Annotated in this window: 65 protein-coding genes and 1 pseudogene (1 of these 66 only partly in view); 30 read left to right on the top strand and 36 right to left on the bottom strand. The window is 62.7% G+C overall.

Annotated features, from left to right (window positions below):
* Window positions 1-907, top strand: the 3' portion of a protein-coding gene (locus NKI46_RS22110; protein WP_023715184.1) for an FAD-dependent monooxygenase. The gene continues 332 nt to the left of window position 1, outside the view; the window shows 907 of its 1,239 coding nt (coding positions 333-1,239); the start codon falls outside the window, past its left edge; the stop codon is at window positions 905-907.
* Between the two features lie 220 nt (window positions 908-1,127).
* Here the strand turns inward: NKI46_RS22110 and NKI46_RS22105 are convergent, their stop codons facing one another.
* From NKI46_RS22105 to NKI46_RS22080, 6 genes are all read right to left on the bottom strand, one after another.
* Window positions 1,128-1,793: a TIGR02117 family protein gene (locus NKI46_RS22105; RefSeq protein WP_352747911.1), complete on the bottom strand. Its 666-nt coding sequence runs from the start codon at window positions 1,791-1,793 to the stop codon at window positions 1,128-1,130.
* 105 nt (window positions 1,794-1,898) lie between these two features.
* The gene (locus NKI46_RS22100) at window positions 1,899-2,702 is read right to left on the bottom strand and encodes an amino acid ABC transporter ATP-binding protein (protein WP_023671483.1); all 804 of its coding nucleotides are present in this window, start codon (window positions 2,700-2,702) and stop codon (window positions 1,899-1,901) included.
* 84 nt (window positions 2,703-2,786) lie between these two features.
* Window positions 2,787-3,944 (bottom strand): amino acid ABC transporter permease, encoded by a 1,158-nt coding sequence (locus NKI46_RS22095; protein ID WP_023684325.1) that lies wholly within the window; start codon window positions 3,942-3,944, stop codon window positions 2,787-2,789.
* 4 nt (window positions 3,945-3,948) lie between these two features.
* On the bottom strand, window positions 3,949-5,136 hold the full coding sequence (locus NKI46_RS22090) for an amino acid ABC transporter permease (RefSeq protein ID WP_023684326.1): 1,188 nt from the start codon (window positions 5,134-5,136) through the stop codon (window positions 3,949-3,951).
* A gap of 62 nt (window positions 5,137-5,198) precedes the next feature.
* Window positions 5,199-6,227, bottom strand: a complete 1,029-nt coding sequence (locus NKI46_RS22085; protein WP_023684327.1) for an amino acid ABC transporter substrate-binding protein — start codon at window positions 6,225-6,227, stop codon at window positions 5,199-5,201.
* Between the two features lie 89 nt (window positions 6,228-6,316).
* Window positions 6,317-6,508, bottom strand: a complete 192-nt coding sequence (locus tag NKI46_RS22080) for a hypothetical protein (RefSeq protein WP_023753133.1) — start codon at window positions 6,506-6,508, stop codon at window positions 6,317-6,319.
* Window positions 6,509-6,686: 178 nt separating this feature from the next.
* On the opposite strand from NKI46_RS22080, the gene NKI46_RS22075 reads away from it, so the two are divergent.
* From NKI46_RS22075 to NKI46_RS22055, 5 genes are all read left to right on the top strand, one after another.
* Window positions 6,687-7,856: a cystathionine beta-lyase gene (locus tag NKI46_RS22075; RefSeq protein ID WP_352747908.1), complete on the top strand. Its 1,170-nt coding sequence runs from the start codon at window positions 6,687-6,689 to the stop codon at window positions 7,854-7,856.
* Window positions 7,857-8,081: 225 nt separating this feature from the next.
* Complete coding sequence (locus NKI46_RS22070) at window positions 8,082-9,170, top strand: HPP family protein (RefSeq protein ID WP_023715181.1); 1,089 nt, start codon at window positions 8,082-8,084, stop codon at window positions 9,168-9,170.
* 103 nt (window positions 9,171-9,273) lie between these two features.
* The gene (locus NKI46_RS22065) at window positions 9,274-9,942 is read left to right on the top strand and encodes an RNA polymerase sigma factor (RefSeq protein ID WP_023715180.1); all 669 of its coding nucleotides are present in this window, start codon (window positions 9,274-9,276) and stop codon (window positions 9,940-9,942) included.
* Between the two features lie 114 nt (window positions 9,943-10,056).
* Window positions 10,057-10,581 carry a DUF4142 domain-containing protein gene (locus NKI46_RS22060; protein ID WP_023697729.1) on the top strand — a complete coding sequence of 175 codons (525 nt, stop codon included), beginning with the start codon at window positions 10,057-10,059 and terminating at the stop codon, window positions 10,579-10,581.
* A 10-nt stretch (window positions 10,582-10,591) separates the two neighbouring features.
* On the top strand, window positions 10,592-10,903 hold the full coding sequence (locus NKI46_RS22055) for a cupredoxin domain-containing protein (protein WP_023671475.1): 312 nt from the start codon (window positions 10,592-10,594) through the stop codon (window positions 10,901-10,903).
* On the opposite strand, the gene NKI46_RS22050 is transcribed toward NKI46_RS22055, so the two are convergent.
* Window positions 10,879-11,763: a crotonase/enoyl-CoA hydratase family protein gene (locus NKI46_RS22050; RefSeq protein ID WP_352747905.1), complete on the bottom strand. Its 885-nt coding sequence runs from the start codon at window positions 11,761-11,763 to the stop codon at window positions 10,879-10,881. The two genes, NKI46_RS22055 and NKI46_RS22050, sit on opposite strands and share 25 nt — an antisense overlap.
* Before the next feature lie 81 nt (window positions 11,764-11,844).
* Between NKI46_RS22050 and NKI46_RS22045 the strand changes: the two genes are divergently transcribed.
* Complete coding sequence (locus NKI46_RS22045) at window positions 11,845-12,435, top strand: TetR/AcrR family transcriptional regulator (RefSeq protein ID WP_023739191.1); 591 nt, start codon at window positions 11,845-11,847, stop codon at window positions 12,433-12,435.
* Window positions 12,436-12,532: 97 nt separating this feature from the next.
* Here the strand turns inward: NKI46_RS22045 and NKI46_RS22040 are convergent, their stop codons facing one another.
* Together NKI46_RS22040 and NKI46_RS22035 are read right to left on the bottom strand one after the other, a co-directional pair.
* On the bottom strand, window positions 12,533-13,759 hold the full coding sequence (locus NKI46_RS22040; RefSeq protein WP_023739190.1) for an anion transporter: 1,227 nt from the start codon (window positions 13,757-13,759) through the stop codon (window positions 12,533-12,535).
* 764 nt (window positions 13,760-14,523) lie between these two features.
* On the bottom strand, window positions 14,524-14,760 hold the full coding sequence (locus NKI46_RS22035) for a hypothetical protein (RefSeq protein WP_023671471.1): 237 nt from the start codon (window positions 14,758-14,760) through the stop codon (window positions 14,524-14,526).
* A gap of 274 nt (window positions 14,761-15,034) precedes the next feature.
* Between NKI46_RS22035 and NKI46_RS22030 the strand changes: the two genes are divergently transcribed.
* On the top strand, window positions 15,035-15,361 hold the full coding sequence (locus NKI46_RS22030) for a hypothetical protein (RefSeq protein WP_352655879.1): 327 nt from the start codon (window positions 15,035-15,037) through the stop codon (window positions 15,359-15,361).
* Here NKI46_RS22030 and NKI46_RS22025 read toward each other — a convergent pair.
* Window positions 15,358-15,735: a sensor histidine kinase family protein gene (locus NKI46_RS22025; protein ID WP_352747902.1), complete on the bottom strand. Its 378-nt coding sequence runs from the start codon at window positions 15,733-15,735 to the stop codon at window positions 15,358-15,360. The genes NKI46_RS22030 and NKI46_RS22025 overlap by 4 nt on opposite strands.
* 804 nt (window positions 15,736-16,539) lie before the next feature.
* Between NKI46_RS22025 and NKI46_RS22020 the strand changes: the two genes are divergently transcribed.
* From NKI46_RS22020 to NKI46_RS22005, 4 genes are all read left to right on the top strand, one after another.
* Entirely contained in the window at window positions 16,540-16,707 is a 168-nt protein-coding gene (locus tag NKI46_RS22020; RefSeq protein WP_023671469.1) for a Thivi_2564 family membrane protein, read from the top strand.
* Window positions 16,708-16,720: 13 nt separating this feature from the next.
* Window positions 16,721-17,014 carry a hypothetical protein gene (locus NKI46_RS22015; protein ID WP_352510822.1) on the top strand — a complete coding sequence of 98 codons (294 nt, stop codon included), beginning with the start codon at window positions 16,721-16,723 and terminating at the stop codon, window positions 17,012-17,014.
* A gap of 161 nt (window positions 17,015-17,175) precedes the next feature.
* A complete protein-coding gene (locus NKI46_RS22010; RefSeq protein WP_352747899.1) occupies window positions 17,176-17,646 on the top strand; it encodes a GFA family protein in 471 nt (156 codons plus the stop codon).
* 568 nt (window positions 17,647-18,214) lie between these two features.
* Complete coding sequence (locus tag NKI46_RS22005) at window positions 18,215-18,409, top strand: hypothetical protein (protein ID WP_023835341.1); 195 nt, start codon at window positions 18,215-18,217, stop codon at window positions 18,407-18,409.
* Between the two features lie 83 nt (window positions 18,410-18,492).
* Here NKI46_RS22005 and waaF read toward each other — a convergent pair whose 3' ends face one another.
* Both waaF and NKI46_RS21995 read right to left on the bottom strand, forming a co-directional pair.
* Window positions 18,493-19,515, bottom strand: coding sequence for a lipopolysaccharide heptosyltransferase II (gene waaF, locus NKI46_RS22000; protein WP_023671465.1), 1,023 nt, complete (start codon window positions 19,513-19,515; stop codon window positions 18,493-18,495).
* Window positions 19,512-20,453, bottom strand: coding sequence for a glycosyltransferase (locus NKI46_RS21995; protein WP_023808296.1), 942 nt, complete (start codon window positions 20,451-20,453; stop codon window positions 19,512-19,514). Before NKI46_RS21995 ends, waaF begins: the two co-directional genes overlap by 4 nt.
* Window positions 20,454-20,934: 481 nt before the next feature.
* Here NKI46_RS21995 and NKI46_RS21990 point away from each other — a divergent pair, with 481 nt between their 5' ends.
* Window positions 20,935-21,780, top strand: a complete 846-nt coding sequence (locus tag NKI46_RS21990) for a glycosyltransferase family 25 protein (protein ID WP_352747897.1) — start codon at window positions 20,935-20,937, stop codon at window positions 21,778-21,780.
* 19 nt (window positions 21,781-21,799) lie between these two features.
* On the opposite strand, the gene msrA is transcribed toward NKI46_RS21990, so the two are convergent.
* The 10 genes and pseudogenes from msrA to NKI46_RS21940 all read right to left on the bottom strand — a co-directional run bounded on the left by msrA (window position 21,800) and on the right by NKI46_RS21940 (window position 27,792).
* Window positions 21,800-22,318 (bottom strand): peptide-methionine (S)-S-oxide reductase MsrA, encoded by a 519-nt coding sequence (gene msrA / locus NKI46_RS21985; RefSeq protein WP_023671461.1) that lies wholly within the window; start codon window positions 22,316-22,318, stop codon window positions 21,800-21,802.
* A 68-nt stretch (window positions 22,319-22,386) separates the two neighbouring features.
* A complete protein-coding gene (locus NKI46_RS21980) occupies window positions 22,387-22,710 on the bottom strand; it encodes a hypothetical protein (protein ID WP_023689880.1) in 324 nt (107 codons plus the stop codon).
* Window positions 22,711-22,713: 3 nt separating this feature from the next.
* Complete coding sequence (locus tag NKI46_RS21975) at window positions 22,714-22,905, bottom strand: hypothetical protein (protein WP_023671459.1); 192 nt, start codon at window positions 22,903-22,905, stop codon at window positions 22,714-22,716.
* Window positions 22,890-23,129: a hypothetical protein gene (locus tag NKI46_RS21970; RefSeq protein ID WP_023684348.1), complete on the bottom strand. Its 240-nt coding sequence runs from the start codon at window positions 23,127-23,129 to the stop codon at window positions 22,890-22,892. Before NKI46_RS21970 ends, NKI46_RS21975 begins: the two co-directional genes overlap by 16 nt.
* 96 nt (window positions 23,130-23,225) lie before the next feature.
* A complete protein-coding gene (locus tag NKI46_RS21965) occupies window positions 23,226-23,429 on the bottom strand; it encodes a Pam3-gp28 family putative phage holin (protein ID WP_023689878.1) in 204 nt (67 codons plus the stop codon).
* Window positions 23,426-24,115: a glycosyl hydrolase 108 family protein gene (locus tag NKI46_RS21960; protein WP_352747895.1), complete on the bottom strand. Its 690-nt coding sequence runs from the start codon at window positions 24,113-24,115 to the stop codon at window positions 23,426-23,428. Before NKI46_RS21960 ends, NKI46_RS21965 begins: the two co-directional genes overlap by 4 nt.
* A gap of 373 nt (window positions 24,116-24,488) precedes the next feature.
* On the bottom strand, window positions 24,489-26,138 hold the full coding sequence (locus tag NKI46_RS30965; protein ID WP_502896831.1) for a phage terminase large subunit family protein: 1,650 nt from the start codon (window positions 26,136-26,138) through the stop codon (window positions 24,489-24,491).
* 244 nt (window positions 26,139-26,382) lie between these two features.
* Window positions 26,383-27,046: pseudogene (locus NKI46_RS21950) on the bottom strand (terminase large subunit domain-containing protein); the annotation flags it as partial.
* Window positions 26,985-27,374: a hypothetical protein gene (locus NKI46_RS21945; protein WP_023693740.1), complete on the bottom strand. Its 390-nt coding sequence runs from the start codon at window positions 27,372-27,374 to the stop codon at window positions 26,985-26,987. The pseudogene NKI46_RS21950 and the gene NKI46_RS21945, both read right to left, overlap by 62 nt.
* Window positions 27,367-27,792 carry a hypothetical protein gene (locus NKI46_RS21940; RefSeq protein ID WP_023730425.1) on the bottom strand — a complete coding sequence of 142 codons (426 nt, stop codon included), beginning with the start codon at window positions 27,790-27,792 and terminating at the stop codon, window positions 27,367-27,369. The genes NKI46_RS21945 and NKI46_RS21940 overlap by 8 nt, the downstream gene beginning before the upstream one ends.
* Window positions 27,793-28,232: 440 nt before the next feature.
* Here NKI46_RS21940 and NKI46_RS21935 point away from each other — a divergent pair, with 440 nt between their 5' ends.
* The 5 genes from NKI46_RS21935 to NKI46_RS21915 all read left to right on the top strand — a co-directional run bounded on the left by NKI46_RS21935 (window position 28,233) and on the right by NKI46_RS21915 (window position 30,760).
* Window positions 28,233-29,048 (top strand): class I SAM-dependent methyltransferase, encoded by an 816-nt coding sequence (locus NKI46_RS21935; RefSeq protein ID WP_352747893.1) that lies wholly within the window; start codon window positions 28,233-28,235, stop codon window positions 29,046-29,048.
* Between the two features lie 247 nt (window positions 29,049-29,295).
* The gene (locus NKI46_RS21930) at window positions 29,296-29,739 is read left to right on the top strand and encodes a Ros/MucR family transcriptional regulator (RefSeq protein ID WP_352747891.1); all 444 of its coding nucleotides are present in this window, start codon (window positions 29,296-29,298) and stop codon (window positions 29,737-29,739) included.
* Window positions 29,740-29,781: 42 nt separating this feature from the next.
* The gene (locus tag NKI46_RS21925) at window positions 29,782-29,976 is read left to right on the top strand and encodes a hypothetical protein (RefSeq protein ID WP_023689866.1); all 195 of its coding nucleotides are present in this window, start codon (window positions 29,782-29,784) and stop codon (window positions 29,974-29,976) included.
* 114 nt (window positions 29,977-30,090) lie between these two features.
* Entirely contained in the window at window positions 30,091-30,360 is a 270-nt protein-coding gene (locus tag NKI46_RS21920; RefSeq protein WP_352747888.1) for a hypothetical protein, read from the top strand.
* 94 nt (window positions 30,361-30,454) lie between these two features.
* A complete protein-coding gene (locus NKI46_RS21915) occupies window positions 30,455-30,760 on the top strand; it encodes a hypothetical protein (RefSeq protein WP_023671444.1) in 306 nt (101 codons plus the stop codon).
* A gap of 22 nt (window positions 30,761-30,782) precedes the next feature.
* Here the strand turns inward: NKI46_RS21915 and NKI46_RS21910 are convergent, their stop codons facing one another.
* The gene (locus NKI46_RS21910) at window positions 30,783-31,196 is read right to left on the bottom strand and encodes a DoxX family protein (RefSeq protein WP_023685949.1); all 414 of its coding nucleotides are present in this window, start codon (window positions 31,194-31,196) and stop codon (window positions 30,783-30,785) included.
* Between the two features lie 144 nt (window positions 31,197-31,340).
* Window positions 31,341-31,844, bottom strand: a complete 504-nt coding sequence (locus tag NKI46_RS21905) for an Lrp/AsnC family transcriptional regulator (protein ID WP_023671442.1) — start codon at window positions 31,842-31,844, stop codon at window positions 31,341-31,343.
* 84 nt (window positions 31,845-31,928) lie between these two features.
* On the opposite strand from NKI46_RS21905, the gene NKI46_RS21900 reads away from it, so the two are divergent.
* The 4 genes from NKI46_RS21900 to NKI46_RS21885 all read left to right on the top strand — a co-directional run bounded on the left by NKI46_RS21900 (window position 31,929) and on the right by NKI46_RS21885 (window position 33,919).
* Complete coding sequence (locus tag NKI46_RS21900; protein ID WP_023671441.1) at window positions 31,929-32,486, top strand: RBBP9/YdeN family alpha/beta hydrolase; 558 nt, start codon at window positions 31,929-31,931, stop codon at window positions 32,484-32,486.
* 83 nt (window positions 32,487-32,569) lie between these two features.
* Window positions 32,570-32,935, top strand: a complete 366-nt coding sequence (locus NKI46_RS21895) for a VOC family protein (protein ID WP_352463040.1) — start codon at window positions 32,570-32,572, stop codon at window positions 32,933-32,935.
* A 400-nt stretch (window positions 32,936-33,335) separates the two neighbouring features.
* Window positions 33,336-33,512 carry a hypothetical protein gene (locus tag NKI46_RS21890; protein WP_023671438.1) on the top strand — a complete coding sequence of 59 codons (177 nt, stop codon included), beginning with the start codon at window positions 33,336-33,338 and terminating at the stop codon, window positions 33,510-33,512.
* A 113-nt stretch (window positions 33,513-33,625) separates the two neighbouring features.
* Window positions 33,626-33,919, top strand: coding sequence for a DUF982 domain-containing protein (locus NKI46_RS21885; RefSeq protein ID WP_023685943.1), 294 nt, complete (start codon window positions 33,626-33,628; stop codon window positions 33,917-33,919).
* Between the two features lie 49 nt (window positions 33,920-33,968).
* Here NKI46_RS21885 and NKI46_RS21880 read toward each other — a convergent pair whose 3' ends face one another.
* Window positions 33,969-34,688, bottom strand: coding sequence for a Crp/Fnr family transcriptional regulator (locus NKI46_RS21880; RefSeq protein WP_023671436.1), 720 nt, complete (start codon window positions 34,686-34,688; stop codon window positions 33,969-33,971).
* 284 nt (window positions 34,689-34,972) lie between these two features.
* On the opposite strand from NKI46_RS21880, the gene NKI46_RS21875 reads away from it, so the two are divergent.
* Window positions 34,973-35,203, top strand: coding sequence for a DUF6894 family protein (locus NKI46_RS21875; protein WP_023671435.1), 231 nt, complete (start codon window positions 34,973-34,975; stop codon window positions 35,201-35,203).
* Window positions 35,204-35,309: 106 nt separating this feature from the next.
* Entirely contained in the window at window positions 35,310-35,810 is a 501-nt protein-coding gene (locus NKI46_RS21870; RefSeq protein ID WP_023685942.1) for a hypothetical protein, read from the top strand.
* Window positions 35,811-35,847: 37 nt separating this feature from the next.
* On the opposite strand, the gene NKI46_RS21865 is transcribed toward NKI46_RS21870, so the two are convergent.
* From NKI46_RS21865 to NKI46_RS21855, 3 genes are all read right to left on the bottom strand, one after another.
* Window positions 35,848-37,962: an EAL domain-containing protein gene (locus tag NKI46_RS21865; RefSeq protein ID WP_352747884.1), complete on the bottom strand. Its 2,115-nt coding sequence runs from the start codon at window positions 37,960-37,962 to the stop codon at window positions 35,848-35,850.
* Between the two features lie 145 nt (window positions 37,963-38,107).
* On the bottom strand, window positions 38,108-38,665 hold the full coding sequence (locus tag NKI46_RS21860; RefSeq protein WP_023693751.1) for an RNA polymerase sigma factor: 558 nt from the start codon (window positions 38,663-38,665) through the stop codon (window positions 38,108-38,110).
* A gap of 151 nt (window positions 38,666-38,816) precedes the next feature.
* Entirely contained in the window at window positions 38,817-39,206 is a 390-nt protein-coding gene (locus NKI46_RS21855; protein WP_023740028.1) for a DUF427 domain-containing protein, read from the bottom strand.
* Window positions 39,207-40,023: 817 nt separating this feature from the next.
* Here NKI46_RS21855 and NKI46_RS21850 point away from each other — a divergent pair.
* The 4 genes from NKI46_RS21850 to NKI46_RS21835 are packed head-to-tail and all read left to right on the top strand — an operon-like array spanning window position 40,024 to window position 44,619.
* Window positions 40,024-40,515 (top strand): Csu type fimbrial protein, encoded by a 492-nt coding sequence (locus tag NKI46_RS21850; protein WP_023671429.1) that lies wholly within the window; start codon window positions 40,024-40,026, stop codon window positions 40,513-40,515.
* A gap of 27 nt (window positions 40,516-40,542) precedes the next feature.
* Complete coding sequence (locus NKI46_RS21845; RefSeq protein ID WP_031215130.1) at window positions 40,543-41,265, top strand: fimbrial biogenesis chaperone; 723 nt, start codon at window positions 40,543-40,545, stop codon at window positions 41,263-41,265.
* A complete protein-coding gene (locus NKI46_RS21840; RefSeq protein ID WP_352460556.1) occupies window positions 41,237-43,660 on the top strand; it encodes a fimbria/pilus outer membrane usher protein in 2,424 nt (807 codons plus the stop codon). The genes NKI46_RS21845 and NKI46_RS21840 overlap by 29 nt, the downstream gene beginning before the upstream one ends.
* 14 nt (window positions 43,661-43,674) lie before the next feature.
* Window positions 43,675-44,619, top strand: coding sequence for a Csu type fimbrial protein (locus tag NKI46_RS21835; RefSeq protein ID WP_352460555.1), 945 nt, complete (start codon window positions 43,675-43,677; stop codon window positions 44,617-44,619).
* Here NKI46_RS21835 and NKI46_RS21830 read toward each other — a convergent pair.
* The 7 genes from NKI46_RS21830 to NKI46_RS21800 form a co-directional block, all read right to left on the bottom strand.
* A complete protein-coding gene (locus NKI46_RS21830; RefSeq protein WP_023671424.1) occupies window positions 44,613-45,599 on the bottom strand; it encodes a branched-chain amino acid ABC transporter permease in 987 nt (328 codons plus the stop codon). The two genes, NKI46_RS21835 and NKI46_RS21830, sit on opposite strands and share 7 nt — an antisense overlap.
* Before the next feature lies 1 nt (window position 45,600).
* Window positions 45,601-46,488, bottom strand: a complete 888-nt coding sequence (locus tag NKI46_RS21825) for a branched-chain amino acid ABC transporter permease (protein WP_023671423.1) — start codon at window positions 46,486-46,488, stop codon at window positions 45,601-45,603.
* Window positions 46,489-46,663: 175 nt separating this feature from the next.
* Window positions 46,664-47,368: an ABC transporter ATP-binding protein gene (locus NKI46_RS21820; protein ID WP_023671422.1), complete on the bottom strand. Its 705-nt coding sequence runs from the start codon at window positions 47,366-47,368 to the stop codon at window positions 46,664-46,666.
* Complete coding sequence (locus NKI46_RS21815; protein WP_352460554.1) at window positions 47,365-48,156, bottom strand: ABC transporter ATP-binding protein; 792 nt, start codon at window positions 48,154-48,156, stop codon at window positions 47,365-47,367. Before NKI46_RS21815 ends, NKI46_RS21820 begins: the two co-directional genes overlap by 4 nt.
* Before the next feature lie 14 nt (window positions 48,157-48,170).
* A complete protein-coding gene (locus NKI46_RS21810; protein WP_023685930.1) occupies window positions 48,171-49,379 on the bottom strand; it encodes an ABC transporter substrate-binding protein in 1,209 nt (402 codons plus the stop codon).
* A 208-nt stretch (window positions 49,380-49,587) separates the two neighbouring features.
* Window positions 49,588-50,646: a GSU2403 family nucleotidyltransferase fold protein gene (locus NKI46_RS21805; RefSeq protein ID WP_023685929.1), complete on the bottom strand. Its 1,059-nt coding sequence runs from the start codon at window positions 50,644-50,646 to the stop codon at window positions 49,588-49,590.
* A 211-nt stretch (window positions 50,647-50,857) separates the two neighbouring features.
* Complete coding sequence (locus NKI46_RS21800) at window positions 50,858-51,454, bottom strand: YdeI/OmpD-associated family protein (protein WP_023743926.1); 597 nt, start codon at window positions 51,452-51,454, stop codon at window positions 50,858-50,860.
* A 171-nt stretch (window positions 51,455-51,625) separates the two neighbouring features.
* Between NKI46_RS21800 and NKI46_RS21795 the strand changes: the two genes are divergently transcribed.
* The gene (locus NKI46_RS21795; protein WP_023715162.1) at window positions 51,626-52,240 is read left to right on the top strand and encodes a hypothetical protein; all 615 of its coding nucleotides are present in this window, start codon (window positions 51,626-51,628) and stop codon (window positions 52,238-52,240) included.
* A 187-nt stretch (window positions 52,241-52,427) separates the two neighbouring features.
* On the opposite strand, the gene NKI46_RS21790 is transcribed toward NKI46_RS21795, so the two are convergent.
* Complete coding sequence (locus NKI46_RS21790; protein ID WP_023740033.1) at window positions 52,428-53,339, bottom strand: S1C family serine protease; 912 nt, start codon at window positions 53,337-53,339, stop codon at window positions 52,428-52,430.
* A gap of 243 nt (window positions 53,340-53,582) precedes the next feature.
* Here NKI46_RS21790 and NKI46_RS21785 point away from each other — a divergent pair.
* A partial coding sequence (locus tag NKI46_RS21785; protein WP_352747879.1) for a helix-turn-helix domain-containing protein occupies window positions 53,583-53,826 on the top strand: 244 nt, incomplete at its 3' end.

Below are 53,826 nucleotides of genomic sequence, written 5' to 3'. Positions count from 1 at the left end.
CGATCTGCAGGCAGCGCTGCTGGCGCAAATGGCGGAACGGCCAGAGATTGAGCTCATAACCGGCGCCCGCGTGACCGGCATCGTCAAAGACGCGCAATATGTCGCCGTGACCGCCGAAGTGGACGGCCGCGAGATCGAGGCACGCGGCAAACTGCTGGTCGGCGCCGACGGCGTCTGGTCGGCGGTCAGGGCGCAACTCGCAGGCGAGGACTTCGTCAAAAGCCGTTTTTCGGGCGAACTCGCCTGGCGGGCTACAATCGCGGCCGACGGTGCGGCCGGAGAGGCCTTTGCCGCGATCGGCGCCGCCGACTGCGTCACCACGTTCCTGCATCCAGGCTTCCACATGGTCGCCTATCCCGTCAGCAAAGGCCGGGCCTTCAATCTCGCCGCATTCACCAAGGGTGAGCGCATGGCCGAAGGTTGGTCGGGCCATGCCGATCCCGCGATCCTCACGGCTGCCCTGCGCGGCACCGCGCCGGGCCTGACGAAGCTTGTGGCACTGGCTGGCCCATGGACGGCCTTTCCGATCCACACCGTCGAACAACAGCGGTGGACGAGCCCGCGGGGCATCGCGCTGATCGGCGACGCTGCGCATGCGATGACGCCGTTTGCCGCACAGGGCGCGGCAATGGCGATCGAAGATGCCATCACGCTTGCCGACGCTATCGCCGATTTCCCTGGCGATCTGCCCAGAAGTTTTCAAATCTGGGAAAATCTTCGGCGGCCGCGTGTCGCCAAGGCCGCGCGTCGTGGGGCCGTAAACCGCCTCGCCTGGCATGCTGCCGGCCCGGTGGCGATCGCCCGCAATCTGTTCCTGGCCATGCGCTCGCCCGACAAGCTCGCCGCCGACCTCGACTGGCTCTATGGATGGCGAGCGGACACTCGGCAGTCTAGATCGTCGACGTAGCGATCCTTCCCACTCCCCTCTGTCCTGCCGGACATCTCCCACTCAAGGGGGGAGATTGGATGTCGCCGTCGCCTTCGCCAAAATCGCCGGCGTTGCAGACAGGAGCGCGGGCAAAACGGCTGATCTCCCTCTTGCGGGGGAGATGGCCGGCAGGCCAGAGGGGAGTGCTGTCCCGCTGACTTCAAAAGATCCAACACTGTCGCGGTGCGATGAAGGACTGCTAGTTATAAAACCGCATCGACAAGCCCAGCGAGGCCGGCAGCGGGTTCCACCAGCCGGTGCGCAGGCCGGCGGTGCGCAGGCCGGCGGCTGTCCAGGTGTTGCAGCCGACAAGCGCGTTGAAATGGCCGTTCGCCTCGAAGAAGCGGTCGACGCTGGAATGGGCGGCGTTCTCGATGACGACCGGACCATGCGGCCCTTGCTGGAAACTCGCGTCGATATAGTTGAGCAGCGCTGCAAAACGTTCCTCATCGATGTCGAAACCGGTGACAGCAGGGTGCGGCTCGGCGATGGCCCCGGCGATATCGACATGCATGACCGAGGCGTCCAGTGTCAGCGCCTTGAGGACGGGCACTGCTTTCAGCTGCGACCAGCTCGGCGTCTCCAGATAGAAGGCCCGGCCGCCCCAGCCAAAGACGATGTAGCGCACTTCCGGGGCGTCGACAGGGATGCCGGCAGCGACCAGGAAATGGAAGCGCCGGCGCACCTCGTCATCGACGGGAATGGCAATGTCGGTGTGGATCGGATTCTCCAGCACCAGAATATGGCGCGTGCCCTCACCCGCCGCTGACGCCGGCCACAGCGGACGCGGCACCAGCGTGCCGAGCGTGGCAGCGAGCGCGACCACGATAATCAGCATGGCCACGAAACGCAGGGCTTTTCTCATGCGGCGGCGGCTTTGTGTTTCAATGGAGAAGATCAACCCCGACCCCAGATAGCAAAAGAGCCCGGCCGCATTACGGCCGGGCTCTTTTGGTTCGCATGAAAATGCTCAGTGCAGGATCTGCGACAGAAACAGCTTCGTGCGCTCGTGGCGCGGATGGTCGAAGAACTCGGCCGGCGTGTTCTGTTCGACGATCTGGCCCTGATCCATGAAGATCACCCGGTTGGCGACCTTGCGGGCAAAGCCCATTTCGTGAGTGACGCACAGCATGGTCATGCCTTCCTCGGCCAGGCCCACCATCGTCTCCAGCACTTCCTTGATCATTTCGGGATCGAGCGCCGAGGTCGGCTCATCGAACAGCATGATGCGCGGGTTCATGCACAGCGAACGCGCGATCGCTACGCGCTGCTGCTGGCCGCCCGACAGCTGGCCCGGATATTTGTTGGCCTGTTCGGGGATCTTGACGCGCTTGAGGAAGTGCATGGCGATTTCCTCGGCCTGCTTCTTCGGCGTCTTGCGCACCCAGATCGGCGCCAGCGTGCAGTTCTCCAGGATGGTCAGATGCGGAAACAGGTTGAAGTGCTGGAACACCATGCCGACCTCGCGGCGCACCTCGTCGATCTTCTTGAGATCGTTGGTGAGTTCCTTGCCGTCGACGATGATCTTGCCCTTCTGGTGCTCTTCCAGCCGGTTGATGCAGCGGATCATGGTCGACTTGCCCGAGCCCGAAGGACCGCAGATGACGATGCGCTCGCCGCGCATCACCTTGAGGTTGATGTCCTTCAGCACATGGAACTCGCCATACCATTTGTGCATGCCGATGATGTCGATTGCGACATCGGTGGTCGAAATGTGCATCTTCTTGGCATCGACCTTGATCTCTTCGGCGCTGACGGCGTTTTCTATGACCATGGCAGGTTCCCCTTTTTGTTCTGTCTTTTAGCTATGATGCATGTCGTTGTCCCAAAACCGCTAAACACTTTTGGGCGACATGCATCAACGTTTGTGGCCGGTGTCGAGCCGGCGTTCCGTATACATCGAATAGCGCGACATGCCGAAGCAGAACAGCCAGAAGACGAAGGCAGCGAAAATCAGGCCGGACTTGGTGGTCTGCGGCGTCGCCCAGTTGGGATCGGAGAAGTTCTGCTTGACGACACCGAGTAGGTCGAACATCGAGATGATGATAACCAGGCTTGTGTCTTTCAACATGCCGATGAAGGTGTTGACGATGCCGGGTATGACCAGCTTCAGCGCTTGCGGCAGCACGATCAGGTTCATCTTCTGCCAGTAACCGAGACCAAGCGAATCCGCCCCCTCATACTGGCCCTTGGGGATCGCCTGCAGACCGCCGCGCACCACCTCCGCCATGTAGGCGGCGGCAAACAACGAGAAGCCGATCAGCGCCCTGAGGAACTTGTCGAAGGAAACGCCGGGGGGCAGGAACAGCGGCAGCATGACGCTGGCAAAGAACAGAACGGTGATCAGCGGGATGCCGCGAACGAATTCGATGAAGATGACGCACAGCATCTTGACTATCGGCATCTTCGAGCGCCGACCAAGCGCCAGCACTATGCCGAACGGCAGCGACACTGCAATGCCGACAAAGGCCAGGCTGAGCGTCACCAGCAGGCCGCCCCATAGCTGCGTCTCGACATGCGGCAGGCCGAACATGCCGCCGACCAGCAGCACGAAAGCGACGATCGGCAGCACCAGGAAAAGCAGGATCGCGTTCAGCCCCTTGCGCGGCACGCGCGGGATCAGCAGCGGCACCAGCAGCGCCACGAACAGTATGGCGACCAGGATCGGCCGCCAGCGCTCCTCAATAGGATAGCGGCCGAGCATGAATTGGCCGAACTTGGCGTTGACGAACGCCCAGCAAGCGCCGGACCAGCCATCCGGCTGAACCCCGCCTTGCGCCGCCGTGGCGCATACCGAGCGATCGGACCCTACCCACTGGGCGCTGATGAAGGCCCAGTTGATGATTGGCGGCAGGATCATCACCACCAGTGCGATGCCCAGTACGGTCAGGATGGTGTCGCCCACCGAACCGATCAGGTTCTTGCGGACCCAGGCGATAGGCCCCCGCACGCCGGCCGGCGCCTGTTGCGCCAGTGCCATTTCGGTCCGCACCCAAGCGGTATCATGTTCCTGCATGGCCTTACCTCTCCACCAGCGCCATCCTGGCGTTGACCACATTCATGACCGCCGACGTCACCAGGCTGATGACGAGATAGACGACCATCATGATCAGCACGTTTTCGACCGCCTGCCCCGTCTGGTTGAGCACTGTGCCGGCGGTCGCCGTCAGGTCCGGGTAAGCAATAGCGATGGCCAGCGACGAGTTCTTGGTCAGGTTCAAATACTGGCTGGTCAGCGGCGGGATGACGATGCGCATGGCTTGCGGCACGACGACTAGCCGCAGGATCGATCCCGGCCGCAGCCCCAGAGCGCCAGCCGCTTCCGACTGGCCCTTCGAGACGCCGAGAATGCCGGCACGCACGATCTCGGCGATGAAGGAGGCTGTGTAGCAGGACAGCGCCAGATAGAGCGACAGGAATTCCGGCCCGATGTGGAAACCGCCGGCCAGGTTGAAGGTCGATTGCTTCGGAAAATCGAAGGTCAGGGGAAAGCCGCTCAGCGCATAGGCCAGAATCGGCAGGCCGACGATCAGCGCCAGGGACGTCCAGAATACGGGAAACTGCTGACCGGTCGCCATCTGCCGCTGGCGCGCCGTGCGGGCGACGAACCATGCCATGGCGATGCCGACAAGCAAGGCGACAAAGATCAGCCAGGAGCCATCACCCCAGATTGCACGAGGAAGATAGAAGCCGCGCTGGTTGAGAAACGAGCCGAATGGCAGGTTGATGCTTTCACGCACCACGGGCAAGACCGCCAGCACGCCCGAATACCAGAAGAAGATCACCAGCAGCGGCGGGATGTTGCGGAAAATCTCGACATAGACCGTGCAGATCTTGCGGATCAGCCAGTTGTGCGACAAGCGGCCGATGCCGACGATGAAGCCGATGATGGTTGCGGTGATGATGCCGGCAACGGCGACGATGAGGGTGTTGATCAGCCCGACGACAATGGCTTTGCCATAGGTATCGTCCGAGTTGTAGGGGATGGCGCTGACTGAGATATCGAAGCCGGCACGGCTTTTCAGGTAGCCGAACCCGGAAGAAATGTGCAGGCGCTGCAGATTGTCGATGACGTTGTGGACAATCCACCAGACGCTCGCCACCAGCAAGACGACAACCACCGCCTGGAAGACAACTCCACGGACTTTTGGATCGTTGATGAAGGAACCGCGGCTCGGCTCCTCGCGTAGGACTTCCTGCGACGCCATTGCCCATCCCCTGCAAAGAGAAACCGGAAGGCAGACAATCTGCCTTCCGGATCGCATTTCGATCAGCGGATCGGTGGCGCGTATTGCAGGCCGCCCTTGGTCCACAGCGCATTGATGCCGCGCGCGATCTTCAGCGGGCTGCCGGTGCCGACATTGCGCTCGAACATCTCACCGTAATTGCCGACTGCCTTGACGATGTTGACGACCCAGTCATTGCTAACGCCGAGATCGGTGCCGATCTTGGTTTCGGGTTCCTGGCCGAGCACGCGCTTGATCTCCGGGTTGTCCGAGGTCTTCATCTCGTCGACATTGGCCTGGGTGATGCCCAGTTCCTCTGCCTGCAGCAGCGCGAAATAGGTCCACTTGACAATGTGGTACCACTGGTCGTCCCCCTGGCGCACGGCCGGGCCGAGCGGTTCCTTGGAGATGATCTCGGGCAACACGACATGGTCTGCCGGCGCGCTGAGCGTCAGGCGGATGCCGTAGAGACCCGACTGGTCGGTGGTGTAGACATCGCAACGGCCCGCGTCGTAGGCGGCGTTGACCTCTTCAAGCTTTTCGAAGACGACCGGGTTGTACTCCATCTTGTTCGCCTTGAAGTAGTCGGCGAGGTTGAGCTCGGTCGTGGTGCCGCTCTGCACGCAGACTGCCGCACCCGAAAGCTGCAGCGCCGAATTGACGCCCGGCAGCTTCTTGGCGTTGATCATGAAGCCCTGGCCGTCATAATAGGTGACGCCGACGAAGTTCAGGCCAAGTGCCGTATCGCGATTGATGGTCCAGGTGGTGTTGCGCGACAGGATGTCGACTTCGCCCGACTGCAGTGCGGTGAAGCGCTCCTTGGCGCTGAGCGGCGTGAACTTGACCTTGGTGCCGTCGCCGAAGACGGCGGCCGCGACCGCGCGGCAGAAATCCACATCGATGCCTTTCCATTCACCCTTGTCGTCAGGCGCAGCGAAGCCGGCAAGACCTGTGTTGGTACCGCACTGGATGAAGCCTTTCGCCTTGACGTCGTCGAGCGTGCTCGCCGACGCGGCCGAAGCCATCCATCCAAGCGCAGCGGCGCCGAGAATGCCAATTGCAATGTGTTTCATAACCCACAGACCCTTTTCTGTTTTCAGGTAAACCCTGATCCTCAGGCAAATCCTGATCTTTTCCCGCGTGAACCCGGCTCCCATCCGGCTCATTCCCGGAACCCCGCGTCGTAACCGACGCCCGGCCCCTCCCATTCACGAACTGCATCGAAGGCGATTATCTCTGTGAGGTCAAGGGAAATGACCGTTTCACGACAGCTTTGAAAACCAATTGCCGCAAATGCCTGAATTGCAGACAACATCATCAGGAAAGCAGCAAGCCCCGCAAATAAAACCGGCAAAGTCCGTCGACGCTAATCCACATCCACTCATGAAATCCGCGGCTCTGGATCGCCACGCATTCCAGACTATTCATGGGGGAATTGGCCTATGCAAAGGGCACCGTCTGGCGGGCGCCCGCTGTTGCACGGCCAATGCCGCCGCTCTATGGCTAGCGCTTTCACCACAAGGCGAAGAGCAATGGCGACTGACGGCAACGAAATGGGTATCAACACGCGGCTTGCCCATTCGGGCAACAATCCGCACGACTATTTCGGCTTCGTCAATCCGCCGATCGTGCATGCCTCGACCGTGCTCTATCCCAACGCGTCGGTGATGGCGGCGCGCAGCCAGAAATACACCTATGGCACACGCGGCACGCCGACCACCGATGCGTTGGCGCATGCGATCAACGCGCTGGAAGGCTCCGCCGGTACCATAATCGTGCCGTCGGGCCTGGCGGCGGTGACCGTCCCGTTGCTGGCGTTTCTCTCGGCAGGCGATCACATCCTGATTGTCGATTCCGTCTACCATCCGACCCGCAATTTCGCCGACACGATGCTGAAGCGGCTGGGTGTCGACGTCGAGTATTACGATCCGCATGCCGGCGCCGGCATCGCCAGCTTGATCAAGCCGAACACCAAAGTCGTGTTTACGGAATCACCGGCCTCCAACACCTTCGAGGTGCAGGACGTTCCGGCGATCGCCAAGGCGGCGCATGAAACGGGCGCCATCGTCATGATGGACAACACCTGGGCAACGCCGCTCTATTTCCGTCCGCTCGACCACGGCGTGGATATCTCGATCCATGCGGCGACGAAATATCCGGCCGGCCATTCGGATGTGCTGCTGGGCACAGTGTCTGCCAATGCCAACTGCTGGAAGCAGCTTTGCGAGACGTTCTACACGATGGGCTGCTGCGCCGGCCCCGACGACGTCTACCAAGTCCTGCGCGGCCTGCGCACGATGGGCGTTCGGCTGGATCACCATCAAAAGAGCGCGCTTGCCATTGCCGTCTGGCTTGAAGGCCAGCCCGGCGTGGCCCGCGTGCTGCACCCGGCGCTCCCCAGCCACCCCGACCACGCGGTGTGGAAGCGTGATTTTTCCGGCTCGAGCGGCATCTTTTCCATCGTGCTCAAAGGCGGCGGCCAGAGACAGCAGCACGCTTTCCTCGATGCGTTGAAAATCTTCGGTCTCGGCTATTCCTGGGGCGGCTATGAGAGCCTTGCCGTGCCGGTCTTCCTTGGCGACCGTACCGTTGCCAAGGGCCCCTATGACGGCCCGCTGATCCGGCTGCAGATCGGGCTCGAGGATGTCGAGGACCTCAAGGCCGATATCCTGCGCGGGCTGGAAGCGGCCGCTGCGGCATGACACCAGCAAACTTGCGAAGCTGATTCCGCTGGTCCGCCCAACCCGTTGAAAGAATTGGCGAGCGACTTTCGCAGGCGATCGACGTCGCAAAGCCGCTCATCGGTCAACCAAGCGCAATGTTATTTCCCCAATGCGCGCTTTTTCGGATCGGTTTGACTTTCAAAATCGTCGGTCCAACGCCATTGCAGGCGCTGCGCGCACAATTCCAGCCGGACTGAGCTTGCCATGGCCTTTCGTCTCTTTGTCCCCATTCTCGCCGGCGCGACGCTGCGCGAGCGCCTCATCGCCTGCATCGGGGCGATGATCGGCATTGCGCTGACCGGCGCGATCGGCGCGCTGGTGCTTGGCAATGGCCCGCATGTGCCGCTGCTGGTGGCGCCGATGGGGGCGTCGGCGGTGCTGCTGTTTGCGGTGCCTGCAAGCCCGCTGGCGCAGCCATGGTCGATCATCGGCGGCAATACAATATCGGCGCTGGTCGGCGTGATCGTGGCCCATTTCGTCCATCAGCCCGTTCTCGCCACGGGCATTGCCGTGGCGATGGCGATCGCCGCCATGTCGTTCTCGCGCTGCCTGCATCCGCCGGGCGGAGCCGCCGCACTGACCGCCGTGCTCGGCGGGCCGGCCGTGATCGGTGCGGGCTTCCTGTTTCCGTTCGTGCCGGTGGCGCTGAACTCCATGATGCTGGTCGCGCTCGGCTATGCTTTCCACAGGCTGTCGCGACGCAGCTACCCGCATGTGCCGGCCCCTGCCCCGAAAAGCACGCACGGAACCATCGATCCGCCGGCTCAGGAGCGCATCGGCTTCCGGGCCGAGGACATCGATGCCGCGCTGGCTGCGCTCGACGAGACCTTCGACATCGACCGCAACGATCTCGAACAGCTGCTGCGACAGGTCGAACTGCAAGCGACGATGCGCGCACACCGAACCATGTTGTGCGAGGACATCATGTCCCGCGACGTGATTTCGGTCGATGAACACGCGTCCGCCGATCGGGCGCGTCATCTGCTGCTCGACCACAATATCCGCACGCTGCCGGTTGTCGACAAGGACGCCAGGCTGGTCGGCACCGTTGGATTAAGGGAATTGGCGCGAGCCGACGAAGCCGTCGGAAGCGTTACCTCGACAGCGTCGACCGCCGCCGCCGGTACGCCCGCCATGGCCCTGCTACCGGTGCTCACCGACGGCCGCACCCATGCAGTCATCATCTTGGACGGGGACAGCCGCATCCTTGGCCTGATCACGCAGACCGACCTGCTTGCGGCCACGGCGCGAGCGCAGGCTGCTGACAAGCCGCTGGCGGAAGCAGTATTCTAGGCGCCGTCGGAGCCGGGCGAAAATGGCCGGGAACCTTTTGCCGGCGATGTCATCCAATGTCTTGATCGAGGTTTCGGACGGGGATTGGATCGAGGAACTGACCATGCCTGCTATGTCTGTACCAATGCCCACAGCTGCTTCAAGCGAGATGCTTCTCGTGCGCCGCGCGCTGGCACGCGAAGGCAACGCCTTCCGCATCATCATGAAGACCCATAATCAGCGGCTCTATCGCATCGCTCGCGGGGTGGTGCGCAACGATGCTGAAGCCGAGGACATCGTCCAGGAGGCCTATGTCAGAGCCTTTGCCCATCTCGATGCCTTTCGCGGGGAGTCCTCATTGGCCACCTGGCTGTCGCGCATCGTCATCAACGAGGCGCTCGGCCGTCTGCGCAAAAGGCGGCGGACGGTGGCGAAAAACCCGCAAGCCGAAATCATCCAGTTCCCCCTCAATCCCAGCGACGATCCGGAGCGGACGATGGCGCAGCGGCAGATCCTCGAGTTGGTCGAACGGGCGACCGACAGCCTGCCCGATGTCTACCGGACGGTGTTCGTGGCGCGGGTGATCGAGGGGCTCAGCATCGAGGAGACCGCCGAGCTACTTGGCGTGCGACCGGAAACCGTCAAGACAAGGCTACACCGCGCCCGCGCCCTGATGCGCAAGGCACTCGACGACCAGATCGGGCCGGTGCTGCTCGACGCATTCCCATTCGCCGGCCGGCGCTGCGACAGGCTGACCAGCGCCGTCATGCAGCGGCTCGGCCTGGAGAGCTGATCATCGGCTGATTGGCCGATTTCCCCGGGAACGTTTGCCGCCGCTGCGCATCCAATGACCGTCAACTGAAAAACATGGCCCGGAGCGATCCCGCGCCCGGGCGAAGGAGATGCCATGCTTACCCGACACACCGCCGCCCTCGCTGCCTTGCTGCTGCTTGGCGCTGCCCCGCTCGCACAAGCCGCCGACAAGCCGACGGACCCGCAGATCGCCCACATCGCCTACACGGCAGGCGTCATCGATGTGGAAGCCGCCAAGCAGGCGATCAAGAAATCGAAGACCAAGGAGGTCGTGGATTTCGCCAACGACATGGTGCGCGACCACGAAGCGGTCAACGCGCAGGCACTGGAACTGGTAAAGAAGCTGAAGGTGACGCCGGAAGACAACGCAACCAGCCAGGCGCTGACCAAGGCTGCGGCCGAGGAGCGGGCGAAGCTCGCCAAACTCGACGGCGCAGCCTTTGACAAAGCCTATGTCGACAACGAGATCGCCTACCACAAACAGGTCGACGGCGCGCTTGAAACCCTTTTGATCCCATCGGCCAGCAATGCCGAGTTGAAGAGCCTGCTGCAGACCGGCCTGAAGATTTTCCAGGGCCATGAACAGCACGCCGAGCATGTTGCAGGTATGCTGAAGTAAGGACCAGGCCATGTCGAAACGGCTGCTATGGATTGCACTGGCGCTGGTCTTCGGGACCTCACCCGTGCAGGCCGAAACCATCCAGGTCACCATCGACAAGCTTGTCTTTTCGCCGGCCACCGTCGAGGCGAAGGTCGGCGACACGATCAAGTGGGTGAACAAGGACGTGTTCGCACATACGGCTACCGTCAAGGGTGGCTGGGAAGTGATGATCCCGCCGAAGGCAACAGCGAGCCTGACCCTGCGGAAGGCGGAAGCGGTCGAATATTTCTGCCGCTTCCACCCCAACATGAAAGGTCATGTGGCCGTGACGGCGCCTTGATCCCGGTCCGCAAGCCCGTCCTGCTGCGTTGAGGCTCGCCTGGCTTCATCCGGCCGGGTGATGTGCGTCCACGAGCCGTGACAGCCCGGCTGGCGGCGTGCGATCCAGGCATCCAGCCCTTCGCGCAGATCAGCGGTCGGAGCCATGCGGGCGAACTGCTCGGCCTCGACAGCCAAGCCATCCGCGATGCTCTGGTTCAGGCCGCGCGCCACTGCTGTGAGGATCGAGGCAATTGCTGCAGGAGAATGCCTGGTCATGCGCCGGGCGAGATCAATTGCGGCGGGCATCAGCTCCTCATGCGGCACCACCTGATTGACGAGGCCGAGTTCGAGGGCGCGCGGCGGCGGGAACCAATCGCCGGTCAACAGCAGCTCGAGCGCCCGCTTGCGCCCTGCCAGCCTCGGAAGCCGCTGCGTGCCGCCGAAAGCAGGCGGCATTGCAAGGTTGATCTCAGGCTTGGCGAACAAGGCGCGGTCGCTGGCGATAGCGAGCGGCACGGCTTCGGTGATCTCGCAGCCGCCGCCGAAGGCGATGCCGTTGACGGCGGCGATGACGGGCTTGCGGAACGCCTCCAGCCTTGCGGTCAGGCGCTGTCCGCGCATGACGAAGTCGCGCAGGGCAACGTCGACGCCGATGTCCACGCTGCCTGAGAATTCATGGATGTCGCCGCCGGCGGAGAAGGCGCGCTCTCCTGCTCCAGTGAGGATGACGGCGCGGATGGCACCGTCGGTCTCGGCGGCATCGAGGAGCGCAAGCAGGCGATCAATCAGCGCATAGTTCAAGGCGTTGAGCTTTTCCGGCCGATTAAGTGTGAGGATGGCGATCCCGTTGCGGGCCTCGGTGAGCACAAGCTCGGTCATGTCTTTTCCTTCCGTGTGTTTGTCGACGGAGAGGATCAGGCTTTCGGTTGTATGTATATTCACTGGTCGGTATACTTGCGTATGAGCGAAGCACCGAGCCCTACCCGCAAACGCATTGTCGATGCCGCAACGAAGCTGTTCTATGCCGAGGGGATCGGCCGCGTCAGCGTCGATGCAGTGGCGGAAAAAGCCGGGCTGACCAAGCGCACGCTCTACTATCATTTCAAGAGCAAGGACGATTTGATCGCGGCCTATCTCGACGGTCGCGACCAGCCGAACCTCAAGCAGATGGCCGGCTGGTTCGAGATGGCCGAAGGCGATGTCGAGCGCAAGGTCGAGGCGATTTTCACCAATCTGGCGCGCGTGGCGAAGCACCCGAAATGGAGAGGCTGCGGCTTCCTGCGCACGGCAGCCGAACTCGCTTCCATGCCCGGACACCCCGCCGTTAAAGCGGGGGCGCGGCATAAGCAGAATTTCGAGACCTGGTTGGCCGGCGAACTCTCAGGCCACGGCGTCGACGAGCCGCGGACCCTGGCGCGCGAAATCGTGCTTTTGATGGACGGCGCGTTCTCGATCATGCTGATCCACCGCAACCCCGACTATGTCGAGGCGGCCGGACATGCCGCTGCAACGCTGGTTCGGGCAAGGTTAGGATCGGCGACTATCCGCTAGAGCGTTTCACCGTCTAATGGAGACGGCGAAACACTCTATCTCTTTGTTTTGACGCAATCCGGACGGAAAACCGCTTCACACTTTTCGTGGAGTTGCTCTAGAATCCAGCCGCCAGCCATGCCGTGCCGACGGCAAGGGTGAGCAGCGTCAGTGGCAGGCCGACCTTGAAGAAGGCTGAGAAGGACAGCTGCGTGCCGGCCGCCCGCGCCTGTTCGGCGACGATCAGGTTGGCGACCGAGCCAAGCAAGGTGAAGTTGCCGGCCAGCGTCGAGCTCATCGCCACCACCAGCCAGGCACGCCCGGGGTTTTCAAGGCCGGGTATGAATGGCCGCAGCGCCAGCACGGCCGGAACATTGCTCATGATGTTGGAGAGCACCGCGGTGAAGCCCGATAGACGCCAGACGTCGTCCAGCCCGAGGTTCTTGGCCGAGGCGATGATGTCGGGCGTCAGCAGCGTCTTTTCGGCGCCGGCGACAACGATGAACAGGCCGGCGAACATGAACAGCAGCGGGCCGTCGATCTCGCGGTAAATGCGTGCCGGCTTGATGGCGCGGGTGAGCAGCAGGATGGCGCCGCCGATGAGCGCTGCCTTGGCAACCGGTACGCCGGCGAAGAAGGCGATGGCCAGGCCAATGCAGACAACCACCGCCTTCAGCACCTGTCCCGGCAGCATGCGGCCGCGATAGACTTCCGGGTTGAGATCGGCGGTGCGGGCGAATTCGGCGCGGTAGACGATGCGCACGATGACGACGACCGCGACGAGGCCGAAGAGGGCAACCGGCGCCAGGGCGGCCGAAAAAGCCGGGTAGGAAATTCCCGACAGCGCGCCGATGACCATGTTCTGCGGGTTGCCGGTGATGGTGGCGACGCTGCCGCAGTTGGACGCGGTGGCGGTGGCGATCAGATAGGGAATGGGATTGCGATTGATGACACGGGTGACGTGGACGATGATCGGCGCCATGACCAGGCAGATGGCGTCGTTGACCAGGAACGCCGACAACACGCCGGTCAACAGCGTCACCATCACCAGCAGCACGAAAGGCGCGTGCGCATGCTCGATAGCGTAGGCGCCAAGCGCCCGGAAGGCGCCGGACACCTTCAGATGCGCCACCACGATCATCATGCCGAGCAGCAGCGTAATGGTGTCGAAATTGATGGCGCGATAGGCATCTTCCATACTGAGTGCGCCGATGGCGATCATCGCCGCCCCCCCCAGCAAGGCGATCCCTGCCCGGTCGAGACGGAGGCCTGGAATACGCCCGATTGCGACGCCGGCATAAGTCAGGACAAGGATCAAAAGTGCCGCTGCGCCCATCAATGTCATTGGCAGACATCCTTGTCCAAACGAACCGACGCAGGAACGGACTGTTCCCGCTCGGGCATTTGCCGGGCAGCTTTAACGCCGCTCCAGCAAAGCGAAAGCCTATAACGATCCGAATGCGAAAATCGGTGGGCAAAATCGCGGGTTGACCGATGCCGGGAGCAACCGGAGCTTGATCTTGAGACGGCCGAGATTGGGAATGAGACACGCGCGGCGGACTGCCGGTGGCCTGAGATTGCCATCCGCGAACTTCCCCTCGGAAGGCTCTCGTGGCGTATGTAATTTAATTCTAATTTAGGCTTTCCGGGTATGGATAGCTTAGCCATATTTCGGCCTTGGGGTTTCAGATGGTCCAGGTTCTTGAGAGGGAATGCCGTGTCTCGGAGAACGAGGCTCTGCTGGCGCGTCCGATGGAATGTCCACAATGCCACGGAACCCGCAAGGTGTTTGTCTGTGCCCGGTGGGCCAGTTCGAACGGCCATTGCTGCCCCGGAGGAACACACCGGCTCAGTTGCCCCGGTCACAGCGTCGCGTGCATGGAGTGCGAAGAGAACCTTGAGCGTGTCTGAAGCGATCGCGACTATTGCCTGTCGGGAAAACGCAAAAAGCCCGCTCCGGCGAACCGGAGCGGGCTTTGCAACCATACGCCAAGAGTACCCTGCTGAGACCAGTACCCTGCCGCGAGCCGACCCTCTTTGCGTTTCCGCCACCGCAATAAATTGGTAGCGGCACTCCAGAAAAGCGATTGTTGGCTAACCGCCGTCGAATTACTCGCCCGACTGGCCGTCGCCAGTCACACTGCTGCCCAGAATTCCAAAGTCCTGAGACTTAGTTCCTTGTCCCGCAGTCAGGAATCCATCCGCATCCAGGCCGCGCCGCAGCAGTTCCCGCACCGCCGCGGACCGGCTTGGCATGCGCTTTTCGAAGCGCCAGTTTTCCAAGGCAGCCAATTCCTCGGCTGTCAGCATGATCTGCAGTCGCTCGGGTCGTTCCAGCTCGGCCATTCGCGCCTCCAACCGTCAAGACCAAAAAATATGGTGAGTTAGTATGTGTCTCAATTGCAGTATAGCTAGGGGTCCCCGTGCGGCGCGTCAAGAGAGGCTGATGGGCGACTCACATACAAGACCAACGATGAGGAAGACACGCCGATAGCACAACCCGCGCAGTCTGCTAACTACTTGATTTACTTGAGAATACTTTATATTCTTCTTGCCATCTGAAGGTCGTTGGCGCATCTTGACCACGACGGGACAACCGGCTCCTGAAAGGAAGGTTTCCATGCGCTACGGATATTCGGCTCGGCTACGGGAGGATCTCAATTCACGGGTCCTGGGCGCGCTGCGCTCGCGCGGAATGGTCAATATTGCGGTGGTTGCCGAGGACATACGATTGCGTAACCTGGACGAGAACGTCGCCCTTGAAGATGTCGAGCGGCTTGTGATGCAGACGGCCCAACTCTACGGCGCGGTGATGGAGTTGGACGGACTGACCTCCGTCGAGGCGGGGAGATTGACTTCGCTTGCCGACGATAAGCACGAACTGCCTGGCATCGGCAATTCCGACACCACAGGCGGCCAAACCGGTCCCCTGCTGGGATTGTCCTAAGGCGCGACCCCCTCTTTCAATCGACAAAAATCCGCGAGAGAGATTTGGACCGAGCGCAGCGGCGCCTTGAGCGTCCAGACAACGCCTTGTTCCCCAAATTTTAGTTGTCCGGTGCCGCTAAGCGCTTGTGGCGCAACCCGCTTGAGCACGACGGAGCCAAAACCGCGGCGCGTCGTCCCACTCAGGTTCGGCCCACCCAATTCACGCCAGATCAAGCTAAAGGTATCGGTGCCGTCGGTTGCCGGCGCCGTATCCCATTCGATTTCGACTCGTCCGCCGTGACGTGAAAGTGCTCTATGCTTTGCGGAATTGGTGGCCAGTTCGTGGAAAGCGATGCCGAGATACTGCACGGCATTCGGGCGAAGCGTGATCACAGGCCCGGCCACCGACAAACGGTCCTGCGCCGCGAAAGCTTTGAGTTGCGCCTTGAGCAGGTCGCCGATGCTGGCGCCGCGCCATTCGGCGCCGACCAGGAGATCGTGTGATTGCGAAAGCGCCGAGATGCGCTATCGCACCTGTTCGAGGAATGTCGCCGGACTGCCCGCCGATTTGCTCGTCTCATAGATCATCGAAATGATGACCGGATGCGGGCTTCGTCGGCTTGCGTTTGCGTGCGCAGATCAAGCAGCTGTTGATGGCGCCGACAATTTCGCCCGATCCGTCGCGGAGCAGGCGTGGGTGGGCTATAAACTGAATAAGTTCGCCGTCCGGCCGCTCTGCCTGCAATGGCCTGGTCCCACGTGATATCGTGTCCTTCAACCATGGAAACGGCCATCGGGCACTCAGCATGCGCCATCGGCCGACCATCGAGGTGACGGAGTTTCCACGAGCCGCACCACAGGTCTCGGCCAAGACCGGACGATGCCCCCAAATGTCGGCAGCGGCCTCGTTGTAGAACGTGATGCGGCCGTTTTTGTCGGAACCTCGTCAGCCCGGGGCGGTTCTCCCGTTAGCCCAGCCTGACCCAGCAACAAGTCGCCTGGAAACCGTGTCGCCGATGGCAAACGACAACCATTACGGCAAACAGACCTGATCGGCATCCAGCTTCAAAGGCCGCGGAACGCTGTTTCGCAGCCTTTACGTTGCGCCGGCGGCTTCGCATCGACAGGAACCAATCTATGGCCAGAGCGTTTGCCGCTGCGTACTCTTCTCAGACGTAGCCAGACGGAGTGAGGGACATGGCTTCATCGGTACTTATCGGCATTCTGATCACTTTCCTGGTGATCATCCTGGTGCTCTATCTCATCCAGCGTCTGCCACTCGATGGCCGCACGAGGCAGATCGCGCAGATCGTTGTCATCATTATCGGCATCATTTCGCTGTTGAAATACCTGGCCGTATTTTAGGATAAGGATCGCCATGACATCCCAAACAATGGCATGGATCATTGGAACGGCGTTGTTTGCAGCAACAAGCACGGCCTACGCCCGACCCGACACGCGTTCGATGACCTGCGAGGAGACGCAGCGCCTGATCCAGAGCCATCACTCGGCGGTGTTGACGACCGGCCGGAATACTTACGATCGCTATGTCCGCCAATACGGCAACGAGTGCGACTGGCCGGAGGTGCCGGTCGCTGCCTCCGTTCCGACACGTGATGGCCAGTGCCGTGTCTATTGGTGCCGGGAACCGGTGTTCGATTTCCCGAACTGACATATCCAGCAGCCTTGCGGCGGTCGTTGCCATGGCGCTCCCGGGTTCAGACGATGCATTGCGCGAGGCGACATGGAACCCTTGCGCTGCGGGTGAATTGATTGTGCGCATGGCGCTGCAAGATGTAGCGGTGTGATGCCCAACCAGATGGAGGAGCGGTCATGCCCAATGATACAAGGCGGAGCGGCAGCTGCCTGTGCGGCGGCATCCAGTTTTCGGTGACGGGAGATCCCTTTCGGATTGGCCTTTGCCATTGCAAGGACTGCCGCAAGGCTAGCGGGTCGGCTTTTTCGACGTTTGGAGTGTGGCCGCTCGAGGCGTTCGAAACGACGGGTATCGTCAACAGCTACGGCGACAGAAGTTTTTGTCCCACCTGCGGCGGCCGGGTGCCTTTGGTTCGGGAGAATGAGGTGGAAGTGACAATTGGCAGCCTCGATGAGGTGCCCACCGAAGGGCTGGAGCCCAGCTATGAACTCTGGGTCAATCGCCGTGAGCACTGGTTGCAACGCTTGCCTGCCGCCCGGCAATTCGAGCACGACCGAGTCGATGACGAGCCGACAAACCGGACAGCCGAACCGATTTCTGACGGTGTCGAAACGCCGTCTAGCTTGCCGCAACGCAAGTCGGCCTAGCGCGAGCGGCGCAGACAGCCGGCGGGCAGGAAATCGTTCTCGAAACCGCCCGATGCCGACAGGACCGGGTCCGACAACATTTCACCCGGTAGAAGCCAAACGCAAAAAGCCCGCCTTGGCGTCAAGCCAAGGCGGGCGGTAGATCATCCGGCCTGCGCTGCCGTGGAACGATGGGCTGGCCAAAGCCCTGGGCTGAGACCCGGTGCCGTTTGTAACCGGCGATTGACTACGTAGCGGCCCGGTCAGCTGGAATTCGTCTTGTGGTTGCAACGATGCTACGTTTTGTTTGGAAACGAGAGCTTAAGACCATGCAATATCGTTACGTCAACTATGCTGTCCAAGTATCTCGTGGTGTGAACTGAAGGAACCTTCCTGTCTTGTACAAAAGAACGCTTTGTTTATTTTGTTTCCGTCACCTAGTGTAGCGAATCTTGAAGCCGGGTGGAGCGGTTTTCATGCAGCCAGCGCCTTCGCAGGATCGCGGTCCGCACGTGCAATATCCACTTCACGGCAATCTTGATGCAGCATAGCCAGCGCAAAGTTCATGCGCAGACGTTGGGGGGCACCAATGGACCAGCCGAGCAAAATGGAGAACCTGCAGTTCGCGCAAGGGATACTGCGGGAGCTTCGGCAGAAAGCCGAAGCCGACGGCCAGAAGCTTCTGACCTACCTCATCGACATGGCCTACCTTGAAGCCAGCGACCGCATCCGTGCACATTGGGTCGGCAATCACGAGCCCGAAAACCGCAGGGCCAAGGGGTAGTGTCAAGGGGTAAACCCGAAACGGGGCTATGGTTGCCCCCACGGAGCGTTTGATCAGACGCCTGGGGCCGGCGAGGCCACCGGTCAGTTGGCAATACCGGCTGAGAGGTCAGCCAGAACCTCCCTCACCCGAGTTTCGCTGACGCCGCGCGTGTCCTTGACCCAGCTGGGCGTCGAAAGCGGCGGTTCGATAAAGCGAACATGGTTGTTTACAGGCCCATGCACATAGGGGCGATTCAGCCCGTAGATGAGCGCGCATGGGACGTTCAGGGCAGCGGCGGCGTGGGAAATCCCGCCATCAACCCCGAGGAACATGGTCGACGCAGCGATTTGGCACATCGCGTCAGCAATCGACGGGGTCGAGGTGAAGTCGATTGCCTCAGGAATGGCGGCGCGGATTTTTGCGGCACCGGCGTGCTCGCGCGGTCCGCCTACAATCCAGATTGCCCAGCCGCGATCATGATGGTCTCTGGCGATCGAAATGAAGCGCTCGACGGGCCATGAGCGGAAATTCTCAATGTCGGCAGTATAGAGCGCCAGTGCCGGTCGGTCGGCATCGATCTTCTTGTGCTGGCGCCATTCGTCCAGTTCGGCCGGATCGACCACAAGCCGGGGCGCCGGCCACTCTGCGCCCGCAGCCGGCTTTTCGCCAAGCGAGGCAATCGAGCAGACTTCCTCGAACAGCCGCGTCTTGCGGGGTCCGAAGGCCCATAGATGGGCCAACCAGCCGGCGGGGAAGCGATTGAGGAGGCCGAATTGCAACTCCTGCGGATAGCCGATGCGCTCCTCTATTCCGGCCATGAACGCCATCAGCGCCGCCTTGGTGCTGCTGGTCATCAGATAGGCCGTACGGTAATTTTCCTTGCGCAACTCGCCAACCAGGCGGCTGCGCTCGCCAAAACCGGGGCGCTGATGACGCTTGGCAAGCGCCCAGCCCTTCCTGACATGCGGCATCAGGCGCGCCAGCGGCGCTGCAACGGGCGAGGTGACGACATCTATGGGGCGATCAGGAAATCGCGCGGCAATGATCTGGATGGCGGAATGGCAACGGACGAAGTCGCCGACCGCGGGGAAGCCGACGAAGAGGATTGGATCGCCGGTCGTCAAGGAAGCGCTTCGCCGTCAAGGATGCGGGCATAGAGATCCAGATAGCCGCGCGCCGCTTTTTGGATGGGAAATCTCGTCGCGGCCGATTCGCGGCATTGCTGAGGCGTAAGGTCGGCGACGGCCTCGAAAGCGGCCGCAAATTCTTCATCGGTCTCAAAGAAGCGCCCGCTGTCGGCATCGACGGTCTCGGGCAATGCGCCTCGCGTCGTCGTCAGCACCGGAGTGCCGCACAACATGGCTTCGACCGGTGCGTTGCCGAACGGCTCCTCCCAGGCGATGGGGTTGAGGAAGGCTCGCGCTTCGCCGAGAAGGCGAAGCTTCGGCTCGCCGTCAACGATTCCGTGGAAACGGTATCGCCTGCCAAGGCTCTTGAAAAACAACCCTTCGCGGCGGGTCTGACTTCGGCCCAGCAGTTTCCAACGCGAGCCACCGGCGATATCGAGACCGAAATCGAATTTTTTGGCGAGATCGACGGCGCGGTTGAGGCCTTTGCTTGATCGTGCAATGCCGGCGAGAAATAGCAGGCGGTCGCCCTTTGCAGCCGACAAACGATAGGCGTCCACCGGAAAGCCATTGTAGACGAATGTCTCGCGCCCATGCTGGCGGGCATGATTGGCGCTGATAAAGCTCCAGTTCGCAACTGGCATGGGCTGGTCCGGCATAAAGCCGCGCTGCGTATTCAGCGTTGGAAATGGCACCTCGACGGGCCAACTATGGGTGTGGACGATTTGCGTGTCCCGCGGAATGGCTGCCCGGCATTCGGCATCGGTCGAAGCGTGCCGGACTTCGAAGAGCGGGTGGCTGGAGCCAGGGCCAGCGATCACCACGACTTCGTGTCCGAGACGAACCATCTCCGTGGCCAGCCATTCGACCTGACGCTGAATCCCACCGTAACCTCGGCAGGGTATTACGCCCTTCAAAACCAGCGTCACCCGCATTGACCTTGCCTCACAATGCTCTCAAAGACGGCCCAGTTGCGTCACGGGCTGGGCATTGTCAAGGTCGCGCCAGAAACGCAAAAAGCCGCGGCGGCCTCGATCGGGTTACGGAATCGTTAATCAGCGCTTGCTACTATACCGGATGACCAAGAATCTCGGCAATGCACCCAGGACCATCTCCAGGCAACAGCCAAAGACCTCCGCTCTTGGTGGGCTGACGCCCGCCCTGTTTCCCCTTGTGGTCGTCGCGCTCGGATACATGATCGGTCGGCAATTCTTCGGCTTCTAGGGCGACTCGTCTAGGCGCACGGTAAAGGCTCGCGCCACGCGGGGGACGCCGTCAATGTCCACCCAACCTCCAAAACCAACCGGCGGCACCGTACGCCGCTACCCACTGCCCCGCACGTAAGCAAATTTTGTGCAATCACGGGAACGTGATATTCACTGATCACCGGACAAGGGGGCGCTGATGAGGTGTCTGGTGATCAATCTTGATCGTTCTCGCGATCGGCTGGCGCATGTCGCGTCCGAGTTCGGCCGGATCGGAGTACCATTTGAGCGTGTCTCCGCCATCGATTGCCCCGATTGCTGCTCTGTCGCCAAAAGCCCGCTAAGCGCTGCTGAGGTTTGCTGTTTCCTGAGCCACCGCTCGTGTTGGGAGATCGTTGCGAACGGCGCGGATCAATATGGCGCGGTTTTCGAGGACGACGTCGTTTTCGGCGCGGGCGCCGGCTCGCTGCTTGCTTCCGATCGATGGGTGCCGCGCGATGCCGATGTGATCAAGCTGGAAACGCATTTTGCCAAAGTGAGGGTCGGACGCAAGGAAGTCGCTCTCGATGATGGGTTTTCGCTTGCCAGACTTTATGGCCTGCACGCGGGCGCCGCAGGCTATGTCATCTCCAGATCGGCAGCGCAAAGATTGCTGCGCAGGACCATGCATCTGAGAGGAGAGGTCGACTTCGTTCTTTTTCACCCAGGATTCATGACCTGCTCGCTCAACCGAATCTATCAGATCATGCCGGCGCTTTGCGCACAGCACCATTTTGTTTCGGGACGAGAGCGCTTTCCAAGCCTCGTGCGACGGCCCGGGAGGCGGCCAAAACCGTTTCTCGATCGAATTGTCGGAGAAGCGGTGCGAACCTTCGCCTATCTTCGAAACCAGAGCCTGACCGGAACAAAGAAGATCGAGGCCGTCGCGTTCTCAGGCTCTGAGGTCGACGGCAAACCCGTCCACGGCGCGTTCATCTATGGGCAGCCCGAGCACGGCCCCCTCGACGCGGCGGCCGGCATACCGATCGCGCGGAAGAATAGTTCGACCGCCAGATAAGCAGACGATAGCGGCTGCGTTACGAAACAGCCTTTTCGCGGACCGGAAGCTTCCAGCCCGGCCTGACAAAGTGGCAGGTATAGCCGTTGGGGTATTTCTCGAGATAGTCCTGATGCTCTGGCTCCGCCTCCCAGAAATCGCCCACCGGCGCAAGCTCGGTGACGACCTTGCCCGGCCACAGTCCAGAGGCATCGACATCGGCGATGGTGTCTTCGGCGACGCGCTTCTGCTCGTCGCTGGTGTAGAAGATCGCAGAGCGATAGCTCATTCCGACATCGTTGCCCTGGCGGTTCCTGGTGGTCGGATCGTGGATCTGGAAAAAGGATTCGAGCAATGTGCGAAAGCTAATCCTGGCCGGATCGAAAACGATCTCGATGGCTTCGGCATGGCTGCCGTGGTTGCGATACGTGGCGTTGGGCACATCGCCACCGCTATAGCCGACGCGGGTAGAGATCACGCCGGGATAGCGCCGGATCAAATCCTGCATGCCCCAGAAACAGCCGCCGGCAAGGACTGCACGTTCGGTGGACGTCGCCATATCATACCTCCATTGGATTGCTCCTTAGGTAGGCATTGTCGCTGGCTTCTTCCAGCATCTCAAGTGCATCACTCGTTGCCGGCCGAGCCGAACCGCCGCACGATGACCTCGAAGACGATGTCGGAAATCCACATGGCCGAGACGCCGATCAAAAAGGCGGCGGCGAGCGTCGTGGTGTCGTCGGCCGGATCGGGGATAGGCATGCCGGTTGCCCTGAACCAGGCGACGGCAGGCAGCGTCAGATACGCAGCCGCCAGCGCCCCGCAGATCGGCGAGGCAATCATCTCGCGCAGCTTGTAGCGATGGCGCGACAGTGCTCGCAGCACGCCGCCAGCTAGCCCGGCGGCGACGACCGGCCCCTTGATGCCGAGCATGTCGAAGAGGTCGTGCATCGGCTAAGGCCTCCATCCGCAGAGCTTTTGTCCCTTGCGGTTGTGCGCCAAGAGCGCTCTCGCCTCGGCGTCCGACAGGACGTCGACGGCTTCGGCCGACAGGCGCAGCGGGCTCGAAATCGCGCAGAAGCCGCCCGAAGCAGTCGTGCACCCGGCAAGCGCCACAAGCAGCGCAAGCATCAGTCCCTTGCCCATGATTTCAGCTCCTTTCGAACAGCGTCCGCCGGCAATGCGCCGACGTCGTTCTGCACCTGCTCAGCGACCGCGCGCGCCGCGGCCTCAGCGGCCGCCAGTTTGCCGCGCTCGGCCCTGGCGCCGGCCAGCCGCTGGTGAGCGCCCCAGCAAAGGGCGGCGATGACCGATGCCAGGAAGCCCAGCAGCGCTTTGTTGCCAAGCAGGACGGCGAGGAGCGCGCTCACAGCAGCCACCCGGCGACAAGCCCGGCGGCAAAGCCGACAGCATAGGGTTTCGCGGCTTCGAGATAGGCGATGAGCAGTTGTTGAAACCCTTCCATGTCAGTGCTCCCAGCCGGATTTGCGGGCCAGCCAGTGCCAGGTCTCGGTGACCGAGGCGATGGCGAGACCGGCGGCGATCTCCAGACCAGCTTGAATGTCGGGGTCGGAAGAAAATGCCGCCGCGTCGTCGGCGCCGAGCAGGCCACGCGCGACCAGAACACCGGCGCCGTAACGCAAGCCGATGCGGATGAAGACGGCGATCATGTCGAACTCCTTGCGAAAATCGATTTCAGGATTTGAAGCAGCGCACGCCAGAACGGCAGGCGTTCGACGGGGCTGACGCGCCCGCCGGTAGACACCGGCGGCATCGCACTGCCGGGCTTCGGCGAGAGCGCTGATGGCAGGGGCGGGGTGCCCGGCAAAGGTGCCGCGGGCTGTAGTGCCGACATCAACAGCGCCTGGGAACGGACCGACCGGATGCGATCGCTCCAACCCTTGCCGAAAACCGGCCAGGTCGGCAGCCGCCGCAGGAATGCCAGGCGGGCATCGCAAAGATCGTCGATGACTGCGCCCGGTGGCCTGGCGCCGACAGCTTTGAGCGTGGCCGGGCCGATCCTGCCGTCCTGTGCGGTGCCAACTGCCGCCTGCAGATATTTAGCCGCCCTGCCCGGCCCACTGTTCAGGGCGAAGTCGAAGACGGCATAGTCGACACCGCCGGGAAGCTCGGCGCCCGCAGCGGCATCCCAATAGAAGCGGCGATAGACCGTGGCCACCTGAGCATCCGTGATATGGCGAAGGTCGTCCTTCGTCGCATCCGCCTTCACGTAGCGGCGGAAATTGGCCAGCGTCACGCCCTTCATGGTTGCGCCGCCGGGATCGGCCGGATTGTCGGACCAGCCGCCTTCCGATTTGAGGACGAGCGCAAGCGCCCGCGCGAAGTTGCGGTCCATTGGGGTTTTCCTTTCTGCCCGCGAAAGGCAGGTTGTCGATTTGCGAAGCTGCTTGCGGTTAGGCGTCGATCATCGAGACAACGTCGCTGGAGACCTTGGCGGGGCGGTATTTGGTGGCGTCGGCCGGAAAGGAGATCGGAACGGCGAATCGAGCGACGGCACCATTGCCGTCGTCGCCGCTGCGATGGTGATCGAAGATGCACCTCCGTATGCAGTGTTAGGAAGAATTCCGGCAAAGGTGATCAAGAAGCGCTTCGACGACGAAAATAGCCGAGGCTTATTGAGATTCGGTGGTGGATTGGGCAGACGCCATATCTCGGAAAGAGAGAGCGGCCTTTTGATCTTTCTTTTGAAGAATTCACTCGAATTTATGCTAGGCCCATGCCCTAATGACAAGCCGCCAGCTTGCATTGGTAATATTTAGAAATCCACCAGTGTCTTTGCGTGTAATCTGAACGGCACTAGAAGCCTGCGACCCAAATCTAACGACCATATTTGTAGCATCGGGAACGACACTTAGGCCTCGATTGGTGCTTGCTTCGTGCGATCCAATCGAGACAGGTTCTTCGTCTCCAATAGAATAGCCACCCTCAGCAGTGGTGCACTGTAAGAATGCAAGGTAATTTTTCGGCTTCACCCCCAGCCCATGAGCCAACGTCAGCGACCCGCCGGATGTGATGGTCTGTTGCGGGCTTTCATAAAACTTCTGAAGCAACGCCGTGGACGACTGGACATAGCGTGCATCCTGTTCGGCCTGCGACCATTGCAGCTTGATCCATCCTCCCCAGGCACCGCCAGCCTGCCTGCGCCGCCATAGCTTTTGGTCTGCCGCCGTAGTGTCGTTGACGAAATCATGCACCGTCTGCGTCCGGTAGCCAGTGCTTCCGTGCGCTTCCACAAACCCCAGGAACCAATTTACGCCGTCTGGCGCATTAGCCGCCGCCGAGGCCATATACCAGCCGTTGTCCAGGGCGTTGTTCCAATCGGTGATCGTCTGCGCGACGACACCAAGGTTGGGTCGGCTATCAAGTTTCAGATCAAACCCAGCCTTGACGAACCCCGTTGTAGCCAATTGCGTGGTATTCGTTCCAGGCGCTGCGGTCGGCCCCGTTGGCGTCCCGGTAAATGTCGGGCTGGCCTTCGGCGCCAGGCTGGACACCGCGATCCCACTATCCTTCCCCACCTTGCCCGTGGTGCCCGCGAAAGTGACAATATTGTCGGTTGCCGAAGACGCAGGCCCCAAAAAATCTCCTACTCCCGTCCCGTCGGCGCCTCTGTCGCCGGCACGGTCGAACATCAGCCAGATGCCGTTGGCCACCGTCGGCAAAGTGCCGGCGCCGCTGACATAGGCGAGCGTCAGTTTGCGGTAGCGCGTCGCGGCCATCAAATCGTCGCGCAGTTTCACCACCTTGCCGTCCTTGCGATGGTAAAGCCGAAATTCCTCGAACCAGGGCAGCAGCGACGAGAACACCTTGAAGCGGCCGGACTGCATGCGGTCGAGCATCTCCATCAGCCCGGCCTCGACCGAGACCGAGCCGTCGGCGAAGCGGGCGTGGCCCGACAGCATGTTCAGCCCGTGCGCGGCGTATTGTCTGGCAAGCGCGGTGCCCGCGCCTTCCAGCGTCTCGCGGCGGCCATCGCGCGGCCATGCCCAGGGCAGCCATTTGCCCCACGGCTTCAGCGCCAGCACCTGCATGGCCGGCGTCTGCTGCGAGGCGCGGGCAGCCTTGGAGATATAGACGACATCGGCCTCCGTATCCCAGGCAAGCTCGACGGCGGCCGACGGATGATCCCAGCCGAAATCGAGCGCGCCTATCCGCGGCCAGTAGCGCGGCAGCCGGAACGGCTCGCAGGCGATCAGCTCCTCGGCAATCGGAAAGATGCGGCCGGAGCCCAGCACCGGAACGCCGCGCGCCCGCGCCTCGCGCTCATGCTCGGGATAGGCGGCAATGATCGCGGCTCGCTCGTCCGGCGAATAATGTTCGGCGTCATCGATGGTCATGAAGGTGACGTGACGGGTCATGGGGCCTGCCGGATTGATTCGGGATGCCGTGATATGGCTTTGTTCGCGCACGATATTTTTGGGCCGGACGCGGCGGGTCTTCCCTTCTCCCCTTGTGGGAGAAGGTGTCGCCGAAGGCGACGGATGAGGGGTGTTCCAGGGAACGCCGACGCGTCACTCCGCTGGAACACCCCTCATCCGTCTCGGCGCTATCGCGCCGATCCACCTTCTCCCACAAGGGGGGGAGGAAGAGCGCGCACCTCACCCGACAAAAAACGCAGCACCACGTCGCTCATGCCCAGCAGCGGCGTGAACGTCACGATGGTGATGCCGCCCGTCGCGTTGGTGCGGGTCAGGCCTTCGGAATAGATATCGAGCGGCGGCTCCTCGTCGAACCAGACGCCGTGCAGGGTTTCGCCCTGCCACTTTTCGCGGCCCTTCTCATAGCTCTTGAACGAAAGCACCGATTCATCGGCCTGCACGTCGCCGCCGCCGCCCCAGCGCACCACGATGCTGTCGAGCGCGCCCGGGGCGCCGCGGCCCATGGTCGTGTGCAGGATGGCGTTGGCCGGGATCATGCCGGTGCCCCATGCCGCCTGCTGCTGCGGCGGGCCGACCAGCACGCGCTGCGGGTTGTCGCGCGTGCCCTCCCCCGTCACGCCGGCAGCCCATAGCCTGACGGGGGTGTCGAAGGTCTTGCCCTGCCACCACGCGGGGTAGCGGCCGGTGAGATGCATGGCCCATTCGGCGCCGCCGGCCCTGGTCTTGCCGAGCTGGTTGCCGGCCATGAACAGACGTTCCCGGTTCTGCGCGCCGGCGGCGTGAAACTGCGCCTGCCTGGGATAAGGCCGGTAGGCGGCAAGCTGGTTAGTCCTGCGCCTGCGGTCCAGCTCCTGCAGCAGCGCCAGATAGTGGCGGCGCGCCTTCAGGCTGGTCGCCAAACGGCCCGAGGACGGCTTCGAGGCCGCGGATGCGGCGGCGGATCTCGTCATCGCTCAGGGCTTCCAGATTGTCAGATGAAACATGCAAATCCTTGGCCAGATCCTTGGGCAGCACCGATTGCACGATCTTCAGATACTGGTCGGGCTTGTCGGCCCGGACCGCGGCAATGACGCCGGCTCCATGGGCGCGGAAGTCGGCGCGCACCGCGTCGAGGAAATCATCGCCAAGCGTCTTCTTCGTCCGCTTCGGCTTGGCAGCGGCGGCGGCAGGCGCCTTGCGGTCAGGGCGCGCACGCGGCGCCGTCCGGTCAGCCATGATCCGAGATCCCGGCGGGCTCGGCGGTCGCTGCCTGCTTCGCCTGCTTTGCCGGCCTTGCCCGCTTGATCTTGCCGGACTTGATCTTGCCGGACTTGCGCCGTGCCGATTTTGGCCCTGACCGTGTTGGGGCGGCCTTGCGGGCTGCATCAGCGGCCGGCGCGTGGCGCTTTCCGGCAGACGCGGCTTTCAGGCTTGCCCTGGCGATCGCCCTTGCGTCGTGCGCGCCGCGCGGAAAGCCGAAGCCGCCGATGGCATCGACAGGACCACCGCGAACCATGCCGATCAGCACGCCCGGCACGACCGGCTCGATACGGCCGATGCGCGCCTGCGGGGCAGCGCCCTCGAACACGCCAATGGCGCTGACGACCTCGCGGCCGTCATCGTCGGTGATGATGGTGGCATAGCGGTTGGACAAGGGAGGCCTCGCGGATAAGGCAGAATGAACCGAGGATAGCGTTCCTTCACGCCCCCCTCTGTCCTGCCGGACATCTCCCCCTCAAGGGGGGAGATTGGCAGCTCCAGGGTCGCGACCAATTTGCAGCGCTGACGATTGGCGAAAGCAAGGCGGCAGTCCGATCTCCCCCCTTGAGGGGGAGATGGCCGGCAGGCCAGAGGGGGGTGCTGTCCCGCCGACATCCGATATCCGCACGTTGTGGGCATCAGGAAAACAAAACCCGCCTCGTGGGCGGGTCGGTGGCGCAAATCAGCACCATGGACAAATCATAGCAAAGCTGCCCTCACCCGTCAATGCAGATAAGAAATAATTCCTACTCCGGTCAAAGCCTCGTCCTTGGCGGCGGCGCGCATTGCGCGAGGGCCGCATCGATGGGATGCTGGGTCTCGTCGGAGAGCGCAATGAGCGATGTGACCAGTCACTATGGCAGCGGCGGCATTGTCGAGCGCATCCTGTCGGCTGTGCCGGACGCAAAGGCCGGCAGCCTCGCAGCCAAACAACTCTATCCGTTCGATCAGCTTCATGGCCGCGAGCTGATCGCCACGCAGGACCATGCTGCGCGTCTTGCGCCCTCCGCCGGCGATCGGGTTCTGGACATCGGCAGCGGCATTGGCGGCCCGGCCCGGTTCCTTGCCGAGACCTATGGGTGCAGCGTCGACGGCGTCGACCTGACGCAGGCGTTCGTCGAGGCATCCCGCCGATTGACCGAGCTCTGCGGCCTCGGCGACAAAGTGCGTTTCCATGAGGCCGATGCGACAAGGCTGCCTTTTGCGGACGACACATTCGACGCGGCGATCTGCTTCTATGTCGGCATGAATATCGCCGACAAGGCGGCGGTCATCGGGCAAGCGTGGCGCGTACTGAAGCCGAAGGCCAGGCTTGTCTGGACCGAGGCGGTGCTGGCGGACGGCGAGCCTCACTATCCCTTGCCTTGGGCGGTGTCGGCTGTGGCCAGCCATCTCGTCGACCGCGAAACCCTGAAGGCTCTGTTTGCTTCAGCCGGATTCCAGGTCGACGACGTCATCGACGAAACCGGCGATCATGTCGAGCTGGCGTTGAAACGGGCAAATTCCGGCATCGTGCCCTCGCCCGCCCAGCAGCAGGCCAATGAGATCGTGCTCGGCGCCGAGTTCGTGCGTCGGCGAAAAAACTACATAAGCAGCCTGAGCGAGGGAAAACTCGCCTCACTGGCCGTTATTGTTTCCAAGCCGGCATGAAACAAAAACCCGCCTCGGCGGCGGGTTGCTGGCGCAAATCAGCACCATGAAAAAATTATAGCATAGCTGCCCTCACCGGTCAAGATATGTCAGGAAATAATTCCTACATCGACATCGATCGGAGACTCGGCGATGCTAGCGCTACCACATCCGGCGTCAAGTCATATGCATATGTTCTAAAGTGCCATGCCGTCGGCGGATGTTGTCTGATAATTTGCCCTTTGGCATCAAGGGGGCAAAAGAAGCCATGTCTGAGGACAAAATCCGAAATATAAATCTGACCGCCGACATCGTCGCGGCATTCGTGCGCAACAATTCAGTGCCTCCGGATAGCCTGCCGGCGTTGATCGAGAGCGTCAATGCAGCGCTCGCGGCCGTGGACAATCCCGTTGCTCCGTCGCAACCTGCGCCTGAGCCCGCGGTCAACCGCAAGCGCTCGGTAACGCCGAATTTCATTTACTGCCTCGAGGATGGCAAGAAGTTCAGGTCGCTGCGGCGTCATCTCGGCTCCGCCCATGGCATGACGCCGGAAGCCTATCGCGCCAAATGGGACCTGCCCGGTGACTATCCGATGACGGCGCCCAGCTACGCCGCCAAGCGATCGGAGTTGGCAAAGGAGTTCGGGCTCGGCATCAGGACACCCGAGGCCCCGGCCGCCAAGGCGCCGGCCAAGAGCAAGACCAAGGCGTAAAGGCACGCCCCCTCCGTGCCGTACGCCTGCTGGAGGACGATCGTGGTGGCCGGAGAGCCCAATGACGTTCGCGTGGAACGTGTCGACCGCCGCCAATGGGCGGTGCTGGTTGCCGAGAATGGCACGGTGACCCAGCATCTGTTCATGGCCCAGGAAGCGGCCGAGGAGTTTGCCGACGGCGAGCGGACAAGGCTCGGCCTTCCCGCCAGGCCGCCGGCGGCGGATCCGCTGGCCTGAACAGTCCTTCAACGGGCTGCAGGATACAAGACGCAGCCTTCGACAGGCCGTCTAGCGACTGGTCATTAGCTGGCTCTTATGGAATCATTCCACTCCAACTCGGGGGAGAGCGGGATGGACAAACCAGCCATGGCATCCGTGTTCAGGATGCGGCAAGCGCCAGCCACTGTTTCGGGCGTTCGCAGCGTCGGCCAAGGCCAGGCCGATCCGGTCATCGGCAGAAGGCCGCTCGGCGAGGCGATCCGCTTCGTAATCGACGCCCATCCCCATTACGACATCAGCGGCGTTTCGATCGCCTATGGCGACGGCTCGGCCCCGCGCCTCGGCAACCGGGAGGTCAAGGCGCTGTGGGCCGAATATGGCCGCCGCTGGATGGAAGAGTAGCGCAGGCCATCGGCCGACGCCTATCGCTTGCATCCCCGTCCGGATCGTAACAGCTGCTCATGCGTTGAGCGTGAGCCAAATGGGAGCAACAGCCATGAACGTCGCCAATCTGCAACTCGAAGGCCTGCTGATGGCCGTCGCCTCGATCAATCAGGTACTGGTGCGCAAGGGCCTGCTCACGGTGGAGGATATCGACATTGCGCTGCGCAAGGCCGAGGCCATCGAAACCGGCGAGGAGCGGTCCGACGGCATGTCGGAGTCCAACCGCGACGCCGTCAACTTTCCGATCCGACTGCTGGAACTGGCCAATCAATGCCAGCCGGAGGCGGACATGCCGTCCTTCTCGAAACTGGCCCGCATGGTCGGCCAGATGAAGGAACCCTACAACGACCAGATGTGAGGCGGTCTGCCGACGCGGGGCCTCACCCTCGGCCGAGCTTCGAGGCCAGCACGCTGCCCGGTCCATGCACGGCGGCGAACAGCAGGCCGGCGGCGAACGGGAAATGGGACATGAAGGCGCCGAACTCGGCCTGGTTGCCGGTCCAGTGCGACGGACCGTGGAAGGCAAAGCCGAGGAAGACCACGTAGACGGCGGCGACCAGGGCGGCCGGTGTGAAGAATGCTCCGGTCAGGAGGGCGATCACCAGCAGCGTTTCGAGGATCGCGGCGCACCAGGCCAGAAACAGCGGGAACGGGAAGCCGGCGGCGGCGATGTAGCCGGCGGTCATGTTCATATCCATGAACTTGAAGGCTGCCCCCATCGCGAACATGGCGGCCAGGGTCAGGCGGGCGATGAGAATGGCCGCGGTCTGCCACGGCGATTGAACGGCTTCCATGATGTTCTCCAAAGGTTTGCAACGGGTTCGTCCCAAGGACGGGCGCCACGCCTCCGATCCTACACCAGCCCGCGAAATTCTTTCCCGGCAAAGCCGGACCTCGCAAAAGGAGGCGCTTGCAATCCTCTTGCCGCGCGTGGCCGCTCAGAGCTTCGCCATCAGTTCCCGCCCCAGCCGCTTCGGCGGCTCGGCGCGCAGCACCACATTGGTCGTCACCGCGCCGTAGCGGCCGATGGCGTCGACGATGCTTTCGAGGTCGGGCGGCGACGGGACGACGACCTTGACCAGAAAACAATCCTCGCCGGTCACCCGCAGCACCTCAACCACTTCCGGCATGGCCGCGAATTTCTTCAGGCAGGTCTGGATGTGCTCATGCGTGGTGCGCAGGCGGATCATGGCCATGGTGCCGAGACCGAGGGCGGTGGGATCGATCGCGGCCCGGTAGCCGGCGATGATGCCGCGCTCCTCCAGCCGCTTCACCCGCTCCGACGTCGCGGGCTGGGACAGGCCGACGCGGCGGCCGAGTTCGGAAATGCCGATGCGGCCATCCTCCTGCATGATCTCGATGATTGCCATGTCGGTGGGGTCGAGCCGTGGCCGGTAATCGCCGTTTGCCATGAACACCTTCAATCCATCGGAATTCTTCATCGCTTTCCGATGATCTCTCATTCCGCGAACAAGGAGAAGCCCTAGGATTGGGACATCATCTGCGGCGAAGAAACAGGATTTTCTATGACCGACTTCATCATTCTGCCGGGCAGCGGCGGATCGGGCGAGGCCCACTGGCAGACACGCTGGCAACAGGCCGACCCGGCGATGCGCCGCTTCAGCCCGGCAAGCTGGGAGCTGCCGGATTTCGACGACTGGGTGGCGGCGCTGGACGTCGCGGTGTCACAGGCACAGACCCCGCCGGTGCTCGTCGCCCACAGTCTCAGCTGCCTGCTGGTCGCGCATTGGCAGGCGGTGTCGAGCCGTCGGATCGGCGGGGCGTTTCTGGTTGCGGTTCCCGACCCGGCCTCGCCGGTCTATCCCGCTTACGGAATTCCCTTCGCCGATACGCCGCGCGGGCCGCTTCGCTTCCCCTCGCTGATCGTGGCCAGCACCGACGATCCCTATGATCCGAACGGCTATGCCGGTGAGAAAGCCACACAATGGGGCAGCGAACTGCACATCGCCGGGCCGCTTGGTCACATCAACAGCAATAGCGGGCTGGGCGACTGGCCGGCGGGAATGGAGCTGCTGACGGCCTTCGTGAGAGAGAGACAGGCCGACCACGCAATCGCACCGTAGGCGCCCGAAGCGTGCGCGCGGGCTTGCCCCGACTTGTCCCGCCAGCTATCTCTCGGGAGGGGCCTTTGTGAGGGAGCCTGCGAATGGTGTCCGTCCGATATCTGGTCCGCGATGTCGATCTGTCCATCGCGTTTTATACGAGCCATCTGGGCTTCGCGCTGAAGCAGCAATTCGGTCCGGCGATGGCCATCCTGACGCGCGGCGACCTTTCGCTCTGGCTCGCCGGCCCCCTGGCGTCGGCAGCCAGGCCGATGCCGGACGGCCGGACACCCGAGCCGGGCGGATGGAACCGCTTTGTGCTCGAAGTCGAGCAATTGCCGGCAGTCGTGACTGAGATGCGAGAGGCCGGCGTGGGGTTCCGCAACGAGATCGTCGAAGGTCCGGGCGGGCGACAGATTCTTTGTGAAGACCCGTCCGGCAACGTGATCGAGCTGTTCGAGCCCAGCTAGGCTTCGGCCGTCGCCTCGGATTCGGCGCCGGGCTTTGCCTGGCCTTCCCACTGCCGCTCCGCCTCTGCTTTGCGCTTCGGACAATCCTCGTAGTCATGCTCTCGCGAACCGCAATAGGAGCAGCATTTTGCCGGCGTGTCAGTTCGAAGCATTGTGGCCATGCACAAGAATGCACGAAAATTCATCCGGTTGCAGCAGCGTCCGCGACGTCGCTGCTCGGATGCGTGACCGCCAGCCTGGCGACGCCGCTCAATAGCCGCCGAGGATCGGCAGAATCTCGGCGGCAGACATTGCGCGCGGCGCGTATTCGTCCGGCCTATATCAAAGTTAAATGCGGATGCTGGGCGTGAGGTGGTAGGTGATCGCGATGGGGGGACTCTCAACGCGCTCGAGGTGTCCCATGGACGTTCGAAATCTGATTGCCAAATTGTCAGCCGCGGTATTGCACCGCCGCGCCGCGTCTTCGCCGATACTGTTCAGGCCGATCCGCAACTCGCTCGCCGACATCCCGTTGAAGCCGGCGCCGCGGCCGCCTTATCGTCCGCATCGGCCGATCTGGCCGGCAAGCAACATGTAGCTCGCCGGGCTGCAACCAGTTTGTGATTTCCTCGTTTATGGCGATCCCGTTTTCAAGGAGGCAAGTGATGAGATCCATCCGGGCGAGGCGCGAATGGTTTGGATGGTGAGCGCATGAGCCGTTTTCTGCCCCTGACGATCAGATTCGTGGACGGCAGCGCGATGACGGTGTCGTCGATCGCCGACGCCAGGAGGGCGCTAGGCGGAACATGGAAGAACAAGCAGACGGCGGCCTACAAGGCGGCCGACAGGCTGGTGGACGACGCGTTGAACGGCATTTGCCGCCCGGACATCGCCTTTGCCGCTTTCCAGAATGCCGCCGCCCAACAGGGCTTGCTGAAGCCGGCCAAGCCAAGTGCCGCCCTTGCCATGCTCGACGAATTGGCGTCGCTGGATGGGCATCGTTGAAAGACCGGCTGACGGATTGCCGGCGATGTCATGGCGAACGCCGGATGGCCTATCTCGGCTCGCGGTTCATGCTGAGATAAGTCGGGTCGAACTCGGCGATTTCCACCAGCTGCTGCCAGTCCAGAATGGTCACCATGTAATTCGCCCAGCCGATCACACCGATCTTGCGCAGCGCACCGATGACCCGGTTCATGTGGACCACCGAAAGCCCAAGCACATCGGCCAGTTCCGCCTGCGACAGAGGAAGCCGGAAACTCATGCCGTTGGTCTGCTTGACCACCTGGAGCCGGACGAACAGCTCGCACACCAGATGCGCCAGGTGCGACGTCTTGGACCGCCGGCCCATGGCCACGATCCATTCCCGGTGAATGGCGCCATCGACGAGCGTGTCCAGCCACAGCAAGCGGCTCAGATGAGGCGCCTGTTCGGTGATCGTCCTTAGCCGACTGTGGTCGGCGGCGATCACCCGGCATGGCGACAAAGCTATAATGCCATGGTCCATTGTCTTGAGCAGGAAGGCGTGCAAATCGACAAAATCGCCGGGCACCTGCAACGAGGTGAACTGGCGGCCGCCATCCTCCAGCACTTTGTAGCGCGCCGCCAATCCCTCGATGATGAGCGTGCTGTAGCCTGGCCTCGACCCCTCGGAAACGATGTCCTGGCCAGTGGCAAAATCCATCTCGATGGTCATGGCGGCGGCCAGCAGCCCCTTTTCCTGCTCGGACAAAGCGTCATGCTGGCCAAGGTTGAGATAAAGCGGTTCTAGCATCGAGGATCCAGTTCGAGATTTCGTGGACATTCGTGGCCTAGCCAAACGCCGGAGATCGGGTGCGGTTGCAATCGGCCGGCACGGCGACGGCTCCTGGCAGGAAATCTGCTCAGGACACAGTCGCATGGAACCATGGGTGCGGGTTGGGATTTAATCCATGTCGCTCAAAAATGGCCCCGATTTTGAGACAACGACATGCATAAAAACACAGACCTGAAGCGCGTCGCCTGCGTCCTTTCAACCGCGATGCGCCTTAGCGTTCTCACGCAGGGATCCTTGCACACATGGAACGGTTCTACTTCGACTTGTACAACGCCGAGACCCAGATTGATGAAGAGGGGCAGCTTTTTCCCAGCCGGGAGCGTGCGGGAGCCGAAGCGCTGCGCATATTGCACGATGTGGCGCGCGACGAGATTCCGGAGGGCGACCACCGGCGGATCACCGTCAAGATGCTGAACGAGAACAGGGAGCAGATATTCGAAGCGTCGCTGACCATGGCGTCGCTGTGGAGTTGAACTCGTCGACCCTGTCGAGGACTGTATGGAACCTCTTGCCCTCCCCTCTGTTTCCTAAGGAGGGGCCAGCGGCAGAAGCTGCCCGGCTGATTGACTGGAGGCATCTATGTCCTTGCAAAAGCTTCATCCCGAGCAGGTCGACGACACACGCAGGCTTGCCTATTCGACCTTTGCCCCGGCGCTGATCGGTTCGCTCACCAAGCGTCTGGCGCGGTGTCAGGGCGTCAAGGAACTGGGCGCCCTGGAAAAGTCGCTCATCCGGCTGATCGAAGACTCCGATGTCGATGGGCCGCAAGCCGAGGCGATGAAAGAGTTCGCAATCGAGCTGGTGGTGTCGACGATATCGGAAGCCCGCGCTCACCCCGACACCAAGAGCGATGTCGAAGCCGTTGGCGAGCGCCGCGCCGAAGGCCGCTCCGAGAACCCGCAGACGCTCGAGGAGCAGTTGCAATCAGGCCTCGAAGACAGTTTTCCGGCCAGCGATCCGCCCGCCGTCGTCTCGACCGCCATTTCCGGCGGCTCGAAGGACCTTGTCGGTACAGATGAGGTGTTGCGCCGCAAGAAAGAGGCGGCGCAGCGAAAGCAGGAAAAGGCCGACGCCGGTTAGCCGGACAAGTCGCGCGAGCCCGAGGCGATGAGAGCCGTCAGCCGAAGCGCTTTTCCGGCGACTGTCCGCTGGCCGGTGACTGTTCGCCGGCCCGCGTGACGATCGCCTCGAGCGGCTCCGGCCGGTGAAGCAGAAAACCCTGGCCATAGGCCACGCCCATGCCGCGCAGAATGTCGAGCGCTTCCTGCTGCTCGATCTTTTCGGCCACCACCGCGCAGCCGAGACTTTTGGCGATGCCCGCTATGGCCGAGACGATCTCGCGGTCGAAACGGCTTTCCGCGATATTCTCGATGAACGAGCCGTCGATCTTGATCTGATCGACCGGAAAGCGCCGCAAATATTCGAACGAGCTCATGCCGGCGCCGAAATCGTCGAGGCTGACGCGGCATTGCCGCTCGCGCGCCTTGCGCACGAACTGCTCGGCGGCGTCGAAATTGGTGACGGCCGCGGTCTCGGTGATCTCGAAGCCGATGCCGGAATGCGGCGCCCCGGTCTCGGCGATGACGGCGTCGACGAAATCCCATAGCAGCGGATCGCTCAGCGTCTGCGCCGACAGGTTGAAGCCGAGCATGATGGCGCCTGACCGCATCGCCGCGCCATGCTGCGAAAGCGCTGTCCTGATGATCCAGCGGTCCAGCCGCGAGGCAATGCCGAAGCGCTCGGCGACCGGAATGAATTCGTTGGGCGGGATCAGCTTGCCATTGCGCCCGGCAAGCCGCGCCAGCACCTCGACGTGGCGGCTCTCCTGCCAGGGCTGGCCGAGCAGATGGATTTCCTGGCCGAACAGTTTCAGCCGCCCGTCATCCATGGCGTCGACCGTGTCGGCGGCGACACGCGCCGCGTTGAGGCCGCCGGAGCCCGACGCCGCATCGGCCGAAAACACCGCGAAGCGATTGCGCCCGGCCGCCTTGGCGGCATAGCAGGCGTCGTCGGCGCAGGCCAACGCATCGGCAACCGTGGTGGTGGTGTCCTCGACGAAGGCGATGCCGATGCTGGCCGCGAGTTTTCGCGAGGTCGCCGGCAGTCCGAGGTCGGCGTCACGGACCGCCGCAAGAATCGCGCCGGCCAGCGCCTCGGCCTTGGCCGATTGGCAATTGGGCACCAGCAGCGCGAACTCGTCGCCGCCGAGGCGCGCGGCACGCGCCGATGCCGGCAGGCAGCCCAGAATACCGGCGGCCACACCCTTCAGCGCCAGGTCGCCGGCGGCGTGGCCGGCGAAGTCGTTGAGCGCCTTGAAGTAGTCGAGATCGACGTAAAACACCGCCAGCGGCAAAGCCCGCTCGGTGGCGATGTGCACGGCCAGCAGCCGGTCGAAGGCGGCACGGTTCAAGAGGCCCGTCAGCGCATCGTGGTGAGCGGCGTAGGCGAGTTCCCGCTCGCGTTTCTTGTCCTCGGTGATATCGCGCACGGTGCCGAGAATCTGGCCCGCTGTCTCAGGCGCCGCGATGAAGCGCACCAGCGATTCGACATGGCGGATTTCGCCGTCGCGCCTGACGATGCGGTATTGCGCGGCGACGACGCCGTCGGTCGAAAGCGGCGCCAGATGGGCGCGCTCTGCGGCATCCTTGTCGTCGGGGTGCAGATAGGAATGCCAGAGGTCGGCGGCCACCTCGTCGGTGTCGGCGACCAGGCCGAATATCTCCCTGGTGCGGGCGTCCCAATAGCTCTTGTTGGCGTCGATATCGTGATGCCAGATGCCGGTGCCGCTGGCCGCCAGCGCCAGGCGAAAGCGCACATTGACCCGCTCCAGTTCGGCTTCCGCCTCTTTCTGCCGGCTGATGTCGGTCTGTACGCCCATCAGCCTGACCGGCCTGCCCGTCTCGTCACGCTCGACAATGCCGCCGCGGTCCAGCACCCAGATCCAGTGGCCGTCCTTGTGCTTGAGGCGTAGCTCGGTCTCGATCGAGGCGGTCAGGCCGGAAATGTGCCGCTCTCCGCTGGCCAGCGCCCGCTCGCGGTCGTCGGGATGCGTCAGCTTCAGCCAGAGGTCGTCGCTGTTGGCAAGCTCGCCATCCTCATAACCCAGCATGTGCGACCAGGTTGGCGAATAGAAACAGTCGCCGCTCAAAATATCCCAGTCCCATACGCCGAGATGAGCGCGTTCGAGCGCAAGCGCCCAGAATTCGCCGTTGCGTATTTTCTCTTCAGCCATGCCCTGGTTTCGCTCACTCCGTCGCCGCCACTATGCACGCAAGCAGAGAAGAAAGCGTTACCGGGTGCGCCGCGCCCACAGTGCGGACAAGGCCTGCAATCGTGCCGGACCATGCCGTAAGGCGTCATCATGCGATTGGGGCTCGTCATGCCATTGGCGCCCTGATTGGAACCGCCCTGCCCGGGCCTGGCTCGACGATCCTTATCGCGCGGCGGCGCGCATTGTCCTCGAGCAGGCCGCGCAGTTCCTCACGGCCGCGCGCGATGCGCGACATCAGCGTGCCGGCCGGCACGCCGAGCATCTCGGCGGCCTCGGCATAGGAGAAGCCCTCGATGGCGACCATGGTCAGCGCGGCACGGCGGTCGGGGCTGATCGCCTGCAGCGCGTCGATGATCTCGCGGGCCGCGACATTCTCCAGCTGGTCGGCGGGAGAGGCCTGCACCTCGCCGGCCTCCAGCGGCAGCATCGAGGCCTCGCCTCGCCGGTTCACCTTGCGCATCTGGTCGATGAACAGATGATGCATGATCGTGAACAGCCATTTTCGCGGGCTCTCTCCCGTCTGCCAGTTGTCCAGCCGCAGCAGCGCCCGCTCCAGGCAGTCCTGGACGAGATCGTCGGCGGAATCGCGGTCGCGCAGCAGCGAGCGCGCATAGCGGCGCAGGCGCGGGATTTCGTCGAGAATTGCTCTCTGCTTTTCGTCCATGACCTTTTGTCTTCGTTTCGGCATGCCGTTGCCGCAAAACCGCTGCGCCCCCGGGTGAGGACAGCTTTGGCTGATCTGAAAAATTCCTCTGTTCATGCCTGTCGTCGGCTCCAAAAACGCTGGGCACTTTTGGGCGACAGGCATGAGGCGCTCAGCGCGGCGCGGCGTCGATGGTGACCCGGTGTGGGTAGAAGGCGCCGTGGTCGCGAATTTCAGTCATCTCGTCGAAAGGCTGCTCATAGGCCCACATCGCGTCGTTGCCGGTTTCACCCGCCGGCAGCACGTTCCAGTAGCTGGCGTCACCCTTGTAGGGGCACAGCGTCGACCGCTCCGTCTTCTTGAGCTTGCGGAAGTCGATGTCCTCGAACGGGATGTAGAAGGAGAAGGGATGGGGCGGCTCGGTCACCATTTTGGCTTTTGCCGAGGAAGCGATGATGTTGCCGCTTGCAAACACGACGACACGCCCGTTGAAGGGCTCGACGGTGATCACCTTGCCCGGATTGCGCCTGAAGCCGGGTGACGGGTTCGCATGCTGATCCATGACTGCTCTCCTTGTCCGCTGGTGGTTCGATGCCGGTCGACGGCGTCAGCTCTCACTGGTCACTGATGGGCCGGCGACAGCCGTCACGCGCGACAGCTTCTGGCGCTTTTCGAGCTTTGGCTTTTCATAGGTCTTCTTCATCGATCTTCCTTTTCTGACGTCTGGCAGCCGGTCCGCGCGGCTACCGGCCGTACGATCATGGCTCCAAGGGACAACAGGCGCATCTCCCGTCCGGCCGATGCGCCGCCGAAGAAATCGGGGTCAGCGTGGCAAGAATGATTCGCATAGCCGCGATCCGACGGCGGTGGATTTATCTCAGCCGGGACGGCCATGCTTGGGCCGGGCGGAACACGGTTTTGGCGAATGCGGCCCTGTCAGCATGATCGCAAGGCTTGGACAGGCGGGAACAGCCCACCCGCGCGGCTATATGGCGATGGCTGCTTGGCGCCGGTGCACGCCGCGAAATATCGATAATAAAGGACGGCAGGTGAGACTCTACAAAATTAAGATGATTTGCCGGATATTTTCGCCTTTTCCGCACGAGAACTAAAATAAATTATCGACAGAGGAACTTTCACTTTGGAAAAATGTCCATTTTATCTCTGTTAACCAAATATTAACCAAAATTATCCGATACATACCGAAGTTATTCGCTGTCGCAATCCGAATCTAAGTTGTAATAATAATTGCACAGTTCGCTTGTGACATTACTGTACCGTTGATGTCTTGCGAAGCATGCAGCGGAGGAGCTGTAGGGGTGAAATCCGGGTCAAGACCGTTTTGCGAAGAACGATCTGCCCCGACGGAGGGCCATCGCATGAGATTGCTAAAATACGCGCTGCTGCTGGGTGGGTCGCTGCTTGCAACCCTTCCCGCGACCTCCACCGTCTTGACCACCAACTTTAACGTGAAGATCACGATCACAAACGAATGCAAGATCCTGACGGCTAGCGATCTTATTTTCGGTTCGCACGGTATCATTGATACCAATGTGGACCAGACCAGCACCATTGGCGTGCAATGCACCGCCGGACAGACCTACGTCGTGGGTCTGGGTCTCGGCAATGGCGCGGGCACAACCGTCGGGAGTCGCAAGATGACCGGGCCGGGCGCAGCGGTGGTCAACTATAGTCTTTACCAGGATGGCGGCCATGCGCAGGTCTGGGGCATCACATCCGGCACCGACACGCAAGCGGGAACCGGCAATGGCAGCGTCCAGAGCCTCACGGTCTACGGGCGCGTTCCGATCCAGCCGACACCGGTGGCGGGCGACTATGCGGACATCGTTCAGGTCACCCTAACCTACTGATTATCGGCACCAATTACGAGGAAGACCATGCGATCCATGCTTTCATGCATTGGCGCCACGGCTCTTTTATTGCTCTGCGCCGGGACGTCACACGCTGCCTCGCTGAGAGTAGCGCCGACAGGCCTCGAACTGATCGCTCCCGACAGCGCGGCGGTTCTCAACCTCGCCAACGATGACGCCAAGCGGCCGATCAATGTGCAGATCCGGGTCTTCGCATGGAGCCAGGCCGGCGGCATCGAAACGCTGACGCCGACCACGGACGTGGTCGCCAGCCCACCATCGACCAAACTCGGACCCAATGCCCAATACGTGGTTCGCGTCGTGCGCGTGTCGAAGGCGCCGGTGCGGGCCGAGGAAAGCTACCGCGTCATCGTCGACGAACTGCCGGACCCCTCACGCAAGAAGGCCGGTACGGTCGCGCTCGCGCTTCGCTATTCGGTGCCGGTGTTTTTCCGCAATGCCGATGCAGCGGCGCCGGCAGTTGCGTGGAGCATTTCGCGCAAGGGCGGCGGCCTTGTGCTGACCGCCAGCAACAGCGGCGAAAGTCGCCTCCGCCTGTCCAACCTATCCCTGACCCAGAACGGCAAGAAGCTTGGCAGCCGAAACGGACTCGTCGGTTATGTCCTGGGCGGCGCCACCATGCAGTGGCCGATCGGCAGCAGCAAATCACTGTCCGCGGGCTCGGTGCTTTTGAAGGCACAGAGCGATCTTGGACCTTTCGATGCCAAAGTTGCCGTCAAGGGCCGCTAGCACCGCGATTGTCGTCGCGCTCGCGACTTTCACACCTTGCCCGGCAGTGAACTCGCAAGAGCTGCCGGCCGTGACGAACCCTGAAGAGCCTGAATCCGTTTTGCCAGCCGGCCGCAGCCTCTATCTGGAGGTGTTCATCAACGACGCCTCGACGAAACTGATCGGCAATTTCACCGAAATGCCGGGCGGCGGCCTGGCGGCGACTCCGGAAGAGCTGAAAGGGGTCGGCCTGAAGCCGCCGGAGGGCGTAGCCGACGCCGGCGGCCTGGTCAGGCTCGACCAGCTGGCGGACGTGTCGTTTCAGGTCGACGAGGCCACGCAGCGCCTCTATGTCACGGCGGCCGATGACAGCCGAGAGGCGCGCATCGTCGATCTCGGCTTACGCTTGCAGGAGGACCGGCCGGCGCCGCAGTCGGGCTTGGGCGCGGTTCTCAACTATTCGCTGTTTGCCAGCTCCAACTCATTGTTCGACAAGGACGTCGAGCTGTTCCAGGGCGTTTCCGGCGGTTTCGATGCGCGCGTGTTCAGCCCCTACGGGACGCTCAGCCAATCCTTCATCGCCGGCTATTCCGACGGCAGGCTGGGTGGCTTCACCCGGCTCAATACGACCTGGAGCTATTCCGACCCCGACCGGCTGATGACCTACCGAGCCGGCGACTTCATCTCCGGCGGATTGTCGTGGACGCGTCCGGTCTATCTCGGCGGTATCCAGGCGCAACGCAACTTCCACCTGCGATCGGACCTGGTGACGCTGCCCCTGCCCTCCTTCGCCGGCACCGCGGCGGTGCCGTCGACGCTGGAGGTCTATACGCAGAACGTGCGCACCTATTCCGGCGACATCCAGCCCGGGCCGTTCCAGGTCACCAACCTGCCGGTGTTCACCGGCGCCGGACAGGCGCAGGTGGTGTTGCGCGACAGCCTCGGCCGCGAGACCACGGCCACCTTGCCATTCTATGCCTCCAGCATGCTGCTGCGCCAGGGACTGCTCGACTTTTCCGTGGAGGCAGGGATGGCGCGGCGCAATTTCGGCATCTCCTCCGACGATTACGACGGCCGCGTCATGGGGGTCGCCACGGCGCGTTACGGCGTGACCGACCGGCTGACATTGGAAGCCCATGCCGAGGGCGGCGCCGACCTGATCAATGGCGGCATAGGCGCTGCCTTCCCGCTCGGGGCATATGGCGCGGCTTCGCTGGCAGTCGCCGGCAGCCATCATGACGGGCGCACCGGTTCGCTGGTCGATGCCAGGGCCGAGTTCGGTTATGACGGCTGGGCGGTCAATGCCCGCATGCAGCGGGCGTTCGGCGGCTATGATGACATCGCTTCGGTGACGGCACAGCCGGTCATACTCGATCCCGATGATTTCACCCGTTTCAGCGCCGGTGTGCCGCGGGCGGTCGACCAGGTGACGCTCAGCGTGCCGATGCCGATCGATTTCTCCAGCCTCAACTTCTCCTATACCCACCTCAAGGATGCCGAAGGCGAGACCAGCCAGATCGTCGGCCTCTCCTATAGTCAGGCGATCTTCAAGCGCAGCACGCTCTATGCCACGGCCTTCGCCGATCTCGACGACGGCGACAGTTATGGCATCTTTGCGGGGATTTCGATCCCGTTCAATGACGACGTCATGGCGTCGACGGGTGTCGAGCATGGGCCTGACGGCCTCAATATCGTGGCCGACCTCGCCAAATCGGAGCGGGCCGAGGACGGCAGCATCGGCTGGCGGCTGCGCACCTCGGAGGGCGAGGTCCCCAATCGTTCGGCAGCGGTCAGCTACCGCGCGCCGTTTGCGCGTTTCGAGGCCGGCGCCCAGCAATTCGACAAGGACTTTCGCGTGACCGGACAGATGGACGGCGCCATTGCGGTCGCAGGCGGCGGTGTGTTCGCCACCAACCGCATCGACGATGCCTTTGCCGTCGTCGATGTCGGCACGCCGGACGTCGAGGTCCTGCATCAGAACCGGCCGGTGGGGAAGACCGACAGCAAAGGCCGCATCCTGGTCACCGGGCTGAATTCCTATGAGCCGAACACGGTGTCGATAGACCCGAAGAACCTGCCCGTCGACGCCGATATTCCGACCACCAAGGAGACTGTCGTTCCGGCCGACCGCAACGGCGTCGTGCTGAAGTTCGGCGTGTCGGAGGCGGCGCAGGCCGCGCTGGTGACGCTGGTCGACCCGAGCGGCACGCCGCTCGAAGCCGGGCTTGCCGGCCGCGTCGACGGCGGCACGGAAGATTTCGTCGTCGGCTATGATGGGCAGGCCTACATCAAGGGCCTCGGCAAGCAGAATGCGGTGGTGGTCGGTCTGGCGGACGGCAGCTCGTGCCGAGCGGATTTCCCGTTCGAAGCGGTGCGAGGCCGGCAAGTGACGATCAAGGATGTGGTGTGCCAATGAAAATCCCAGGCCAAATGATGCGCGCTGCAGTCGTTATAATCCTCGTACTGCTGCCGTCGCTGGCCCGGGCGCAGAGCTGCACCGGTACCGTCACCGACATGAATTTCGGTCTCATCGACACGCTGTCGGCCACCGCAGCCACCGCGACGGCGACACTCAACATGAATTGCACCGGCGGCGTGGTGCGCATCCTGTTCTGTCCGCATATCGGCGCCGGCAGTGGGGGTGCTACCTCGGCGGCAGCCAGGCAGATGGCGAGCGGCGCCAACAGCCTTAACTACCAGCTCTATTCAGACCCCGGAATGAGCGTCGTGTGGGGTTCCTATACCTGGGCCTATGCATCGCGCCCGCCGCCGCAGGTGTTGGTGCCCATTCTCATCGGCAATGCATCCGGCAGCGCCACGATCTACGCTCGGGTGACCGGCGGCCAGTCAGCGGTTCCGCCGGGCACCTATCAGTCGATATTTTCGGGCATCCACGTCGAGTTTCGCTACCAGAACGACCTGCTCGGCAACAGCTGCAACACCGGCTTCGGTCTGACGGCGCCCGATCCGACCTTCACCATCAACGCCACGGTCCAGGCAAACTGCCTGGTCACCACCCAGAACATCGATTTCGGCTCCAAGGGCGTGCTCACCGCCAATGCCGACGCCACCGGCCAGGTCTCGGTCACCTGCACGCCGTCGACCGCCTATACGGTGTCGCTGAATGGCGGCACGACAGGCGGCACGCCGACCAACCGAAAGATGTCAAAGGGGGCTGAGCGGGTGACCTACGGCCTCTACAAGGACGCCGCGCGCTCGCAGCCCTGGGGTGACGCCGGAACGCCGGGAAGCACGGTGGCCGGCACCGGAACCGGTACGGCCCAGGCGCTCACCGTCTATGGCCGCGTGCCGCCGCAGACGACGCCCTCGGCCGGCGTCTACACCGACACGGTGGTGGTGACCATCACCTATTGATCGCGGCCCGCCTCGCCGTTGGCCGGCGCCAGCCAGCGCGCGTAAATCTCGCCGACGATGCCGCGGCGAAAGACCAGCACGCAGATCATGAAGATCAGGCCGGTGGCGATGGTCACCGGGAAGCCGGAGGTGGCGAGCGTGTTTTCCAGCCCGACGACGAGGCCGGCGCCGACGACAGGACCGACCATGGTGCCGATGCCGCCGAGCAGCGTCATCAGGATCACCTCGCCCGACATCTGCCAGGTGACGTCGGTCAGCGTCGCGAACTGGAAGACGATCGCCTTGGTCGCGCCGGCAAGCCCGGCAAGGGCTGCCGACATGACGAAGGCGACGAGCTTGTAGCGGCCGACCGAATAGCCCAGCGAGATGGCGCGGTTCTCGTTCTCGCGGATCGAACGCAGGATCATGCCGAACGGCGAGTTGACGATGCGCCAGACGGCGAAGACGCCGATGAGGAAGACGGCAAGCACGACGAAATACATGTTGAGCGTGACGTTGAGATCGACGATGCCGAACAGATGCCCGCGCGGCACGCCCTGTATGCCGTCCTCGCCTTCGGTGAACGGCGCCTGGACACAGAAGAAATAAAACATCTGCGCCAGCGCCAGCGTGATCATCGAGAAATAGATGCCTTGCCGGCGGATGGCGAGGAAGCCCATGACCAGGCCGAGCACGGCCGCTCCGGCGGTGCCGAGCAGGATGCCGGCCTCGGGCGGCCAGCCCCATGCCTTGACGGCGTAGGCGCAGAAATAGGCGGCGGCGCCGTAGAAGGTGGCGTGGCCGAACGACAACAGCCCGGTGTAGCCGAGCAGCAGGTTGAAGGCGCAGGCAAACAGCGCGAAGCACAGCATCTTCATCAGGAAGATCGGATAGACGAAGAAGGGCGCGGCTATCAGCGCCAGTATGGCCAATGCCAGCAATACCCGCTCCAGCCGCACGGAGGCGGCGGTGCGCTGTTGGTGAAGGGTTGCCTCGCTCATCTCAGGCGTCCCTTCCGAACAGGCCGGCGGGGCGCAGGAGCAGCACGACCGCCATGATGACGAAGACGACGAGGTTCGACGCCTCGGGATAGAACACCTTGGTCAGGCCCTCGGCGAGGCCGAGCATATAGCCGGTGACGATGGCCCCGAGGATCGAACCCATGCCGCCGACCACGACGACGGCAAAGACGACGATGATGATATCGGAGCCCATCAGCGGACTGACCTGGTAGACGGGCGCGGCGAGAATACCGGCAAGGCCGGCGAGCGCCGCGCCGAGCCCATAGGTGAGCGTCAGCAGCAGCGGCACGTTGACGCCGAAGGCCTGCACCAGCTCCGGATTCTCGGTCGCGGCGCGCAGATAGGAGCCGAGCCTGGTCTTTTCGATCAGGAGCCAGGTGCCGATGCAGATAATGAGCGAGGCCACCACCACCCAGCCGCGATAGTTGGGCAGGAACATGAAGCCGAGATTGGTGCCGCCGGCAAGCTGCGCCGGAACGGCATATGGGTTGCCTGACACACCGTAGTAGAAACGGAACACGCCTTCGATGACCAGCGCCAGTCCGAAGGTGAACAGCAGCCCGTAGAGCGGATCCAGGCGGTAGAGCCGCGACAGCGCCACGCGCTCGACCGCCATGCCGAAGACGCCGACGATGAGCGGCACCAGGAGCAGCGCCGGCCAGTAGCCGATGCCGAGATGGACGAGCAGCAGGTAACCGATGAAGGCGCCGAGCATATAGAGTGCGCCATGGGCGAAATTGATGATCCGCAGCAGGCCGAAGATGACGGCCAGGCCGAGGCTCAGCATGGCGTAGAAGGAGCCGTTGATCAGCCCGACCAGCATCTGGCCGAGCAAGGCCTGGACGGGGATGCCGAAGATCATGGTCATGGCGTCACCGATGGTGTTGCAAGGGGGATGCGTCTGTGCGGCACGTACCCCCACCCGGACCTTCGGTCCGACCTCCCCACAAGGGGGAGGTAGGGCGGTGGCCCTCCACCCTCCCCCTTATGGGGAGGGTCGCTGCGCAGCAGCGGGTTGGGGGTACTGCCGTGGGCTGTCGTCATCATACCCCCAACACCTCGTGCAGCTGTTGCGTGTGAGCGGCAAGCTCGCTTACGGCAAAACCCTCCACCACCTTGCCGTGCTCCATCAGGTAGAAGCGGTCGGCGATGCGGGCGGCGAAGCGGAAATTCTGCTCGACGAGCAGGATGGTCATGCCGCGCTTTTTCAAGGTCGCCAGCAGTTCGCCGATGCGCTGGACGATGACCGGCGCCAGGCCCTCGGTCGGCTCGTCGAGCAGCAGCATCTGCACGCCCGTCCGCAGGATGCGGGCGATGGCCAGCATCTGCTGTTCGCCGCCGGAGAGTTTGGTGCCGGGGCTGTTGCGGCGCTCCTTGAGGTTGGGAAAGAGATCGAAGATCTCGTCGACGCTCATGCCGCCCTTGGCCACCACCGGCGGCAGGATCAGGTTCTCGTCGACGGTGAGCGTGGCGAAGATGCCGCGTTCCTCCGGCACGAAGCCGATGCCGCGATGGGCAACACGATGCAGCGGCAGGCGCATCAGGTCGCTGCCATCGAAGGCGACGCTGCCGCTGCGCTTGCGGACCAGCCCCATGATGGCGCGCAGCGTTGTGGTCTTGCCGACGCCGTTGCGGCCGAGCAGCGTCACGGTCTCACCGCGAAAAACGTCGAGGTTGACGCCATGCAGCGCATGGCCCTCGCCATACCAGGCATGGAGATCGCGCACGGCAAGCAGCGGCTCACTCATGCTCGGTCCCCCTGCTCGGTCCCCATGTAGGCGACCCTGACGCGCTCATCGTTGCTCACCGTCGCGTAGTCGCCGGCGGCGAGCACCTGGCCGCGCTGCATGACGGTGATCCAGTCGCAGAGGTCGGCGACGACGGTGAGATTGTGCTCGACCATCAGCACGGCGCGGTCCGTTGCCAGCGAGCGGATGATGCCGGAAATGACGCCGACATCCTCGTGCCCCATGCCGGCCATCGGCTCGTCGAGCAGCAGCACTTTCGGGTCGAGCGCCAGCGTGGTGGCGATCTCGAGCACGCGCTTTCGGCCATAGGAGAGATCGCCGGCCGGACGATGCGCGACATCGTCGAGACCGACGACGGCAAGCAGTTCGCGCGCCCGTGGAGTCAGTTGGTCAAGCGCGGCCAGCGAGCGCCAGAACTGGAAGCCGAGCCCGCTCGGCCGCTGCAAGGCGACGCGGACATTGTCGAGCACGCTCAGATGCGGAAAGATCGCCGATATCTGGAACGAGCGGACGAGACCCATGCGCGCCACCCTGGCCGGCGCGGTGCGGGTGATGTCGTTGCCCAACAGTTCGATCCTGCCGCTGCTCGGCTGCAGGAACTTGGTCAAGAGGTTGAAGATCGTCGTCTTGCCGGCGCCGTTCGGCCCGATCAGTGCATGGATCTGGCCGTGATGGACGTCGAGGTCGACATTGTTGACGGCGACGAAACCGGCAAAATCGCGCCGCAGGCCGCGGGCGGAGAGCACCACCCGCGGCTTGATTTCGGCACCGTCCGGCTGGACGGCCACGGCTTGCGCCAGCGTCACTTGGTGACGAGCGGGCAGCCGCTGTCTTCAGCCTTGATGAAGGCCTTGTCGCCCGGAATGGTCGCAAGGTAGGTGTAGTAGTCCCAGTCCTTCTTCGACTCCTCGGGCTTTTTGACCTGATAGAGATACATGTCGTGCACCATCGAGCCGTCGGCCTGTACCTTGCCGTTGGCGTTGATGATGTCGTCGACGGGCATTTCATGGAGTTGCTTGGCGACCGCCTCGGTCTCGTCGGTGCCGGCCTTGTCGATGGCCTTGAGATATTGCAGCACCGCCGAATAGGTGCCGGCCTGGATCATGTTGGGCATGCGGTTGGTGCGCTTGAAGAAGCGCCCGGCGAAGTCGCGGCTCTTGTCGTCGCGGTCCCAGTAAAACCCTTCGGTGAGCACCACGCCCTGCGCCGCCTGCAGTCCGAGGCCGTGCACCTCGGCAAGCGTGAACAGAAGTGCTGCCAGCCGCTGGCCGCCAGCGACGATGCCGAACTCGGCCGCCTGCTTGATGGTATTGGAGGTGTCGAGGCCGGCATTGGCAAGGCCGATAACCTTGGCGCCGGAGGACTGCGCCTGCAGCAGGAAGGAGGAATAATCCGTCGATCCCAAGGGGTAACGCACCTCGCCCAGCACTTTGCCGCCGCTTGCCTCAACAACCTTTGAGGTCTGCTCCTTCAGCGAATAGCCGAAGGCATAGTCGACGGTGATGAAATACCAGCTGTCGCCGCCCTGCTGCACAAGCGCGCCGCCGGTGCCGACCGCCTGCGAGTGGGTATCGTAAGCCCAGTGGAAACCGTAGGGCGAGCATTGCTTGCCGGTCAGGTCGGCCGATGCCGCTCCGGTAACGATGTCGATCTTCTTCTTTTCCTTGGACAACCCCTGGACGGCGAGCGCCACCGAGGATGTCGTCAGTTCCATGATCGCGTCGACCTGCTCGGTGTCGTACCACTGGCGCGCAATGTTGGAGGCAATGTCGGGCTTGTTCTGGTGATCGGCGTTGACGATCTCGATTGGCGCGCCCTGCACCTTGCCGCCAAAATCCTCGACCGCCATCCTGGCGGCCTCGACCGACCATTTGCCGCCGAAATCGGCATAGACGCCCGACTGGTCGTTGAGGATGCCGATCTTGACCTTGCCGTCGGAAATTTCGCCGGCCGCCGCCGGCATCGCAGTCGCCGCAAGCAGCACGGCTGAGACGAGATAGGATGCTTTCACAGGTGGTTCCTCCCTTGTGGCCGACGCTGGAAAACGCGGCGGCCTTGCAATGGTTCAACAACTCCGTCCGGTTCTCGCTGAAATCCGGGCCAGCGCCCGCCACTTCTCCTCTTGGCAACCCCTCCGCCCTGGGTGCGCCGGGAACCGTAGCATCACATTTCGCGAGGCGAGAATGCTATTTTCGTAGCATGGCGTGCTAGCGCGGCCGCTACCAGTCGGGCTCAATTGGAGAGTCTTCGGAAAAGCCGCTCGGGCCAGGCAGAGAGAGCGTTGCGGCCGCAGCGTCCAGCAGTGCCCCCGGAAGCCCTTTGAGATGCTCGCTGTCCAGCGGAAGCGCAAGATAGCCCGTGGCAATGCGTGCAGCCGCTTCCGCCTGTTCACGATCTCTCATTGCCTTGACCGCAGACCGATCAGGCCGCGTGGCCAGCCAAGCCTTGTGCAGAGCGAACATTCGAGGGTCGACCGTCGGCATGCTTACGGGATAGCCACGCTCATCGATCGCCACAGCCTCCACCTTCGGGGCGTTGATGAGCCATTGCAGCCCCTTCATGGGTGCGCTGTCGAGGTCGTCGGCAAGCTGTGTAATCGAGGTAGTGGCGTTGTCCTTGAGGACATGTCTTGCCCGCGGACGGATCAGGTCGACCAGATAGCCATCACGGTTCGCTGCCCTGAAGGCCCGGGGCTGGAGCGGCTTGAAGGACCTGTCCACTTTACGCAACACGCCTATCAGGCCGGACTGGCTTACCCTCTCGCCGGTCACGAAGCTGATGCGGCGTCGGGAATCGAAGAGCAGGTCGATGTCGCCGGTTGCCGTGAGACCGCTGGTGATCTGGACGCCCGCCAGAGCCTCGTAAGCGAACAGCGCATTCGTGCCGACGACCAGCAACTGCTTGCCCAGCGGGTCTGTTTCGGCGCACCGCCGCAATATCCGTGCGGCGATGGCCGGTACCCTGCCCAACCCCATTGCCACATTGACTTTCGCCAGGCCGTTCAGGCGATCGGCCAGACCTGCCAGCAGATCCTTGTTCTGCACCCTGCCCTCGGAAAACGCAGCGAACGCCTTCTCCGTCTGGCTGCTTTTCGGCCCGAGTGAATTCTCGACCTGCCGGACCTTCCGCAGCAGGTATTCAGCACCGCTGCGCTCAACCCAGCGCATGCTGCCTGCAAAGCGCCTTTGGCGCTGGTCATCAGCACGCTGCCAGGCCTCGTAGACCTGTTGCGTATCTATGAGTTGGCGCCGCTGCTCGCCGGTCAACTCTCTCAGCATCGTTTTCCACTCTTAAGCCAGGATCAAGTTAACATAGTGGAAAACTCTTAATTAACAATAAGTTGCTATGTTTTTTCCACTATCGCATCTATCACCCACACGCCGAGTGGAAAATACCGTAAAAACAATAGGTTATGTCCGAGAAAGGGAGGCCAGAACCTCACACGCGGGTTTTTAGCTGCGCGCGCCATGGCAGCCGCTTGCCGTCGCCTCACCGCTTCTGCGGATAGATCGGCTCGCCGCGCTTCAGCATCTCGACAAAAGCCTCGATCTTCTTCCTGCGCCCCGCCTCCGTCTTCATGTTGTGCGTTCGAAACGCCAGCGCGAACCGGTTCTGGGCGGAAAGCTTTGCCAGCATCTCCTTCGCCTTCGGCTCGGCGTCGATGGCGGCCTGCAGATCGTCAGGGATCTTCATGTCCTTGCCTGAGGCATAGGCGCGGTCCCAGCGGCCGTCGGCCTTGGCCGCCTCGACCTGTTTCAGCCCGTGTTCGGTCATGCGGCCCTCCTCGACCAGGCGGGCGACATTGTCGATGTTGATCTTGCTCCAGATGCTCTTCTTGCCGCGCGGCGTGTAGCGCTGCAGAAAGCTCTTGTCGTCGAGCGGCTTGCGTATGGCGTCGATCCAGCCGAAGCACAGCGCCACGTCGATGGCCTGCTTCGGCGTGATCGAGGCGAGGCCCGAGCCGACCTTGTGGACCTTGATCCAGACCTCGCTCTCGCCGGCATGATTTTCGCGCAGCCAGGCGTAAAAACTGTCGGGATCGGGGAATTCATGAACCTTGTCGGGATCGACCTTGAACGGCGCCATCATCACCTCGTTGTTGCCGGGCCGGCTGTATCGGCTGTCGATGCCAGTTTCCGTCAGCGGCGTCGATACCCCCTGGCCTATTGCGAGCCGGCTTGCGCCCAAGCCGGCGCTCATGGCAGTTTCCCGGCTGGTCGAGCCGGGCAAGGCAGACTGCAATTCGGGGGAAATGCCATGCGATCGATGTTACTCGGCCTCATCCTTCTGCTGCCGGCCTCGGCGCTCGCCGAACCCATCGAAACCCAGAAGATCATCACCGCGCTGACCGGCGACTTCAATGGGGACGGCGCCGCCGATCTGGCGATGATCGTCGAGACCGAGCCCGAAGACGATACCATGGACATGCATTTCTTCCTGAGGGACAAAAAGTACAATTTTCTGAAACCCGCCGGCGTCGTGCATGAGCAGGTCTACGGCGAATGGAACGACTACGACCAGCCGCATTATGAGGGCTCCGGCATCGAACCGGAGTTGACCTTGCTGCCCAACGGCTCGATCAAGATCTATCTGCCGGGGCTGATCGGCCCCGGCGAGCGGACCGACATGACGCTGACCATCGCCTGGCGCAACGAGGCCTTCGTCGTCGCCGGCGTTGCCTATGACCATTACAAATACCAGTCCGTTGTCGTCTACAGCAGCTGCGACTACGACGTGCTGACCGGCAAGGGCAAAAGTATGCAGACGCAGGATGATGATAGCAAGGTGAACAGTATCGTGTCTGTCGAAGGCCAGGTCGTGCCCTTCGCGGAGTGGGACACGGGGACGCCTTTTAGGGTGTGCGGGGATTGAGGGGGCAGCCAATCTCCCCCCTCGTGGGGGAGATGGCCGGCAGGGGGGCCGCTGTCCCGCCAACGCACCGGCCAGTGTCAGCCACGTTTATCCCGCGATTCTTGTCAGAAAATAGATCGAGAGGTCGCGATCCTTCGCGCCCCCTCTGCCCTGCCGGGCATCTCCCCCACTTGGGGGGAGATTGGCTTCACTGCAGATGCGGTTTCTTCAAAAAGCTGTTTCGGTCGGCGGATTTCACTCGCAGCCAAGTCTCACGACCGTCACGCACGACCCTGAGAGGAATCTCCGAACCCGCCGGATTCTGCCATAGCTTGCGGTAGAAATCGGCGAGCCCGTCGACCTCGCCATCGCGCACGTCGGAGATGATGTCGCCCTGGCGCAGGCCGGCCTTGGCGGCGGGGCCGCCTTCGGCGACGCTCATCACCACGACCGCACCGTTCGACTCGGCCGAGAAGGCGCCGAGCCATGGGCGCGGCGGCTTCGCCACCTGGCCGCGCGTCAGCAGATCGTCGAGGATCGGGGTCAGAAGGTTGATCGGCACGACCATGTTGATGTCGGCGACCTCGCCGTTGCGGCTCATCTGCAAAAGCAGCGAACCGATGCCGAGCAGGCTGCCATCCTGGCCGATGAGCGCCGCGCCGCCCCAGGACGGATGCGCCGGGGCAATGAAGATCGCCTCGTCGAGCAGATATTCCCAATAGCCGGCGAATTCCTGCTTGGTGACGATGTGTGCCTTGACCGAGCGGCCGGTGCCGTCGGCAAACACCACGGGGTCGCCGATCTTGGCCTTCGAGGCGTCACCCAGCGCCACCGCCGGCAGGCCGAGCGGCGCCAGCGCCTGCACCAGGCCGAAGCCTGTCTCCTGGTCATAGGCCAGCGCATGCGCCGGCACGACGCGGCCGTCCTGGTCGGTCAGCCAGACTTCCTCGGCCTCGGTGATGAGATAGCCTATGGTGAGCACCAGCCCGTCGCCGCGGATGACGACGCCGCTGCCTTCCCGGCGCGTGCCCAGGGCATTGGCCGTGAAGGCATCGTCGGGAACCATGGCGCGCACGCCAACGACGGAGCGCAAGAGCGGGGAAACGGGATCGACGGGCATGCTTTCATCCTGGCAGATATGCGTGGGCAGTATCCTCTATAGGTATGCCGCGCTGCACAGGGCGCAAGGGCTTAGGCAACAAGGCAATCATTTCAGAGGCTGGCGCTGCTCCTCATCCGCCTGCCGGCACCTTCTCCCCGTATAGCGACGGGGAGAAGGGAGATGTGTCCGAACCGGATAGATAGGTAACAGAATGGACCGATAGCATGGGTGACAGTTTTCTTGTCCGCCGGAGGACCGGCGATGGTTTGGCGAGAGACTGGCATCATGGACGAGCGGCTACGGTTTGTTGTGGAGTGTCTTGCTGGGGATGAGACGATGGTTGCGCTTTGTGCGGCCTACGGGATCTCACGCAAGAACGGCTACAAATGGCTCGGACGTTATCGGGAGTTCGGCCCGGAAGGTTTGCACGACCTGCCGCGAGCCCCGCTCAATCATGGCCGGGCGACAGCTCAGGATCTGGTTGAGCGGATTGTGGCGGCCAAGG

It is taken from the genome of Mesorhizobium sp. M0615 (assembly GCF_040320805.1).
In the GTDB taxonomy this organism is placed as follows: Bacteria; Pseudomonadota; Alphaproteobacteria; order Rhizobiales; family Rhizobiaceae; genus Mesorhizobium.
This window is presented reverse-complemented; position numbering and strand designations above follow the sequence as displayed.

Coding starts and splice junctions, on each gene's coding strand:
- NKI46_RS22105 (WP_352747911.1), bottom strand. CDS start 1,793: ATGAGAAAAGCCCTGCGTTTCGTGGCCATGCTGATTATCGTGGTCGCG.
- NKI46_RS22100 (WP_023671483.1), bottom strand. CDS start 2,702: ATGGTCATAGAAAACGCCGTCAGCGCCGAAGAGATCAAGGTCGATGCC.
- NKI46_RS22095 (WP_023684325.1), bottom strand. CDS start 3,944: ATGCAGGAACATGATACCGCTTGGGTGCGGACCGAAATGGCACTGGCG.
- NKI46_RS22090 (WP_023684326.1), bottom strand. CDS start 5,136: ATGGCGTCGCAGGAAGTCCTACGCGAGGAGCCGAGCCGCGGTTCCTTC.
- NKI46_RS22085 (WP_023684327.1), bottom strand. CDS start 6,227: ATGAAACACATTGCAATTGGCATTCTCGGCGCCGCTGCGCTTGGATGG.
- NKI46_RS22075 (WP_352747908.1), top strand. CDS start 6,687: ATGGCGACTGACGGCAACGAAATGGGTATCAACACGCGGCTTGCCCAT.
- NKI46_RS22070 (WP_023715181.1), top strand. CDS start 8,082: ATGGCCTTTCGTCTCTTTGTCCCCATTCTCGCCGGCGCGACGCTGCGC.
- NKI46_RS22065 (WP_023715180.1), top strand. CDS start 9,274: ATGCCTGCTATGTCTGTACCAATGCCCACAGCTGCTTCAAGCGAGATG.
- NKI46_RS22060 (WP_023697729.1), top strand. CDS start 10,057: ATGCTTACCCGACACACCGCCGCCCTCGCTGCCTTGCTGCTGCTTGGC.
- NKI46_RS22055 (WP_023671475.1), top strand. CDS start 10,592: ATGTCGAAACGGCTGCTATGGATTGCACTGGCGCTGGTCTTCGGGACC.
- NKI46_RS22050 (WP_352747905.1), bottom strand. CDS start 11,763: ATGACCGAGCTTGTGCTCACCGAGGCCCGCAACGGGATCGCCATCCTC.
- NKI46_RS22045 (WP_023739191.1), top strand. CDS start 11,845: ATGAGCGAAGCACCGAGCCCTACCCGCAAACGCATTGTCGATGCCGCA.
- NKI46_RS22040 (WP_023739190.1), bottom strand. CDS start 13,759: ATGACATTGATGGGCGCAGCGGCACTTTTGATCCTTGTCCTGACTTAT.
- NKI46_RS22035 (WP_023671471.1), bottom strand. CDS start 14,760: ATGGCCGAGCTGGAACGACCCGAGCGACTGCAGATCATGCTGACAGCC.
- NKI46_RS22030 (WP_352655879.1), top strand. CDS start 15,035: ATGCGCTACGGATATTCGGCTCGGCTACGGGAGGATCTCAATTCACGG.
- NKI46_RS22020 (WP_023671469.1), top strand. CDS start 16,540: ATGGCTTCATCGGTACTTATCGGCATTCTGATCACTTTCCTGGTGATC.
- NKI46_RS22015 (WP_352510822.1), top strand. CDS start 16,721: ATGACATCCCAAACAATGGCATGGATCATTGGAACGGCGTTGTTTGCA.
- NKI46_RS22010 (WP_352747899.1), top strand. CDS start 17,176: ATGCCCAATGATACAAGGCGGAGCGGCAGCTGCCTGTGCGGCGGCATC.
- NKI46_RS22005 (WP_023835341.1), top strand. CDS start 18,215: ATGGACCAGCCGAGCAAAATGGAGAACCTGCAGTTCGCGCAAGGGATA.
- NKI46_RS21995 (WP_023808296.1), bottom strand. CDS start 20,453: ATGCGGGTGACGCTGGTTTTGAAGGGCGTAATACCCTGCCGAGGTTAC.
- msrA (WP_023671461.1), bottom strand. CDS start 22,318: ATGGCGACGTCCACCGAACGTGCAGTCCTTGCCGGCGGCTGTTTCTGG.
- NKI46_RS21980 (WP_023689880.1), bottom strand. CDS start 22,710: ATGCACGACCTCTTCGACATGCTCGGCATCAAGGGGCCGGTCGTCGCC.
- NKI46_RS21975 (WP_023671459.1), bottom strand. CDS start 22,905: ATGGGCAAGGGACTGATGCTTGCGCTGCTTGTGGCGCTTGCCGGGTGC.
- NKI46_RS21965 (WP_023689878.1), bottom strand. CDS start 23,429: ATGATCGCCGTCTTCATCCGCATCGGCTTGCGTTACGGCGCCGGTGTT.
- NKI46_RS21960 (WP_352747895.1), bottom strand. CDS start 24,115: ATGGACCGCAACTTCGCGCGGGCGCTTGCGCTCGTCCTCAAATCGGAA.
- NKI46_RS30965 (WP_502896831.1), bottom strand. CDS start 26,138: ATGACCCGTCACGTCACCTTCATGACCATCGATGACGCCGAACATTAT.
- NKI46_RS21945 (WP_023693740.1), bottom strand. CDS start 27,374: ATGGCTGACCGGACGGCGCCGCGTGCGCGCCCTGACCGCAAGGCGCCT.
- NKI46_RS21935 (WP_352747893.1), top strand. CDS start 28,233: ATGAGCGATGTGACCAGTCACTATGGCAGCGGCGGCATTGTCGAGCGC.
- NKI46_RS21930 (WP_352747891.1), top strand. CDS start 29,296: ATGTCTGAGGACAAAATCCGAAATATAAATCTGACCGCCGACATCGTC.
- NKI46_RS21920 (WP_352747888.1), top strand. CDS start 30,091: ATGGACAAACCAGCCATGGCATCCGTGTTCAGGATGCGGCAAGCGCCA.
- NKI46_RS21915 (WP_023671444.1), top strand. CDS start 30,455: ATGAACGTCGCCAATCTGCAACTCGAAGGCCTGCTGATGGCCGTCGCC.
- NKI46_RS21910 (WP_023685949.1), bottom strand. CDS start 31,196: ATGGAAGCCGTTCAATCGCCGTGGCAGACCGCGGCCATTCTCATCGCC.
- NKI46_RS21905 (WP_023671442.1), bottom strand. CDS start 31,844: ATGAAGAATTCCGATGGATTGAAGGTGTTCATGGCAAACGGCGATTAC.
- NKI46_RS21900 (WP_023671441.1), top strand. CDS start 31,929: ATGACCGACTTCATCATTCTGCCGGGCAGCGGCGGATCGGGCGAGGCC.
- NKI46_RS21895 (WP_352463040.1), top strand. CDS start 32,570: ATGGTGTCCGTCCGATATCTGGTCCGCGATGTCGATCTGTCCATCGCG.
- NKI46_RS21890 (WP_023671438.1), top strand. CDS start 33,336: ATGGACGTTCGAAATCTGATTGCCAAATTGTCAGCCGCGGTATTGCAC.
- NKI46_RS21885 (WP_023685943.1), top strand. CDS start 33,626: ATGAGCCGTTTTCTGCCCCTGACGATCAGATTCGTGGACGGCAGCGCG.
- NKI46_RS21880 (WP_023671436.1), bottom strand. CDS start 34,688: ATGCTAGAACCGCTTTATCTCAACCTTGGCCAGCATGACGCTTTGTCC.
- NKI46_RS21875 (WP_023671435.1), top strand. CDS start 34,973: ATGGAACGGTTCTACTTCGACTTGTACAACGCCGAGACCCAGATTGAT.
- NKI46_RS21870 (WP_023685942.1), top strand. CDS start 35,310: ATGTCCTTGCAAAAGCTTCATCCCGAGCAGGTCGACGACACACGCAGG.
- NKI46_RS21865 (WP_352747884.1), bottom strand. CDS start 37,962: ATGGCTGAAGAGAAAATACGCAACGGCGAATTCTGGGCGCTTGCGCTC.
- NKI46_RS21860 (WP_023693751.1), bottom strand. CDS start 38,665: ATGGACGAAAAGCAGAGAGCAATTCTCGACGAAATCCCGCGCCTGCGC.
- NKI46_RS21855 (WP_023740028.1), bottom strand. CDS start 39,206: ATGGATCAGCATGCGAACCCGTCACCCGGCTTCAGGCGCAATCCGGGC.
- NKI46_RS21850 (WP_023671429.1), top strand. CDS start 40,024: ATGAGATTGCTAAAATACGCGCTGCTGCTGGGTGGGTCGCTGCTTGCA.
- NKI46_RS21845 (WP_031215130.1), top strand. CDS start 40,543: ATGCGATCCATGCTTTCATGCATTGGCGCCACGGCTCTTTTATTGCTC.
- NKI46_RS21840 (WP_352460556.1), top strand. CDS start 41,237: ATGCCAAAGTTGCCGTCAAGGGCCGCTAGCACCGCGATTGTCGTCGCG.
- NKI46_RS21835 (WP_352460555.1), top strand. CDS start 43,675: ATGATGCGCGCTGCAGTCGTTATAATCCTCGTACTGCTGCCGTCGCTG.
- NKI46_RS21830 (WP_023671424.1), bottom strand. CDS start 45,599: ATGAGCGAGGCAACCCTTCACCAACAGCGCACCGCCGCCTCCGTGCGG.
- NKI46_RS21825 (WP_023671423.1), bottom strand. CDS start 46,488: ATGACCATGATCTTCGGCATCCCCGTCCAGGCCTTGCTCGGCCAGATG.
- NKI46_RS21820 (WP_023671422.1), bottom strand. CDS start 47,368: ATGAGTGAGCCGCTGCTTGCCGTGCGCGATCTCCATGCCTGGTATGGC.
- NKI46_RS21805 (WP_023685929.1), bottom strand. CDS start 50,646: ATGCTGAGAGAGTTGACCGGCGAGCAGCGGCGCCAACTCATAGATACG.
- NKI46_RS21800 (WP_023743926.1), bottom strand. CDS start 51,454: ATGGCGCCGTTCAAGGTCGATCCCGACAAGGTTCATGAATTCCCCGAT.
- NKI46_RS21795 (WP_023715162.1), top strand. CDS start 51,626: ATGCGATCGATGTTACTCGGCCTCATCCTTCTGCTGCCGGCCTCGGCG.
- NKI46_RS21790 (WP_023740033.1), bottom strand. CDS start 53,339: ATGCCCGTCGATCCCGTTTCCCCGCTCTTGCGCTCCGTCGTTGGCGTG.